Origin of the sequence: Neisseria shayeganii 871 (genome assembly GCF_000226875.1) — a bacterium.
Taxonomy (GTDB): domain Bacteria; phylum Pseudomonadota; class Gammaproteobacteria; order Burkholderiales; family Neisseriaceae; genus Eikenella; species Eikenella shayeganii.
In genome coordinates, this window is the sequence record NZ_JH164926.1 from 2,026,780 (window position 1) to 2,082,575 (window position 55,796).

51 protein-coding genes and 4 pseudogenes (1 of these 55 running past the window's edge) are annotated in these 55,796 nt (G+C 58.9%); 20 read left to right on the top strand and 35 right to left on the bottom strand.

From position 1 onward, the window contains the following. The first annotated feature begins 256 nt into the window (after window positions 1–256). Entirely contained in the window at window positions 257–1,258 is a 1,002-nt protein-coding gene (hemB, locus tag HMPREF9371_RS09390; protein WP_009119849.1) for a porphobilinogen synthase, read from the top strand. Window positions 1,259–1,325: 67 nt separating this feature from the next. On the opposite strand, the gene ccoP is transcribed toward hemB, so the two are convergent. From ccoP to ccoN, 4 genes are read right to left on the bottom strand one after another with little or no spacing between them, the layout of a single operon-like run. Then, window positions 1,326–2,705, bottom strand: a complete 1,380-nt coding sequence (ccoP, locus tag HMPREF9371_RS09395; protein ID WP_009119850.1) for a cytochrome-c oxidase, cbb3-type subunit III — start codon at window positions 2,703–2,705, stop codon at window positions 1,326–1,328. Beyond that, window positions 2,705–2,917, bottom strand: a complete 213-nt coding sequence (locus HMPREF9371_RS09400) for a hypothetical protein (RefSeq protein WP_009119851.1) — start codon at window positions 2,915–2,917, stop codon at window positions 2,705–2,707. The genes ccoP and HMPREF9371_RS09400 overlap by 1 nt, the downstream gene beginning before the upstream one ends. Before the next feature lie 8 nt (window positions 2,918–2,925). Continuing rightward, complete coding sequence (gene ccoO, locus HMPREF9371_RS09405; protein ID WP_009119852.1) at window positions 2,926–3,543, bottom strand: cytochrome-c oxidase, cbb3-type subunit II; 618 nt, start codon at window positions 3,541–3,543, stop codon at window positions 2,926–2,928. Between the two features lie 31 nt (window positions 3,544–3,574). Further along, window positions 3,575–5,014: a cytochrome-c oxidase, cbb3-type subunit I gene (gene ccoN, locus HMPREF9371_RS09410; RefSeq protein ID WP_009119853.1), complete on the bottom strand. Its 1,440-nt coding sequence runs from the start codon at window positions 5,012–5,014 to the stop codon at window positions 3,575–3,577. A 340-nt stretch (window positions 5,015–5,354) separates the two neighbouring features. Between ccoN and HMPREF9371_RS09415 the strand changes: the two genes are divergently transcribed. The 3 genes and pseudogenes from HMPREF9371_RS09415 (at window position 5,355) to HMPREF9371_RS14050 (ending at window position 8,401) form a co-directional block, all read left to right on the top strand. Further along, the gene (locus tag HMPREF9371_RS09415) at window positions 5,355–7,124 is read left to right on the top strand and encodes a M61 family metallopeptidase (protein WP_009119855.1); all 1,770 of its coding nucleotides are present in this window, start codon (window positions 5,355–5,357) and stop codon (window positions 7,122–7,124) included. A gap of 9 nt (window positions 7,125–7,133) precedes the next feature. Next, on the top strand, window positions 7,134–8,030 hold the full coding sequence (locus tag HMPREF9371_RS09420) for a DMT family transporter (protein ID WP_009119856.1): 897 nt from the start codon (window positions 7,134–7,136) through the stop codon (window positions 8,028–8,030). Between the two features lie 145 nt (window positions 8,031–8,175). Further along, window positions 8,176–8,401: pseudogene (locus tag HMPREF9371_RS14050) on the top strand (hypothetical protein). 30 nt (window positions 8,402–8,431) lie between these two features. Here HMPREF9371_RS14050 and ileS read toward each other — a convergent pair. From ileS to HMPREF9371_RS09440, 4 genes are all read right to left on the bottom strand, one after another. Continuing rightward, window positions 8,432–11,215, bottom strand: a complete 2,784-nt coding sequence (gene ileS / locus HMPREF9371_RS09425; RefSeq protein ID WP_040660460.1) for an isoleucine--tRNA ligase — start codon at window positions 11,213–11,215, stop codon at window positions 8,432–8,434. A gap of 177 nt (window positions 11,216–11,392) precedes the next feature. Then, on the bottom strand, window positions 11,393–11,725 hold the full coding sequence (locus tag HMPREF9371_RS09430) for a hypothetical protein (RefSeq protein ID WP_009119858.1): 333 nt from the start codon (window positions 11,723–11,725) through the stop codon (window positions 11,393–11,395). 1 nt (window position 11,726) lies between these two features. Continuing rightward, complete coding sequence (gene pgaC, locus HMPREF9371_RS09435) at window positions 11,727–12,962, bottom strand: poly-beta-1,6-N-acetyl-D-glucosamine synthase (RefSeq protein WP_009119859.1); 1,236 nt, start codon at window positions 12,960–12,962, stop codon at window positions 11,727–11,729. Window positions 12,963–13,287: 325 nt separating this feature from the next. Next, the gene (locus HMPREF9371_RS09440; protein ID WP_040661080.1) at window positions 13,288–14,034 is read right to left on the bottom strand and encodes a pseudouridine synthase; all 747 of its coding nucleotides are present in this window, start codon (window positions 14,032–14,034) and stop codon (window positions 13,288–13,290) included. Window positions 14,035–14,091: 57 nt separating this feature from the next. Between HMPREF9371_RS09440 and HMPREF9371_RS13630 the strand changes: the two are divergent. From HMPREF9371_RS13630 to HMPREF9371_RS09450, 3 genes and pseudogenes are all read left to right on the top strand, one after another. Further along, a pseudogene (locus HMPREF9371_RS13630) lies at window positions 14,092–14,303 on the top strand (ATP-dependent exonuclease). Window positions 14,304–14,333: 30 nt separating this feature from the next. Then, complete coding sequence (locus tag HMPREF9371_RS09445; RefSeq protein ID WP_009119862.1) at window positions 14,334–15,593, top strand: M48 family metallopeptidase; 1,260 nt, start codon at window positions 14,334–14,336, stop codon at window positions 15,591–15,593. Between the two features lie 85 nt (window positions 15,594–15,678). Continuing rightward, on the top strand, window positions 15,679–16,491 hold the full coding sequence (locus HMPREF9371_RS09450) for a phosphatidylserine decarboxylase (RefSeq protein ID WP_009119863.1): 813 nt from the start codon (window positions 15,679–15,681) through the stop codon (window positions 16,489–16,491). 729 nt (window positions 16,492–17,220) lie between these two features. Here the strand turns inward: HMPREF9371_RS09450 and HMPREF9371_RS09455 are convergent. Then, window positions 17,221–18,114 (bottom strand): serine hydrolase, encoded by an 894-nt coding sequence (locus HMPREF9371_RS09455; RefSeq protein ID WP_232203098.1) that lies wholly within the window; start codon window positions 18,112–18,114, stop codon window positions 17,221–17,223. A gap of 314 nt (window positions 18,115–18,428) precedes the next feature. Here HMPREF9371_RS09455 and clpX point away from each other — a divergent pair, with 314 nt between their 5' ends. Both clpX and HMPREF9371_RS09465 read left to right on the top strand, forming a co-directional pair. Further along, a complete protein-coding gene (clpX, locus tag HMPREF9371_RS09460) occupies window positions 18,429–19,673 on the top strand; it encodes an ATP-dependent Clp protease ATP-binding subunit ClpX (RefSeq protein ID WP_040660462.1) in 1,245 nt (414 codons plus the stop codon). Between the two features lie 58 nt (window positions 19,674–19,731). Beyond that, the gene (locus HMPREF9371_RS09465) at window positions 19,732–19,935 is read left to right on the top strand and encodes a hypothetical protein (protein WP_009119866.1); all 204 of its coding nucleotides are present in this window, start codon (window positions 19,732–19,734) and stop codon (window positions 19,933–19,935) included. 152 nt (window positions 19,936–20,087) lie between these two features. Here HMPREF9371_RS09465 and purM read toward each other — a convergent pair whose 3' ends face one another. Further along, complete coding sequence (gene purM, locus HMPREF9371_RS09470) at window positions 20,088–21,122, bottom strand: phosphoribosylformylglycinamidine cyclo-ligase (RefSeq protein WP_009119867.1); 1,035 nt, start codon at window positions 21,120–21,122, stop codon at window positions 20,088–20,090. A gap of 95 nt (window positions 21,123–21,217) precedes the next feature. Between purM and HMPREF9371_RS13635 the strand changes: the two genes are divergently transcribed. Then, window positions 21,218–21,373: a lipoprotein signal peptidase gene (locus HMPREF9371_RS13635; RefSeq protein ID WP_083814005.1), complete on the top strand. Its 156-nt coding sequence runs from the start codon at window positions 21,218–21,220 to the stop codon at window positions 21,371–21,373. On the opposite strand, the gene HMPREF9371_RS09475 is transcribed toward HMPREF9371_RS13635, so the two are convergent. Together HMPREF9371_RS09475 and HMPREF9371_RS09480 are read right to left on the bottom strand one after the other, a co-directional pair. Further along, window positions 21,366–22,337, bottom strand: a complete 972-nt coding sequence (locus HMPREF9371_RS09475; protein WP_009119869.1) for an alpha/beta hydrolase — start codon at window positions 22,335–22,337, stop codon at window positions 21,366–21,368. The two genes, HMPREF9371_RS13635 and HMPREF9371_RS09475, sit on opposite strands and share 8 nt — an antisense overlap. Window positions 22,338–22,343: 6 nt before the next feature. Continuing rightward, entirely contained in the window at window positions 22,344–24,581 is a 2,238-nt protein-coding gene (locus tag HMPREF9371_RS09480; protein WP_009119870.1) for a TonB-dependent siderophore receptor, read from the bottom strand. Window positions 24,582–24,752: 171 nt separating this feature from the next. Between HMPREF9371_RS09480 and HMPREF9371_RS13640 the strand changes: the two are divergent. Next, window positions 24,753–24,925 (top strand): annotated as a pseudogene (locus tag HMPREF9371_RS13640) (ATP-dependent exonuclease). 56 nt (window positions 24,926–24,981) lie between these two features. On the opposite strand, the gene HMPREF9371_RS09485 reads toward HMPREF9371_RS13640, so the two are convergent. Further along, window positions 24,982–26,673, bottom strand: coding sequence for a vWA domain-containing protein (locus tag HMPREF9371_RS09485; protein ID WP_009119872.1), 1,692 nt, complete (start codon window positions 26,671–26,673; stop codon window positions 24,982–24,984). Window positions 26,674–26,857: 184 nt separating this feature from the next. Between HMPREF9371_RS09485 and HMPREF9371_RS09490 the strand changes: the two genes are divergently transcribed. Further along, window positions 26,858–28,675 carry a bifunctional chorismate-binding protein/class IV aminotransferase gene (locus tag HMPREF9371_RS09490; protein ID WP_009119873.1) on the top strand — a complete coding sequence of 606 codons (1,818 nt, stop codon included), beginning with the start codon at window positions 26,858–26,860 and terminating at the stop codon, window positions 28,673–28,675. A gap of 122 nt (window positions 28,676–28,797) precedes the next feature. On the opposite strand, the gene HMPREF9371_RS09495 is transcribed toward HMPREF9371_RS09490, so the two are convergent. From HMPREF9371_RS09495 to HMPREF9371_RS09505, 3 genes are read right to left on the bottom strand one after another with little or no spacing between them, the layout of a single operon-like run. Further along, window positions 28,798–29,265, bottom strand: a complete 468-nt coding sequence (locus HMPREF9371_RS09495) for a copper resistance protein NlpE (RefSeq protein ID WP_009119874.1) — start codon at window positions 29,263–29,265, stop codon at window positions 28,798–28,800. Between the two features lie 4 nt (window positions 29,266–29,269). Next, window positions 29,270–30,406 carry a GTPase ObgE gene (gene obgE / locus HMPREF9371_RS09500; RefSeq protein WP_009119875.1) on the bottom strand — a complete coding sequence of 379 codons (1,137 nt, stop codon included), beginning with the start codon at window positions 30,404–30,406 and terminating at the stop codon, window positions 29,270–29,272. Between the two features lie 53 nt (window positions 30,407–30,459). After that, window positions 30,460–30,846, bottom strand: coding sequence for an MAPEG family protein (locus HMPREF9371_RS09505; protein ID WP_040660465.1), 387 nt, complete (start codon window positions 30,844–30,846; stop codon window positions 30,460–30,462). Window positions 30,847–30,981: 135 nt separating this feature from the next. Here HMPREF9371_RS09505 and proB point away from each other — a divergent pair, with 135 nt between their 5' ends. Further along, a complete protein-coding gene (gene proB / locus HMPREF9371_RS09510; protein ID WP_009119877.1) occupies window positions 30,982–32,109 on the top strand; it encodes a glutamate 5-kinase in 1,128 nt (375 codons plus the stop codon). 69 nt (window positions 32,110–32,178) lie between these two features. Here the strand turns inward: proB and HMPREF9371_RS09515 are convergent, their stop codons facing one another. Together HMPREF9371_RS09515 and hemC are read right to left on the bottom strand one after the other, a co-directional pair. Continuing rightward, complete coding sequence (locus HMPREF9371_RS09515) at window positions 32,179–33,609, bottom strand: hypothetical protein (protein ID WP_156787024.1); 1,431 nt, start codon at window positions 33,607–33,609, stop codon at window positions 32,179–32,181. After that, the gene (gene hemC, locus HMPREF9371_RS09520; protein ID WP_009119879.1) at window positions 33,578–34,516 is read right to left on the bottom strand and encodes a hydroxymethylbilane synthase; all 939 of its coding nucleotides are present in this window, start codon (window positions 34,514–34,516) and stop codon (window positions 33,578–33,580) included. Before hemC ends, HMPREF9371_RS09515 begins: the two co-directional genes overlap by 32 nt. A gap of 146 nt (window positions 34,517–34,662) precedes the next feature. Here hemC and HMPREF9371_RS09525 point away from each other — a divergent pair, with 146 nt between their 5' ends. Together HMPREF9371_RS09525 and HMPREF9371_RS09530 are read left to right on the top strand one after the other, a co-directional pair. Further along, window positions 34,663–35,034, top strand: a complete 372-nt coding sequence (locus tag HMPREF9371_RS09525) for a hemerythrin domain-containing protein (protein WP_009119880.1) — start codon at window positions 34,663–34,665, stop codon at window positions 35,032–35,034. 101 nt (window positions 35,035–35,135) lie between these two features. Next, window positions 35,136–36,302, top strand: coding sequence for an NnrS family protein (locus tag HMPREF9371_RS09530; RefSeq protein ID WP_009119881.1), 1,167 nt, complete (start codon window positions 35,136–35,138; stop codon window positions 36,300–36,302). 64 nt (window positions 36,303–36,366) lie between these two features. Here the strand turns inward: HMPREF9371_RS09530 and HMPREF9371_RS13645 are convergent. The 3 genes and pseudogenes from HMPREF9371_RS13645 to ffh form a co-directional block, all read right to left on the bottom strand. Then, a pseudogene (locus tag HMPREF9371_RS13645) lies at window positions 36,367–36,548 on the bottom strand (hypothetical protein); the annotation flags it as partial. A gap of 15 nt (window positions 36,549–36,563) precedes the next feature. Then, window positions 36,564–36,905 carry a hypothetical protein gene (locus tag HMPREF9371_RS09535; RefSeq protein WP_009119882.1) on the bottom strand — a complete coding sequence of 114 codons (342 nt, stop codon included), beginning with the start codon at window positions 36,903–36,905 and terminating at the stop codon, window positions 36,564–36,566. 223 nt (window positions 36,906–37,128) lie between these two features. Continuing rightward, window positions 37,129–38,490 carry a signal recognition particle protein gene (gene ffh / locus HMPREF9371_RS09540; protein ID WP_009119884.1) on the bottom strand — a complete coding sequence of 454 codons (1,362 nt, stop codon included), beginning with the start codon at window positions 38,488–38,490 and terminating at the stop codon, window positions 37,129–37,131. A gap of 371 nt (window positions 38,491–38,861) precedes the next feature. Between ffh and HMPREF9371_RS09545 the strand changes: the two genes are divergently transcribed. Next, window positions 38,862–39,671, top strand: a complete 810-nt coding sequence (locus HMPREF9371_RS09545; protein WP_009119885.1) for a cytochrome C assembly family protein — start codon at window positions 38,862–38,864, stop codon at window positions 39,669–39,671. Window positions 39,672–39,804: 133 nt separating this feature from the next. Here HMPREF9371_RS09545 and HMPREF9371_RS09550 read toward each other — a convergent pair whose 3' ends face one another. The 9 genes from HMPREF9371_RS09550 to HMPREF9371_RS09590 all read right to left on the bottom strand — a co-directional run bounded on the left by HMPREF9371_RS09550 (window position 39,805) and on the right by HMPREF9371_RS09590 (window position 46,639). Then, the gene (locus HMPREF9371_RS09550) at window positions 39,805–41,556 is read right to left on the bottom strand and encodes a PglL family O-oligosaccharyltransferase (protein ID WP_009119886.1); all 1,752 of its coding nucleotides are present in this window, start codon (window positions 41,554–41,556) and stop codon (window positions 39,805–39,807) included. Between the two features lie 9 nt (window positions 41,557–41,565). Further along, window positions 41,566–42,060 (bottom strand): pilin, encoded by a 495-nt coding sequence (locus tag HMPREF9371_RS13805; protein ID WP_009119887.1) that lies wholly within the window; start codon window positions 42,058–42,060, stop codon window positions 41,566–41,568. 65 nt (window positions 42,061–42,125) lie between these two features. Then, window positions 42,126–42,557, bottom strand: a complete 432-nt coding sequence (locus HMPREF9371_RS09560) for a pilin (RefSeq protein WP_009119888.1) — start codon at window positions 42,555–42,557, stop codon at window positions 42,126–42,128. Window positions 42,558–42,960: 403 nt separating this feature from the next. Then, entirely contained in the window at window positions 42,961–43,248 is a 288-nt protein-coding gene (locus tag HMPREF9371_RS09565) for a type II toxin-antitoxin system RelE family toxin (RefSeq protein ID WP_009119889.1), read from the bottom strand. Beyond that, window positions 43,238–43,480 (bottom strand): type II toxin-antitoxin system Phd/YefM family antitoxin, encoded by a 243-nt coding sequence (locus tag HMPREF9371_RS09570; RefSeq protein WP_009119890.1) that lies wholly within the window; start codon window positions 43,478–43,480, stop codon window positions 43,238–43,240. Before HMPREF9371_RS09570 ends, HMPREF9371_RS09565 begins: the two co-directional genes overlap by 11 nt. 149 nt (window positions 43,481–43,629) lie before the next feature. Beyond that, window positions 43,630–45,381, bottom strand: coding sequence for a phosphoenolpyruvate--protein phosphotransferase (ptsP, locus tag HMPREF9371_RS09575; RefSeq protein ID WP_009119892.1), 1,752 nt, complete (start codon window positions 45,379–45,381; stop codon window positions 43,630–43,632). A 2-nt stretch (window positions 45,382–45,383) separates the two neighbouring features. Next, complete coding sequence (locus tag HMPREF9371_RS09580) at window positions 45,384–45,653, bottom strand: HPr family phosphocarrier protein (RefSeq protein ID WP_009119893.1); 270 nt, start codon at window positions 45,651–45,653, stop codon at window positions 45,384–45,386. Then, entirely contained in the window at window positions 45,647–46,060 is a 414-nt protein-coding gene (locus tag HMPREF9371_RS09585) for a PTS sugar transporter subunit IIA (protein ID WP_009119894.1), read from the bottom strand. The genes HMPREF9371_RS09580 and HMPREF9371_RS09585 overlap by 7 nt, the downstream gene beginning before the upstream one ends. An 87-nt stretch (window positions 46,061–46,147) precedes the next feature. Then, window positions 46,148–46,639, bottom strand: a complete 492-nt coding sequence (locus tag HMPREF9371_RS09590; RefSeq protein WP_009119895.1) for a DUF456 domain-containing protein — start codon at window positions 46,637–46,639, stop codon at window positions 46,148–46,150. Between the two features lie 307 nt (window positions 46,640–46,946). Between HMPREF9371_RS09590 and HMPREF9371_RS09595 the strand changes: the two genes are divergently transcribed. Then, on the top strand, window positions 46,947–47,759 hold the full coding sequence (locus HMPREF9371_RS09595; protein ID WP_009119898.1) for an inositol monophosphatase family protein: 813 nt from the start codon (window positions 46,947–46,949) through the stop codon (window positions 47,757–47,759). A gap of 102 nt (window positions 47,760–47,861) precedes the next feature. Here HMPREF9371_RS09595 and HMPREF9371_RS09600 read toward each other — a convergent pair whose 3' ends face one another. The 3 genes from HMPREF9371_RS09600 to HMPREF9371_RS09610 form a co-directional block, all read right to left on the bottom strand. Continuing rightward, window positions 47,862–48,779, bottom strand: coding sequence for a metal ABC transporter solute-binding protein, Zn/Mn family (locus HMPREF9371_RS09600; protein ID WP_040661091.1), 918 nt, complete (start codon window positions 48,777–48,779; stop codon window positions 47,862–47,864). A gap of 32 nt (window positions 48,780–48,811) precedes the next feature. Beyond that, complete coding sequence (locus HMPREF9371_RS09605; protein ID WP_009119900.1) at window positions 48,812–49,684, bottom strand: metal ABC transporter permease; 873 nt, start codon at window positions 49,682–49,684, stop codon at window positions 48,812–48,814. Between the two features lie 174 nt (window positions 49,685–49,858). Beyond that, window positions 49,859–50,587, bottom strand: coding sequence for a metal ABC transporter ATP-binding protein (locus HMPREF9371_RS09610; RefSeq protein WP_009119901.1), 729 nt, complete (start codon window positions 50,585–50,587; stop codon window positions 49,859–49,861). Window positions 50,588–51,099: 512 nt separating this feature from the next. Here HMPREF9371_RS09610 and acs point away from each other — a divergent pair. Then, window positions 51,100–53,064 carry an acetate--CoA ligase gene (gene acs, locus HMPREF9371_RS09615; protein WP_009119903.1) on the top strand — a complete coding sequence of 655 codons (1,965 nt, stop codon included), beginning with the start codon at window positions 51,100–51,102 and terminating at the stop codon, window positions 53,062–53,064. 107 nt (window positions 53,065–53,171) lie between these two features. On the opposite strand, the gene HMPREF9371_RS09620 is transcribed toward acs, so the two are convergent. Continuing rightward, window positions 53,172–54,452, bottom strand: a complete 1,281-nt coding sequence (locus tag HMPREF9371_RS09620) for an N-acetylmuramoyl-L-alanine amidase (protein ID WP_009119904.1) — start codon at window positions 54,450–54,452, stop codon at window positions 53,172–53,174. Then, window positions 54,449–54,913 (bottom strand): tRNA (adenosine(37)-N6)-threonylcarbamoyltransferase complex ATPase subunit type 1 TsaE, encoded by a 465-nt coding sequence (gene tsaE / locus HMPREF9371_RS09625; protein WP_009119905.1) that lies wholly within the window; start codon window positions 54,911–54,913, stop codon window positions 54,449–54,451. The genes HMPREF9371_RS09620 and tsaE overlap by 4 nt, the downstream gene beginning before the upstream one ends. Before the next feature lie 165 nt (window positions 54,914–55,078). On the opposite strand from tsaE, the gene recR reads away from it, so the two are divergent. Both recR and HMPREF9371_RS09635 read left to right on the top strand, forming a co-directional pair. After that, window positions 55,079–55,693, top strand: coding sequence for a recombination mediator RecR (recR, locus tag HMPREF9371_RS09630; RefSeq protein ID WP_009119907.1), 615 nt, complete (start codon window positions 55,079–55,081; stop codon window positions 55,691–55,693). A 22-nt stretch (window positions 55,694–55,715) separates the two neighbouring features. Then, window positions 55,716–55,796: the start of a protein disulfide oxidoreductase gene (locus HMPREF9371_RS09635; RefSeq protein WP_009119908.1), read on the top strand. Its footprint extends 432 nt past the window's final position; 81 of the gene's 513 nt are visible here — the first part of the coding sequence; its start codon is at window positions 55,716–55,718; its stop codon lies off the right edge, out of view.

Here is a 55,796-nt window from a genome sequence, read left to right on the forward strand (position 1 = left end):
AATCCGGTCAACCGCAAATGACAAAAAAATCCAACTCAACCCAACACCACCATGAATCTCAAGGAAATTTTGTCAGACAAAATAACCAGCCCGTACCCAATCCCAAAAACAATCTCACAATTAAGCTCAAAACAGGCTGCCTGAAAAGTTTCAGGTAGCCTGAGCCACGTTAGCTTATCTCATCTGAGCAATCTATACTTATCCGGCCCGCATTGTTATATTGACGACATAGATTCAATTTAGTGTGGAACTTGCCATGAATACACCTTTCCGAACCGTGCCCACCACCCGCTTGCGCCGTATGCGCAAAGACGAATTTTCCCGTCGCTTGATGCGTGAGCACTTATTGAGCACCAATGATTTGATTTATCCGGTTTTTGTCTTGGAACAAGGTACGCATAATGAAGCCGTGCCTTCTATGCCCGGTATCGAACGGCAAACTTTGAATAATTTACTGCGCCAGGCTGAAGAAGCCTGCAAATTGGAAATTCCGATGTTGGCACTTTTTCCAGCATCGGTTGGCCGCAAGGATTTACAAGCCAGCGAGGCTTTTAATCCCGAAGGCATCATTCCGCGCACGGTACGCGCTTTGCGCGAGCGCTTTCCTGAACTGGGTGTGATGACCGATATTGCTTTGGATCCTTATACCAGCCACGGACAAGACGGCTTGATTGACGAACAGGGCTATGTTTTAAACGATGAAACCATCGAAGTCTTGATCAAACAGGCGCTTTGTCATGCAGAAGCCGGCGCCCAGGTGGTGGCACCTTCGGATATGATGGACGGCCGCATCGGTGCCATCCGCGATGCACTGGAGGAGGCCGGACATCGCCACACCCGTATCATGGCCTATTCCGCCAAATACGCTTCCGCTTTCTACGGGCCTTTCCGTGATGCGGTCGGCAGTTCGGGCAATTTGGGCAAGGCCGATAAGCAGACCTACCAGATGGATCCGGCCAACAGCAACGAAGCCTTGCATGAAATCGCTTTGGATTTGCAGGAAGGAGCCGATATGGTGATGATCAAGCCAGGGATGCCCTACCTCGATATCATCCGCCGCGTGAAAGATGAATTCGGCGTGCCGACTTATGCCTACCAAGTATCCGGCGAATATGCCATGTTGCAGGCCGCCATTCAGAACGGCTGGCTGGACGGCAATAAGGTTATTTTAGAAAGTTTGCTTGCCTTCAAGCGGGCGGGCGCAGACGGCATCCTGACCTATTTCGCTTTGGAAGCGGCGCGGCAACTGAAACGCTGAGCAGAATGTAACGGAAAAGGCTACCTGAAAAGCTTTTCAGGTAGCCTTTATTTCGGCTGGAAAGAATTTATCCTTCGATGCTCACCTCAACACGACGGCCTTCGGCATTGTTACCTTGGGCGGCTGTGGTGTCTTCGGGTTTACGCAGCTCAATGTTTTTGGGATCCACGCCTTGCGCCTCTAAAAATGCCTTCACAACTTGGGCGCGCTGCTTGGACAACTCTGCATTCAAGGCTGCATTGCCGGTGCTGTCGGTATAGCCGCTGATGACCAGTTTTTTACCGGCCTTACCGGCTTCCACCAATTCGGCGGCAACTTGAGCAGCATTGGCGGCAACTTCGCTTTTACCGGTGGCGAAGTAGAAAACAGCCATGCCTTTGTCAAACGACACTTGGGCTTCATCCGCAGCCGGTTGCGCTTGTGAGGCTGCGGCAGGAGCAGCTTGAGAAGCAGCGGCTTCGGAAGCGGCAGGAGCGGAAGACGGTTTGGCATCTGCCGCAGCGGCAGCTTGGCCGTTATTGGATTTGCCCCACACGTAAGCCGTCAGGATGTGCACTTTGTCGTCATTCAAGAAGCCTTCCCATGCCGGCATTTGGTTATGACGGCCGTTGGTGATGGTTTCCATGATGGCTTTTTCGCTGTTACCCCACAACCAAACATCGTCGCTCAGGTTGGGGCCGGCACCCAGCACGCCTTGGCCTTTGTCGCCGTGGCAGACAAAACAGTTGGCGGGCGGACCGTGGAAGACGGCTTCACCACGTTTCACGCGGCCAGGATCCAAGTTGGGATTACCGGGATTGGACAAAGACAACACGTAGTGAGCGGCATTTTTCACGCCCTCTTCGCCCAATTGCGGACCCCAAGCAGCCATGATGCCGACACGGCCTTTGGCAATACTCTCTTTGATTTGATCGGGAGAGCCGCCCCACAGCCAATCGTGGTCGGTCAAATCGGGGAAGCCGCGCTGGCCTTTGGCATCGGAACCGTGACATTGGATACAGTAGGTATCAAAGAGGTGTTTGCCGATACGTTGGGCATCTGCGTCTTTGGCCACTTCTTCCACCGGCATATTGGCAAATTTGGCATAAACCGGAGCGAATTTTTCGTTGGCCGCTTTGACTTCTGATTCGTATTGGCTTTGGCTGGTCCAAGCCTGGCCGCCGAAGCCCACGCCTTTGAAGTCGCCCATACCGGGATACACAATCAGATAGCCGATACTGAACAAAACGGTAAGAATGAAGAGAAAGAACCACCAACGCGGCAGCGGGTTATTGTACTCTTCAATGCCGTCCCATTCATGGCCCATGGTTTTGACATCCTCGCCCTTCGGCGGCGCTTTCACTTTGTTTTGTGAAAACAGCAGCCAAAACAGACCGATGAAGCTGAGGATGACAATGGCACAAATATAGTAGTGCCAGAAACTGCTGGTAAATTGAGATGTTTCCATTATTCTGCTCCGTGCCGGTTGCGGCTACCTGAAAGGCCGGAATCATCGCCAGGCGTATCTTCATCGTCAATGATGCGCTGGCCTTCGTTTTCATAATGCGGCTTGGCTTTACGGTTGAGAGTAATCCACAACACCAAAGCAAACATCAACGCAATAATCAAAGTGACCACGATGTAGATGATCTGATTCACAGCCAAAGTCAGGATAGCCATAACCCGCCTTATTTCACTTCGTTGTTTTTCAGTGCCAAGCCCAAGCCTTGCAGGTAGGCGATGACGGCATCCAGCTCAGACTTGCCTTCCACTTCGCCGGCGGCGGCGGCAATCTGCTCGTCTGTGTAGGGCACGCCCACGGTGCGCAGGGTGCGCATGTGTTGGGCCACGGTTTCACCGTCTACGCGATTGCGCGCCAGCCACGGGAAGGCAGGCATATTGGACTCCGGCACCACGTCACGCGGATTCAGCAGGTGCAAACGGTGCCATTCGTCGGAATAGCGGCCGCCCACACGGGCCAAATCCGGACCGGTACGCTTGGAGCCCCATTGGAAGGGATGGTCGTAAACCGACTCACCGCCTACTGAATAGTGGCCGTAACGCTCGGTTTCCGCACGGAACGGACGGATCATTTGCGAATGGCAGTTGTAGCAGCCTTCGCGGATGTACACATCGCGGCCGGCCACTTGCAGGGCGGTGTAAGGCTTCACGCCCGGAGCAGGTTCGGTTACCGATTTGGTGTAAAACAGGGGAACCACTTCAACAAGCAGACCCACGCTGATTACCAAGAAGGTAAACACGATCAGGTAACCGACTTTTTCTTCAACAAGTTGTTGTAATTTCATTTTGGTAGCCTGTGCTTTCTATCTGTTGGTATTAGTGATGCTGGTTTTGGGTCAAAACCGGGATTTCGGCATTAACAGGCTTGCCGGCGGTAATCGTGCGGTACACGTTGTAGGCCATCAGCACCATGCCGGACAGATACAGCGCACCACCGACAAAGCGGATCAGGTAGAACTTCATGCTTTCCTTCACAGACTCAACGAAAGAATAAGTCAGCGTGCCATCCAAGTTCAGGTTGCCCCACATCAGGCCCTGCATCACACCGGCAATCCACATCGAAGCGATGTAGAGCACGATGCCGATGGTGCCGATCCAGAAATGCACTTCAATCAGCTTGGTGCTGTACATTTCTTTGCGGCCGAACAGGCGGGGAACCAGATAGTAGATAGAACCGATGGTGACGAAGCCCACCCAGCCCAAAGCGCCGGAGTGCACGTGGCCGACCGTCCAGTCGGTGTAGTGGCTCAAAGCGTTCACCGTTTTGATCGACATCATCGGGCCTTCGAAAGTAGACATACCGTAGAAGGACAGGGACACCACCAAGAACTTCAGAATCGGATCGGTGCGCAGTTTGTGCCACGCGCCGGACAGCGTCATGATGCCGTTGATCATGCCGCCCCAAGAGGGCGCAAACAGAATCAGCGACAACACCATGCCCAGAGACTGGGTCCAGTCAGGCAGGGCGGTGTAGTGCAAATGGTGCGGGCCGGCCCACATATAGGTGAAAATCAAAGCCCAGAAGTGCACAACGGACAAACGGTAGGAATAAACCGGGCGGCCCGCTTGTTTGGGCACGAAGTAATACATCATGCCCAAGAAAGCAGCGGTCAGGAAGAAGCCCACCGCATTGTGGCCGTACCACCACTGCACCATGGCGTCGATGGCGCCGGAATACACCGGGTAAGAAGTCATGCTGAACAGGCCGGTCGGCACAGCCAAGCTGTTGACCACGTGCAGCAAGGCCACAGCCAAAATGAAGGCACCGTAGAACCAGTTGGCCACATAGATATGTTTCACTTTGCGCTTGGCGATGGTGCCGAAGAACACAACCGCATAAGCCACCCACACCAAGGTAATCAGAATATCGATGGGCCAAGCCAATTCGGCATATTCCTTACCTTGGGTGTAGCCCAGCGGCAGGGTAATGGCGGCCAGCACAATCACTGCCTGCCAGCCCCAGAATGTAAACGCCGCCAGCTTGTCGCTGAACAGGCGCACATTACAAGTACGCTGCACCACATAATAAGAAGTGGCGAACAGGCCGCAACCGCCGAATGCGAAGATCACCGCATTGGTATGCAGAGGACGCAGGCGGCCGAAGTGGAACCACGGACCTACATCGGTCAAGTTGAGTTGCGGCCAATAAAGCTGCGCGGCGATAATCACGCCGACCAGCATGCCCACAATCCCCCAAACCACAGTCATGATGGCGAACTGGCGCACCACTTTGTAGTTATAAGTTTGCGTTTCCATGAGAAATCTCCATTAAAAATGGCTTTATATAACATCAATATCGGTTTGCATCGGCCAAATTTCCGCACCCATGCGTCCGATTTATCTTAAAAATTGAAACACCGCAGCCGCCGTTAAACATAGTCTTAACACAAACTGCGGGTGTTTTAACCGTGCCATTTTAAAGCAAAATACGGGCCTTAACCACAAAAACGCAGTTTACGCCCTGTTTTTTACTTTGTGCCGCGCCCGGCAGGCCGGCGAACCCGGCAAGAATATCCTTTTCCCCTCCCCGCCGCCTTGACAAACATCAAGCCGCCCCAAAATTGTAAACAACTCTTTACACGAGGCTACCTGAAACATGCCGCACTACCGTATTTCCGCCCTGCCCCTGCGCCACCTTTTCCGCGTCGAGCTCACCTTCTCCCACCAAGGCAATCAAGCACCGAAGCTCAGCCTGCCCAATTGGGTGCCCGGCAGCTATATGATCCGCGAATTCGCCCGCCATCTCACCGATCTCTCTGCCAGTTGCAACGGGCAAACCGTTCCCCTGCAACAGCTCGACAAACACACTTGGCAGGCCGCCGCCAATTGCCACGGCGAATGGCAACTGGTTTACCACATCTACGCCTTCGACCTTTCCGTGCGCGGCTGCTATCTCGACAGCGAACGCGGCTTCTTCGACGGCGCCGCCCTGTTTCTGCGCCTGCACGGCAGCGAGCAACAAACCCATCGGGTAAGATTAGACTTCCCCGCCGAATGGCAAACCGCCACTTCCCTGCCCCGCCTGGACGACGGCAGCTACCACGCGCCTAACTACCGCCAACTCATCGACCACCCAGTAGAAGCCGGCTGTTTGGAAATACTCGAATTCACCGCCCGCGGCCTGCCACACCGCATCGTGCTCAGCGGCCGTTATGCCGACTTCGACCGCGACCGCCTGCTCCGTGACACCCTCGCCATTTGCGAAACCCAGCTCGACTTTTTCCCTGCTCCCGCCCCGTTTGCCGACTACACCTTTTTACTGCACGTGGGCGACAAGCTATACGGCGGCCTCGAACACGGCAGCGCCACCGCCCTCTTGGCCGACCGCCGCTGCTTGCCTGCACACGGCCTTGGCGAACCCGACGACGGTTACACCCAATTGCTCGGCCTGATTTCGCACGAATACTTCCACGCCTGGAACGTCAAATCCATCCAGCCGGCCGCCTTTGCCGAATCCGAACTCGACCGCGAAGCCTATACCGAACAGCTGTGGGCGTTTGAAGGCATCACCTCTTATTACGACGATTTATTCCTCGTACGCAGCAGCGTGCTCAGCCCGGCAGGCTACCTGAAACTGCTGGCGCAAAACCTCACCCGCGTACAACAAGGCCACGGCCGCCGCCTGCAAAGCCTGGCCCAATCCAGTTTCACCGCTTGGGACAAATACTACAAACCCAACGAAAACAGCCCCAACGCCATCGTCAGCTACTACCAGAAAGGTGCCCTCGCCGCCCTCTGCCTCGACCTCACCGTGCGGCAGCGCAGCCAAGGCCGACACAGCCTCGACAGCATCATGCAGGCGCTCTACCAAGACTGGCTCGACCACCGCACCCCCTTGCCCGAAGGCCGCTGGGAAAGCTTCGCCCAAAGCCTCACCGGCTTAGACCTGCAAGACTTTTTCGACCACGCCGTCCGCAGCACCGCCGAGCTGCCTCTGGCCGACAGCCTGGCATACGGCGGCATCCGTCTGAACTGGCTGCCTCTGCCCCGCAGCCACGGCGGCGGCACGGGCAGCACCCCGCCGCCGGCCGCAGCCGTTCCCGACTTCGGCGCCCGCTTCAAACAAAACGCCGCCGACATCACGCTCAGCCATGTTTTCAGCCACGGCAGCGCCGAACAGGCCGGCCTGGCCGCCGGCGACCGACTGATCGCTCTCAACGGCTATGCTGCCGCCGACTTTGCCGCACTGTGGGCACAACAACCGGTGGGCAGCCGCATCAGCGCACACTACTTCCGCCACGGCGTGCTGCGGCAAACCGAGATTGACGTGCAGGCCGCCCAAGCCGACACCGCCTGGCTGTCGGTATCCGATGCCGACGCGCTGGCCCGCTGGCTGCAGATGCCCGATTCTGTTCAGGCAGCCTGATCCGCCGCCATGAACAAACTGCTCGCCCAGCTACCCGTTTTCATCACCCCGCCCCTGCTGTGGGCGGGCAATATGATTGTCGCCCGCGCCATCCGCGACGACATTCCGCCGCTCACGCTGGCCTTCGGCCGCTGGGTGATTTCCCTCTTGATCCTGCTGCCGTTTGCCTGGGCGCTGATGCGGCGCGACCGCCTGCGCTACCGGCAGCATTACCGCCTGATCATCGGCACCGCGCTCGCGGGCATCGCCGCCTTCAACACCTTTGTTTACATCGGCCTGCACACCACCACCAGCACCAACGCCCTACTGCTCAATTCCTGCATTCCCGTGCTCATCATGCTGCTGGGCGCCGTGTTTTACCGCCAAGGCCTCAACCGCTGGCAAAGCCTTGGCCTGGTGTTGTCATTGGCGGGCGTGGCCGTCATCATCCTGCGCGGCAGCTGGCACAACCTGCTCGCCCTGCGCTTTGCCGTCGGCGACGTGTGGGTGTTTGCCGCCACCGTGTGCTGGGCGGTGTACACCCTATGGATGAAACGCTTGCCGGCCGACATCCACCGAACCGGCCTCACCGCGGTGCAAATCCTCATCGGCCTCTTCGCCCTGCTGCCTTTCTTCCTGTGGGAAACCGTCTCCGGCGCAACGGTCAACTGGCAGCCCGCCGCCCTGCTCGGCTTGGCCTATGTGGGCATTTTCCCTTCCGTGGTCGCCTATCTGTGCTACACCGCCGCCATTGCCCGTTTCGGCGCGGTGCGTGCCGGGCTGAGCATCCACCTGATGCCGGTTTTCGGCACCCTCTTGGCCTTTCTGCTGCTCGACGAGCAGCTGCACGCCTACCACTGGTTTGGCATGGCCGCCATTTTCGGCGGCATTCTGCTCAGCAGCCGCAACGCCGAAGGCAAACCTTGAAATGCCTTGCAGTCAATCTACTTTCAGGTAGCCTGCGGAGGGCAGCGGCAGGCTAGGATGCCCGCCCTACAGTTCAGTTGCCCACCGCCGCGCACAACTCGCAACAGCCGAATGCGCCTATCCGACAATATGCGGCCAGAGACCTTTGCAAAACCCCCATCTGCGGCGCATTTCTGCGTTGTGCGTTTATGCCCTATGGGTACTGCTCGCTCACTTGCCTATCGTGTGATATGTCTGCGTTCGCTGCGCTGCTACGCCTTGAACTGCATCCACATCTGGAGGTTTTGCAAAGGTCTCGACCAGTACTTTGTCAGACCCCAAAATCCGGCCAAACGCCCATAAAAACAGGCTACCTGAAACCTTTCAGGTAGCCTGTTGGCCGCAGTGGAAACGGCAAGGGATTACACATAATCCCGCTGTTCGCCCTGCCCCTCGATGTTGTCGGCGCAGCGGCCGCAGATGGTGGGGTGGTCGGCACGGACGCCGACTGCTTCGGTGTAGTGCCAGCAGCGTTCGCACTTGGGCGCTTGGCTGGGCTGCACCGCCGCCGCCCATTCTTCACCTTCTTGCAGGCCGACTTTCGACACCAGCAGGGCGAAGCGCAATTCGTCGCCCAAGGCTTTCAGGTAGCCGTAGGCTTCGGCCGGAGCGGTCAGCGCCACTTCGGCCTGCAGGGACGAACCCACCGATTTGTCGGCGCGCAAAGGCTCGATGGCGGCGGTCACGGCGGCGCGCGCCTGGCGCACGGCACTCCATTTTTTCAGCAGTTCGGCTTCGCTGGCCGCCGGCATGGTGGGGAAGTTGTGCCAAGTGTGGAACAGCACGCTGTCTTCCTCGCCGCCGCCGATAATGTCCCACGCTTCTTCGGCGGTGAAACACAAAATCGGCGACATCAACAACACCAGGCTGCGTGTAATGTGGTAGAGCGCGGTTTGGGCGCTGCGGCGGGCGTGACCGTCGGTTTGGGTGGTGTAGAGGCGGTCTTTCAGAATGTCCAGATAGAACGCGCCGAGGTCTTCGGAACAGAAATTGACGATTTCTTGCACTGCGAAGTGGAAGGCGTAACGCGGATAATATTCGCCGGCCACTTTCTCCTGCAGCTGGCGCGCCAGCACCAGGGCGTAGCGGTCGATTTCCACCATATCGGCCTGCGGCACCGCGTCGTCGATCGGGCTGAAATCTTTCAGGTTGGCAAACAGGAAGCTGAGCGTGTTGCGGATGCGGCGGTAGCTTTCGGTGACACGCTTGAGGATTTCTTTGGAAATGGCCAGCTCGCCGCTGTAATCGGTGGCGGCGGTCCACAGGCGTAGGATGTCGGCGCCGAATTCGTTATACACCTCTTGCGGGGCCACCACATTGCCCAGCGATTTGGACATTTTGCGGCCGTTTTGGTCCACCACGAAGCCGTGGGTCAGCAGCTGTTTATACGGGGCGCGGCCCAAAGTGGCGCAGCCGGTGAGCATGGAGGATTGGAACCAGCCGCGGTGCTGGTCGCTGCCTTCCAAGTAAAGGTCGGCCGGCCAGGCCAGTTCTTGGCGCTGTTTCAACACGGAAAAATGGGTGCTGCCGGAATCGAACCACACGTCCATGGTGTCGCTCAGTTTGTCGTACTGTTCGCAGTCTTCCGGGCTGAGCAGCTCGGCTTTATCCAATTCAAACCAAGCGTTAATGCCTTTTTGCTCGATGCGTTGCGCCACTTTTTCCAGCAGCTCGGCCGAATCGGGGTGCAGCTCGCCGGTTTCTTTGTGAGCGAAGAAGGTCATCGGCGTGCCCCAATAGCGCTGGCGGCTCACCACCCAGTCGGGGCGGCCTTCGATCATGGCCTGGAGACGGGCGCGGCCCCAGGCGGGGAAGAATTCGGTGTCGTCCACCGCTTTGAGGGCGGTGTTGCGCAGGGTGGCGCCGTTGTGGCCGGCTTTGTCCATGCCGACAAACCATTGGCCGGTGGCGCGGTAGATCAGCGGGGTTTTGTGCCGCCAGCAGTGGGCGTAGCTGTGCTCGATTTTGTCTTCGGCCAACAGGCGGTTTGCTTCTTTCAGCCAGTCGATGATCACCGGATTGGCGGCCCACACGGTCAGGCCGGCCACGCGCGGCACTTCGCCGATGTAGCGGCCTTCGCCGTTTACCGGGTTGTAGAGCTCGATGCCGTATTGCTGGCAGACGAAATAGTCTTCCAAACCGTGCGCGGGCGCGCTGTGCACGAGGCCGGTACCGGCGTCGGTGGTGACATGGTCGCCGTTGAGCATCAGGATGTCGCGCTCGAGAAAGGGGTGGGCCAGATGCAGGTTTTCCAGTTTGCTGCCGGTGGTTTCGGCCAACACAGGGCTACCTGAACAGCCGTAGCGGGCCAGCGCGGCTTCGGCCAGGTCTTTGGCCAGCACCAGTTTGCCTTTGGGCGTGTCGATGAGCTGGTAGACGATGTCGGCACCGGCGGCAATCGCCTGGCTGGCGGGCAGCGTCCACGGCGTGGTGGTCCAGATCACGGCGTAGGCTTCGCCGTCGAAGGCATTCAAGCCGAAAGCCGCCGCCAATGCGGCCGGGTCGCGGAAGGGATAGGCCACGTCGATGGCATGGGAAATTTTGTCCTTATACTCCACTTCGGCTTCGGCCAACGAAGAGCCGCAATCCAAACAGAATTGGACGGGCTTGGCGCCGCGGTAAAGGTAGCCGGCTTGGTAGATTTCGCCGAGGGTGCGCACGGTGTCGGCCTCGGTTTGGTAGTTCATGGTGAGATAGGGCTTGTCCCAATCGCCCAGCACGCCCAGGCGGATGAAGTCTTTTTTCTGGCGGGCAATCTGCTCGGCGGCGTATTCGCGGCACAGCTCGCGGAATTTGCCGTCGGGCATGTCTTTGCCGTACAGCTTTTCCACCATCACTTCAATCGGCAGGCCGTGGCAGTCCCAACCGGGCACATAAGGGGCGTCGAAGCCGGCCAGTGTTTTGCTGCGCACGATGATGTCTTTGAGGATTTTGTTGACGGCATGACCGATGTGGATGTCGCCGTTGGCATAGGGCGGGCCGTCGTGCAGGATGAATTTCGGGCGGCCTTGGGCTTTTTGGCGCAGTTTCTGATAGCGTTTTTGATCCTGCCAGTCTTTCACCCACGCCGGCTCGCGCTTGGCGAGGTTGCCGCGCATGGGAAAGGGCGATTCGTAAAGATTGACGGTTTTGCTGTAGTCGGTCATATCGGGTTCTCTTGTTTGGGCAGCGGCTGTCATTGAGCCGCTGAAATTCTCAGGCTACCTGAAACCCGGTTTCAGGTAGCCTCGGGGCAACGCACACTCGCGTTACCATTTGTTAAAGGATGTTTATTTTATAAGGCTTAGGCCAAAAAGGCTACCTGAAAGGGGGCCTGGCGTGCCTCATTCGGGCAACTCGGGCGGCGGCGGCGGCATGGCGGCGTTTTCACGCTCGGGATCGGGTTTTTTCCAGCCCAGCAGCAGCCACATGCCGAGCAGGCAGATTTGGCCGAGCAGCACATAGGCGGAAATCATCAGAAAATCTTCCCAAAACCAGAAGTCGAAGCGGTAGTTTTCCATCAGCGGATTGCTCTCGCCGAGAAACACCCAGGCGGCATGCAGCCACATGCCCCAAGTGAGCAGGGTAAACAGCAGGTATTTCACCCGCCGGCGGCGCGGCAGGTGGTCGATTTTCTGCTGGATGATCATCGGGTTGATTTTGCTACGGCGGAACATCTCACACCCCCCTGTCCGGGCTGACCCAAGTGGCCTGCCGTTTGCGGTCGCGCAGCAGGGCTTTGGGAATGCCCATCACCAAAGTGGCCACGCTCATGGCCCAAAACACATAGGGATACCACACGCTGTTGACAAAATAGCGGCCCACGCCTTTTTCGTAGCGGCTGTCTATCCACACGCTCAACATGAATTGCACCAGGAAAAACAAAAACAACAGCGCACTTTGTGCGGGCAGAAAATCATCGGCATTGTTCCAGGTAATCATCGGCGTGTCGTAGAACACGATTTTGGCCACCAAAATGGCAATCAGCGAGTAGGCCCAAAAAGCCGTGACCATGTATTCCGCATACAGCGGCCACAGGCGGCGGTAGTCCCAGCGCCACACATAACGCGCGTATTTCATGATTACTTCCGCCCCGCCCTGCGCCCAGCGCAGGCGCTGTTTGAACAGGCCGCGGAAAGATTCGGGCATCAGCACCCAGCACAAGGCGCGCGGCTCGTAAGCGATGTTGTAGCCCGCCAGCTGCACCTTCCAGCTGATGTCGATGTCTTCGGTGATCATATTGGTGCTCCAACCGCCCACCTGCAGCAACACCGAGCGGCGGAAACCGCAAATCACGCCGGAAACGGTAAACACCGTGCCCAGAATACATTGCGCACGCTTGATCAGGCCGATGATGGAGCTGAATTCGGCCACCTGCATTTGGCCGAGAATGGTGCTGCGGTTGCGCACACGGGGGTTGCCGGTGACGCCGCCGATCATCGGGTCGGACAGCAGAGTCTGCATCATGTAGTCCACCGCTTTGCGGTCGAGCACGGCGTCGCCGTCGATACAGACCACATATTCGCTGTCGATTTTCTGCAGGGCATTGTTGAGCGCACTGGCCTTGCCGCCGTTGGGCTGGTGGATGGCGCGGATTTTGTGGGGATGCTGCGCCGCCAGCTCGTTGATCACACGGCGCGTGTTGTCGCGGCTGCCGTCGTTAATCAACACCAGCTCGTAATTGGGGTAGTTCAGCGTGACCAAAAACGGGACGGATTTGCGCAGATTGGCCGCTTCGTTGTAGCAGGGCACCAAGACGCTGACTTTGGGCGCGTCTTTGGCGCGGAATTTCGGCTCGGGCCTGCCGCGCTCCCAGAAGAAATAGTAGAAGGTGCCGAACACCGTCCAATAAACGGCCATCGCACCGGGATAGAGGAAAACAAACAGCGCCAGCCAGCTAATCCATTCAGGCATGGCCGCCTCCCTGCGGGAGTGCAAACAGGTAAGCAGTGTGTGTGGTCATAAAGCACCATTGTGTCCGGCAAAGCTTGAAGCGGCTGTTAGGGTTTCAGGCCGCCGGTATTGTTTTTATTTTATGGGATGAAAAAGCAGCATCCTGTTTTCCGCCGGTATCATGCTGACGGAGCGGAAAAAAGGGGGAGCGGATTTTAACACAGCCGCCCGCCGCAGATGAAGGCGGCTGCCCTGCGGCCGCCGGGTTTTACCGTGACAGATGGCAAAAGCGCCACACAGATACCCTTGGCCCCGCCCACAGGCTACCTGAAAGCGCCACCGTGTTTCAGGTAGCCTGTTCGGCATGCAGCACTTCCGGCCAGCCGAATGCCCGCATCACCTGCCGCCAAGCCGTATCCGGCTCCGCCTGTGCCGTGATGCGGCAACCTGGCTTCTGCGGGCTGCAAAAACTGAGCGCACGCGCGTGCAGCAGCAGGCGGCGGTTGCCGCAAAAAGCGGCGACGGCGTGGTTTTGGCGCAAATCGCCGTGGGTGGTGTCGCCCACAATCGGGTGGAAGATGTGCTTGAGATGGCGGCGGATCTGATGCTGGCGGCCGGTGAGCGGTGACACCGCCAGCCAGGCATAGCGCGAGGTGGGATGACGCGGATGGCTGGCAAACGGCAGTTCGGCGCGCGCCAGCGTGCGATAGTCGCTTATCGCCTGCTGCGCGGCTTTATCGGGATCGGCCAAGGGGTCGGCCAGCGGATCCGCCAGAGTTTTCAGGGGGTGGTCGATGCGGCCGCACTCCGGCGGCCAGCCGCGCACCACCGCCCAATATTCCTTATCCACTTCACGGTTTTCAAATTGCCGTGTCAGCAAGCGGGCGGCTTCGGGATCACGGGCAAACAGCACCACGCCGGAAGTGGGCCGGTCGAGACGGTGGACGGGGTAAACATGGCCGCCGATTTGGTCGCGCAGGGTCTGCATCAGAAACACGGTTTCGCGGCGGTCGATCGCACTGCGGTGAATCAGCATGCCGGCCGGCTTGCACACGGCCAAACAGGCCTCGTCTTGGTACAAAATCGGAATCATACACATACGGGCTACCTGAAAACCAAACAGCCCCTCCAAACAAACAGGCTGAGACCTTTGCAAAACCCTCATCTGCGGCGCATTTCTGCGTTGTGCGTTTATGCCCTATGGGTACTGCTCGTTCGCTTGCCTATCTATATGATATGTCTGTCCCACAGGGATTCCTGACGTTCACACTCGCTGCGCTGCTACGCCTTGAACTGCATCCACATCTGGGGGTTTTGCAAAGGTCTCAGGCTTGGTATTTTAGCCCACCCTCCTTACAATAGGCTCCGTTTTTCTCCTTCCTGTTCCGCCCAATGAGCAGCCAAGCCGTTTATTTCACTTTTCTTCTGTTTGTGGCCGCCACCACCCTGCTGCAGCTCTATCTCTCGCTGCGCCAGAGCCGTGCGGTGCTGCGCCACCGCCACCGCGTGCCGGCCGACTTCGCCACCGCCGTCACACTGGAAGAACACCAAACCGCCGCCGATTACGCACTGGCCAAACAGCGGCTGGCGCGCTGGCAGATTGTATACGACACCCTGCTGCTCCTGCTGTTCACCCTCGGCGGCGGCCTCAACCTGCTGGCCCGCTGGACGGCCGGCTGGAGCGAGCACCCGCTCACCCAAGGCGTATATCTGGTGGCCGCCTTCGTTTTACTCAACGCCCTGCTCTCGCTGCCCTTCTCACTCTACCGCACCTTCCGCCTCGAAGCCGCCTTCGGCTTCAACCGCGCCACGCCCGCCACCTTTGCCGCCGACCAACTCAAAGGCCTGCTGCTCGGCGGCCTGATCGGTATTCCCCTGCTGTATGCCATGATTTATCTGATGGGCGCCATGGGCAAGGGCTGGTGGCTGTGGGTGTGGCTGCTGTGGCTGGGCTTTTCGCTGCTGATGCTGTGGGCATTTCCCAAATGGATCGCCCCGCTGTTCAACCGCTTCGAGCCGCTGCCCGACGCCGCCCTGCGCCAACGCATCGAAGACCTGCTCTCGCGCACCGGCTTCTGCAGCGACGGCGTATTCGTGATGGACGGCAGCAAGCGCAGCGGCCATGCCAACGCCTATTTCACCGGCCTGGGCCGCCACAAACGCATCGTCTTTTTCGACACCCTGTTGGGCAATCTACTGCCGCAAGAAGTGGAAGCGGTGCTGGCGCACGAGCTCGGCCACTTCAAACACCGCCACATCGCCAAGCAAATGGCCATCACCTTCCTGCTGGCCTTGGCCGTGCTGTTTGTACTCGGCCAAGTCATCCACCACAGCGCGTTTTACCAAGGCTTGGGCGTGGCCCACCCCAGCCACGCCATGGCCCTGCTGCTGATGCTGCTGGTTTTGCCCGTGTTTACCTTCCCGTTTGCCCCGCTGGCCGGCTTGGCCTCGCGCAAAAACGAATTCGAGGCCGACCGCTTCGCCGCTGAACACGCTTCGGCCGCCGATTTGGCTGCCGCTCTGGTCAAACTCTACCGCAGCAATGCCGCCAGCCTGGTGAGCGACCCCTGGTATTCGCGCTTCTACGACAGCCACCCCGGCGCCCGCGAACGCCTCGCCGCGCTCAAACAGCTGCCCGAACAGGCTACCTGAAACCCACAAGCAAGCGCCGGGGCAACACCGGCGCAGTAGCCTGTGTATAATCCCTTCATTTCCGCATAGCGCCGAGGAGCGAGCCGTGAACCGTTTTTACCCCCACCCCGTGATTGCCTTGGAAGGCTGGCCGTTTATCATAGCCGGCCTGATTGTCAGCCTCCTGCTCAGCTTCTGCTGCGGCTGGTGGTCGCTGCCCTTCTGGCTGTTCACCCTATTTGCCGTGCAGTTTTTCCGCGACCCCGCCCGCGATATTCCGCAAGACCCCGATGCCGTGCTCTGTCCGGCCGACGGCCGCATCGTGGTGGTCGAACGCGCCACCGACCCCTTCCGCCAAACCGAAGCCCTCAAAATCAGCGTGTTCATGAACGTGTTCAACGTGCATTCCCAACGCGCACCGGTGGACGGCACCGTCACCCGCGTCGAATACTTCCGCGGCAAATTCCTCAACGCCGCGCTGGATAAAGCCAGCACCGAAAACGAACGCAACGCCGTGCTGGCCACCACCCGCAGCGGCCGCGACATCACCTTTGTTCAGGTAGCCGGCCTGGTGGCGCGCCGCGTGCTGTGCTATGTGCAAGCCGGCGAACCGATTGTGCGCGGCGAACGCTACGGCTTCATCCGCTTCGGCTCGCGGGTAGATGTGTATCTGCCCTTGGATGCCCAAGCCACCGTGAGCATCGGCGACAAAGTCAAGGCCAGCGAAACCATCCTCGCCCGCCTGCCCTTAACCGCCCCTGCGGCTGAAACACCCGCTGCACCCGCCTCCGCCCCGGCTGCCACCACCGCAGCCATGCCTGCTGAAGCCACAGCGGCGCAAACAGACGAACAGCAAATCGTTTTGGCCGCCGCCGAACGCGCCCAAGCCGCTGCCGAAACCGTGATGAAGCAGGAATAAACGGCTGAGCCTTTGCAAAACATCCCCATACCCCCTAAATTGCCGCCCGGCCATTTAGGGGCGTTCCAATGGGCAACTTTTCTAGCAAACCACACCGAGTCAAGACGGCGATGCCCGTTGGGTGGAGCAAGACAGCCGCCTCCACCCGGGCTAAGGACACTACTCCTTCTACTGATGCCGCAGGCTATCGAGAATTGCACACCTCCCCGGCAATGCTCTCTACAGCAGGCATCTGACGCCTTGCCGGCAGAACTGGTGAAGGTAGCACCGTCTATGCAGACAAAGGCGGTGACAGCCAAGCAAACCGGCCATATTTGGCAAGACAGGGGCTGGAAGCGGCCATGCAAAATGCATACCGCGGAGCCGGCCGTTAAACCGAGAACAGAACCGCCGCAACCGCCGTCCGGCGAAAGTGCGCCAGTTGGCGGAACAAAGCTTCGGTATCCTGCAGCGTACCTTCCCTTACGCCCGGTCGGCCTATTGGGGTCTGAATTAAGGTAAGCACACAAGGCCATTTGAAGGCGATGTGGGTGAACCTGCTGAAAGCGGACAACAAACCCTAATGTGCCTGTTGCTGCCTAAAAGGTGGCGGATTGCCTGAAAAACAGGGAAATTTAGCCAAAACCAAGGAAAACATCCGAAACCGCAGGCTGCGGTTTCGGATGTGAGGTGAGGATGGGCGGCGCAAAGGTTACAAGCCTTTTTCCGTCCCGGCTGCTGCCGGATCGCTTAAATGGCTCGGCCGCTCACCCAGTTGCGGATGGCACGCGCATCGTTCACACGGGTGGTGGTGGAGGGCGAATTGAGCAGCACAATTACCAAAGGCTGCTGCTGCACATTGGCATACAGCACCATCGAGCGGCCGCTTTCGCGGATGTAGCCGGTTTTCTGTAGGGAAATATTCCACGCGCCTTCACGGATCAGCGCATTGCTGTTGCGGTATTGCTGCACGCGGCCATTGCTGGTATAGGCCGAGCCGGAATTGGCCGTGCTGAACTGGCGGATCACCGGATACTCGTTGGCCGCCCGCACCATCAGGCTCAAATCGCGGGCGGTGGAAACATTGCGGAAATCCAAACCGGTAGGCTCGTAAAAACGGGTTTGGTGCATGCCCAAACTTTGCGCTTTTTGGTTCATCGCCGCCACAAAAGCCGGCATCCCACCCGGATAATTGCGGCCCAAGGCATGGATGGCGCGGTTTTCGCTGCTCATCAAACCCAAATGCAGCATATCGCGACGGCTCATGACCGTGCCGATGCTCAGGCGGCTGGACGTGCCTTTCAAACGGTCGATTTCAGCCGTAGTAATCTCCAGCTGCTCACCCATGTTTTGACGCGCATCCAGCACCACCATGGCCGCCATCAGCTTGGAAATAGAGGCAATCGGGCGCACTTGGTCGATGCCCTTCTGATAGAGAATCTCGCCGCTGCGGCCGTTCATGATCAAAGCCGACTGTGAAGACAACAGCGGGCCGGCCAATGCGGCCTGCGCTTCCACCACATCGGCCGGGCGGCTGCTGATGAAGTTGCCCAGCGGATCTTCTTGTACCGGCAGCTTTTGCTCCAAAAAGTCGCCCAATACATCGATGTCGTCTTGCGCCGATGCCGGTAAGCTGAATGCCATCAGGCTGAACCCGGCGGCCAGGGCTACGCCCCATTTCTTAAACTGAAACCACTGCATTTTTGTTTTACCTCAACTACTTAAATCAAACAAAGCGGCTGCAGATTCTGCCGCATCACACGTTTACGCAAACGTTCAATTTATGATTGAAAACATAACCTTATTCATTTTGGTTAAAAAACACGGCCTTGTAAAGCCTTTTTACCCAATCCGCCCGTGCTGCGTATCGCCGGCACAACCGGGCGCCGTTTGATATGGCGGGCGTAACTCTATATACTGGCGCGTCTTTTGCAGCCATTTTTTCCAGTACAAACATCATGAGTAAAGACCTCCGCCATTGTTCTTTCTGCGGCAAATCCGAAAACGAAGTCAAAAATCTGATTGAGGGAGACGATGCCTTAATCTGCAACGAGTGCATCGACACCTGCAGCCATATGATCCATAACGCGGAAGCCGATGCCGGCGCTGACGCGGAAAACGACCGTCTGCCCACGCCTGCGGAAATCGTGGCCAACCTCGACCAACATGTGATCGGCCAAGAGCAGGCCAAAAAAGCCTTGGCCGTTGCGGTTTACAACCATTACAAACGCCTGCGCCACCCCAAAGAAGGCGACAACGTCGAGCTGTCCAAATCCAATATCCTGCTCATCGGTCCCACCGGCTCGGGCAAAACCCTGCTGGCGCAAAGCCTGGCACGCAAGCTGAACGTGCCTTTCGTGATGGCCGACGCCACCACACTCACCGAAGCCGGTTATGTGGGCGAAGATGTGGAGCAAATCATCACAAAACTGCTGGGCAAATGCGATTTCGACGTAGAGAAAGCGCAAAAAGGCATTGTCTATATTGACGAAATCGACAAAATCTCCCGCAAGAGCGACAACCCCTCGATTACGCGCGACGTCTCCGGGGAGGGCGTACAGCAAGCGCTGTTGAAACTGATTGAAGGCACCGTGGCCTCCGTGCCGCCGCAAGGCGGGCGCAAGCACCCGAACCAAGAGTTCATCAACGTGGACACCACCAACATTCTGTTTATCTGCGGCGGTGCTTTTGCCGGCTTGGAGAAAGTGATCCGTCAGCGCACCGAAAAAGGCGGCATCGGCTTCGGCGCGGCGGTGCACAGCAAAGACGAAGACGCCGATATCACCGAGCTGTTTGAAGTGGTGGAGCCGGAAGACCTGATCAAATTCGGCCTGATTCCCGAATTAATCGGCCGTCTGCCGGTGATCGCTACCCTGGCCGAACTGGATGAAGACGCGCTGATCAATATTCTCACCGAGCCGAAAAACGCTTTGGTAAAACAATACCAAGCCCTGTTTGCCATGGAGGGCGTGGAATTGAAGGTGCAGCCCTCTGCCCTGCGCAGCATCGCCAAGTTGGCGATGAGCCGCAAAACGGGCGCCCGCGGCCTGCGCTCGATTGTCGAGCGCGCCCTGCTGGAAACCATGTACCGCCTGCCCGATGTCAAAGATGAGATCACAACCGTGGTCATTGACGAAGCCGTCATCGACCGGCAACAGCAGCCCAAACTGCTGCGTGAAGACGGCAACGAATACGCCGCTTAAATAAACAGGCTCCCTGAAAAGGCAAAGTGTTTTTTCAGGTAGCCTGAGGAGCAAAACCATGTGGCACATCGTCGCCATCGGCTATATTTTCGTCACCCTAATGTTCTCCATCGCCCAGCCTTCCTTGGCGCGGGCCTTGATTTATCTGGTGTTCTGGACCATTCTGCCCACCCTGTTTATGTTTTGGGTGGCGATGGTCAGACGGCGCAACCGGCTGATGAAGCGACAGGAGCAAAACCCGCCGTCTGCCAAAGAACCTTAAGTGCCCAGACACAAGCGGCCAGTATTGCCCACCCCAATCAAAGCGCGCATCAAGAAACCGAGGCCGTTTCTGTCCAAACAGAAACGGCCTCGGTTTTTTCTTCTCAGGCTACCTGAAAGCTGTTACAGAAGCTGAGCAGAGCAGTTTGCTGCTTATGCCACTTGGGTTTGGTGTTCGTCGCCGTTGCGTGCGCGGATTTCGCCCAAACGGTAAACGGTTTCGCCTTGTTCGGCCAAGAATTTTTGCACTGCTTCGGCATCTTCTTTGGCGATGATTACGACCATGCCGATGCCGCAGTTGAAGGTGCGGTACATTTCTTGTTGCGCCACATTGCCGGCTTGTTGCAGCCATTGGAACAGCTTGGGTATTTGCCATGCGTTGGCATCGATTTGGGCAACGGTATTTTCGGGCAGCACGCGCGGTACGTTTTCGGTGATGCCGCCGCCGGTGATGTGCGCCATGCCTTTGATGGTGAACTGTTTCAGCGCGGCGAGAATCGGTTTCACATACAGGCGGGTGGGCGCGATGATGGCTTGGCGCAGGGTTTTGCTGCCGTCAAACGGTGCGTCCAAATCGGGCTGGTCGCGCTCGATGATTTTGCGTACCAACGAATAGCCGTTGGAATGTGCGCCGTTGGAAGCTAAGCCCAGTACCACGTCGCCAGGCACGATGCTGCGGCCGTTGATGACTTGGTCTTTTTCCACCACGCCCACGGCGAAGCCGGCTAAATCGTATTCGCCTTCGGGATACATGCCGGGCATTTCGGCGGTTTCGCCGCCGATGAGGGCGCAGCCGGATGCTTCGCAGCCTTGGGCGATGCCTTTAATCACGTCGGTAGCACGGGCAACATCGAGTTTGCCGCAGGCGAAGTAGTCGAGGAAAAACAGCGGCTCCGCGCCTTGCACCAGAATGTCGTTCACGCTCATGGCCACCAGGTCGATGCCGACGGTGTCGTGTTGGTCCCAATCGAAAGCCAGTTTCAGTTTGGTGCCCACGCCGTCGGTGCCGGAAACGAGCACGGGGTTTTGGTATTTCTTGCTGATTTCCACCAGTGCGCCGAAGCCGCCCAAATCGCCCAATACTTCGGGGCGCATGGTGCGTTTGGCAAAAGGTTTGATGTTTTCAACGAGTTGGTCGCCTGCGTCGATGTCCACGCCTGCGTCGCGGTAGCTTAAAGATTGGCTCATGATGCGCTTTCTGAGTCGGAAAAGAAAAACGGGCTTATTTTAACCGATTTTAACCGCCTCATTCAGGCTTTCCGCTTCGATATGCCACAGACAGGCTGAGACCTTTGCAAAACCCCCATCTGCGGCGCATTTCTGCGTTGTGCGCTGCTCGCTCGCTTGCCTATCTGTCTGATATGTCTGCACTCGCTGCGCTGCTACGCCTTGAACTGCATCCACATCTGGGGGTTTTGCAAAGGTCTCAGGCTACCTGAAAAGCGGCGGGCGGCAGCCGGCATCTTCTCGGCAACGCGCATACAGCCATCGGATGCCGTCGCCAATGGCCAGCAGCGCCACGCTGGCGTGGGTTTCTTCGGGATAGGTGACGGTTTCCACCGATAACTGCCGATACTGCGGCTTCAGCAGTTGTGCGCCGAAATGCTGCACTTCGCTGACCATGGCCCGCTCGGACAATACGGCTTGGCGCTGCGATGAGCGCGGCAGATGGGGAGCCAATGTTTCTTCGTATTGGCCGGCGCTGAGCCGCAATCCGAACCGGCCCTCTCCCGCCGCAGCCAGGCGGCCCGAGAAAGCCGGCCATTCCTGCAGAATGCGGCGTTGGTTCCACCAGATAGACGGGCTGGCTGCCAAGCGGTTGCGGAAGCTGGCCGGGTATTTCATCAGGCTGTACAAAGCGAACAAACCGCCGTAAGAATGGCCGAATAAGTTTTGCTGCTGCGGATTCAACGGAAAACGGTGCGCCAAATCGGGCCGTAATTCTTCAGTGAGAAAACGGTGGAACGCGTCTGCCCCGCCAAAGCGACGGCTCAAACGGTCGCCGGTTTGGCTGTAATCTTCAGATGGAGGCGTGTAGTCTTCCGCACGGGCGGCCAAATCCAGAAAATGCTGGTCGGAGTAGCCCACGCCCACCAATAGCATGGGCACCGCACCGTTTTCCTCCGCCCGCATCCACATGCCTTGAGCGGCCATGGCCGCTACCGGGAAAAATGCGTCGCCGTCCAACACATACAGCACCGGATAACCCTGTGTCGGCGCCGGGCCGACTGCGGCTACCTGAATGCGGTAGGTTTTGCCGGTATGGCGGCTGGGTAAACGGTATTCATACGCCCCCGGCACCACCGCCGGCGACAATTGCGCCGCAGGCACCGCCGGCTCACTGCGGGCGGCCGGGGCGGCCAAACATATACTGAGCACACTCAAGAAAATCGTCCAACGCATGATGTTTTACCAATGGTAATTGAGGCCGAACACAATGCTGCGGCGGCTGCCGGGGAAGCATTGGGTGGTGCGCGCACTGCCGGTGGTGCCGCGTGCAAAGCAGCCGCCGTAATGGATTTTATCGGCCGCATTATGGATATTCAGCGAGGCCGTCGCGCCTTGCAGCGTTTGGCTGAGGTGGCCCAAATCGTAACGGGCGCCCAAATCAACCAAGGTGGCGGCAGGCGTTTTTACCGTGTTGGCCACATCCGCATAGCTGGCAGACACATGGCGTATGCCGGCAGACAATTTCAATCTCTCGTTCAGCAAGGCATATTGCAGCCATAGCGAGGCCATGGTGGCGGGCAGCCCCACCGGGCGGCTGCCCAACTCCTCTTTGATGTTGGAACGGGTCACTTCGGGCTTCAGCCAAGTCAGCGCCGCAATGGTGCTCCAGCGCTCGTTCCATTCCGCCCGGGCTTCCAACTCCATGCCCCTCACGCGCACCTGGCCGGTTTGAATCTGCGCACTCGGATGCGCCCCTGTGTGGGTGTCTTTGGTCAGCACATGATTCCGGGTCAGCTGGAAAGCGGACAGGCCGAACAAAGCGCGAAACTGCTCGGGCTGATATTTGAGGCCGATTTCCCACTGCTCGGCCGTGGTGGCGTGGAACGGTTTTTTGTCGCCATAAAGATTCAGGGTTGATACCGGCTCAAATGAAGTGGCATAGCTGGCGTAAGGCGATAAACCGTTGTCCGCCCGATACATCAGCGCCGCCTGATACGTGGTTTTGTGGTCCCGCCGGTCATGCTGCTGCCGTCGGTAGGCCGGCAACAGCTGGTCCACCGTTTCCCGGGTATGTACGCGGTCATGGCGTACCCCCAGCTGCGCCAGCCAAGCGCCGGCTTCCATTTGGTTCTGAACATACAGGCCAAGCTGTTGCTGCCGCCTGCGGCCGTCGCTCTGCCAAGGCGGCGTGAGGATGACGCTGCTCTGCGGATTGGCCGCATCCACCGGCGGCACCCCGGCTCCGCCGCGCAAATTGCCCAATAGGCGCTCGGCCCGGTTGTTTTGGTAATCGGCACCGATATTGAGCGTATGTTTGACGGCACCGGTGTGAAAGCGCAGGCGCAATTGGGCATCGGTGTGGATGCCGCGCATTTTTTCATCGGAGGCAGTGGCCGTTCTGGCCCAAGTGCTGCCGCCCAGATGCCCCATCAATGAAGTGTTGCGGAACTCAGAACGCCCATGCGCATAGAGCAGATTATGCTGTAAGGAAATGTTTTCGTTCCATGTGTGCGATAGGCGGTAACCCAACAGCGCCGTATCGCGCTTAAAGCGCTCAAAACTGCGCTCGCCCAAAAAAGCATGTTCCGGCACATTACCTGCCGGATTGTTTTCCAACGTGCCATAAGCCGGCACCGCATTGTAGTCGCCCCCGGCAGGATCGTGCTGCCACTGCGCATGTGCCGTCAGCTCGGTTTGCGGGCCGATGCGCCAGGTCAGCGAAGGAGCCAGGGCATAACGCTCGGCGGCTAAGCCGGTTTTCGATTCGCTGTACCGGTGCAGACCGGTGAGCCGCAAGGCCACGCTTTCTCCCTGCCCCAAAGGCTGGTTGATGTCGAAACCGACAAAGCGGTTGCTGTCATGGCCGGCCTCAACCGCCACTTCCCTGCTCGGCTCAAAATAGGCGCGTTTGCTGATTTGATTGACCAAACCGCCGGGATTGATTTGGCCGTATTGCACAGAGTTGGCGCCACGCACCACATCAATCCGCTCCAACAAATACGGATCAATGGCACTTTTCAGGTAGCCTTGTCCGGCCGGCAAACGCTGTCCGTCAAGATATTGGACAAAGTTGGCATTGCCGCCGAAACCGCCGAAGCCGCGCAAAAAAATACTGTCGTAGCGGCGGCTGGTACGCGATTCGGAAAACGTACCCGGCGTATAACGCAATGTCTGCGCCACATTCTGCGCCCCCATTTGCCGCATCTGATCCTGCGTGATCACCGAAACCGATGCCGGCGTATGCAGCAACCGGGTATCGGTTTTGGTGGCCGTGGCGCTGCGGGTGGCCACCACACCGCTTGGCGACTGCCAAGCAGATGGCCGTTTACCGGTAACCGTGATGCTTTCCAGCTCGATGCTTTCTTCCTGCTCCGCTCCGTCTGTGCCTTGCGCAAAAGCAGAGAATGCGCCGAGCAATAGCAAATAAAGCAGAGTGAAGCGGGGCGCGGAAAAACGGAATGTCTGTGCAGAATTCATATGCTAAGAAAAGTGGAGAGTTGTTAAGATGAGCAAATATTCTGCATTAATTAAAAATAATTATCAATTATTTTGATAAAGGTTAGTCGTTTTAGGGCCTGTTAGTAGCACCTTGGTGTAGTTTACAGAGCGGTTTTTCAAGATAAAAACTGAGATCTTTGCAACCCCCATCTGCGGCGCATTTCTGCGTTATGCGTTTATGCCCTATGGGTACTGCTCGTTCACTTGCCTATCTAGATGATAGGTCTGTCCCACAGGGATTCCTGACGTTCACGCTCGCTGCGCTGCTACGCCTTGAACTGCATCCACATCTGGCGGTTTTGCAAAGGTCTCAGGCTACCTGAAACCATGCACGCCTGGCGGCCATCGGTTTCAGGTAGCCTGTTTCCAAGCCGTCAGCCTATTCTTGCGGCCGGCGGCTGCTGAGCGACTGTGCTTTTTCGATCAGGCCCACGAATTGGCGGCGCAGGCCGTAGCGGTCGGGCGATTGGGCGGACTTGGCCAAAGACAGGGTTTGCGGCCAGCCGGTTGCGCCGCTGTATTTGCCGCCGCGCAGCAGTTCGCCGTAAGCGGCTGCGGCCGCGGCTTGGCGGGTGGCGTTGCTGCTCCGGGCCAACGGCACGCTGCCCACCGCCACCGGCTGGTGGATCAGCAGACTGTTGCTTTGGCCGGGCAGTTTGTAGCGCAGGCGGATGAAGGCGTATTCGCTGGGGTTGCCCTCGGCGGCCGGGGCGTTTTGATAGCGGCTGGCCGGCAACCAGCCCTCGGCCCCGACGGGAATGATTTCATATAGCGCGGTCACATTGTGGCCGGCACCGATGTCGCCGGCATCCACTTGGTCGTTGTTGAAATCTTCGCGCGCCAGCATGCGGTTTTCATAGCCGATTAGGCGGTATTCTTTCACCGTTGCGGGGTTGAATTCCACCTGCACTTTGACGTCTTGCGCCACGGTGGCGAGGGTGGAGGAAAGCTGGCGCTGCAATACTTTGCGCGCTTCTTCGGGGCCGTCGATGTAGCTGTAGTTGCCGTCGCCGGCGTCCGCCAGCTGCTCCATCAGGTGCTCGTTGTAGTTGCCGGTGCCGAAGCCCAAGGTGGTGAGCGATACGCCGCTGCGCCGTTTTTCGGCCACCATGCTTTTGAGGGTTTCGAAGTTGGTGATGCCCACGTTAAAGTCGCCGTCGGTGGCCAGCAGAATGCGGTTGATGCCGTGGCGCACATGGCCGCGCTGCGCTTCGCGGTAGGCCTGCTGCATGGCGTTTTCGCCGGCGGTCGCACCGCCCGCTTTCAAGCCGTCCAGCGCATTGAGGATTTTCTGCCGCTGGTTGCCGGGCGTGGCGGGCAGCACCACGCGGTTGCCGTCGGCATAGGTAATCAGGGTGACGCGGTCTTGTGCGCGGGTTTGGTGCGCCAGCGTGCACAGGGTGTATTTCACCAGCGGCAGCTTGTCGCGGCTCATCATGGAGCCGGACACATCCACCAGAAACACCAAATTGGCCGGCGGCAGGGCGGCGGTGCTCATTTCTTTGGCCTGGATGCCGATGCGCAACAGCTTGGCTTGCTCGCGGAAGGGCGAGTCGGCCACTTCGGTGTGCACGGCAAACGGCTTGCCGTCGCGCGGCGGGGCGTAGCCGTAGTCGAAATAATTGATCAGCTCCTCAATACGCACCGCATCGGCCGGCGGCAGGCGGTTTTCGCGGCTGAGGAAGCGGCGCACATTGGCATAGCTGCCGGTGTCCACGTCAATGCTGAAGGTGGACACCGCCTGTTCGGCCGTGCTGTGCACCGGATTGGCTGCTTGATGGCCGTAGCGTTCGGTGTTTTGCCGCGGCATAGGCGCCGCTTCAGGGGCAATCGCAGCAGGCGATGCGGCCGGCATCATTTTTTCGGCCGTCCTCAGGGCAGAGCGCACCTGCGCCACTTCAATGTGACGGATGGCGGCCGCCGAAGGGGGCGCAGACACCAGCCGCTCCTCCGGCTCGCTCTGCAAATAGCGCTGGCAAACCTGATGCACCGAATCCGCCCACGCCGCCTGGGTACACATGGCCAGCGCGGCCGCCACGGCCGCCCGGCTGACTGAATGCTGCCACAACATGATGTTTCTCCTGAGTTGCACTGTTGAAAATCCGCGCCATCATAGCCCGAGCCCCGCGTTTCAGGCTACCTGAAAACCACGGCCCGGCAGAGATTTAACCTAATCTAACTGTGCACCCGCCGCACAAACAGCCCCGATGCCCGCCGTGCTACAATCCGCGCCGTTCCGACTCCCACCGCCCGCCATGCCCTATTTCGCCCTGTTTGACGACGCCCACAGCGGGCAGGCCCGCCTGCTGACCCAGCACCGCCGCAGCCTGCGCCTGAGCCCCGACCAACTCGACCGCCTCGATGCCGAACTGCAAGCGGGCTGGGCACAAGGCTGGCACGTCTGCCTCTGCCTGCCCTACGAATTCGGCCACGCCCTGCATTACCCCGAACCGGGCCACGGCCGCAACAGCGCCGGCATCCACTGGTTTGCCGAAGAAACCCTGCTCGACCCCGAGGCGCTCAACCATTGGCTGTCCGCCTACCGCACCGACGACAGCGCCGGCCTCTGCGCCCTCGCCGCCGACACCGACGAAACCGGCTACCTGAAACACATTGCCGACATCCAAGCCGCCATTGCCCGCGGCGAGGTGTATCAAATCAATTACACCACCCGCCTGCACAGCGAAAGCTACGGCAGCCCCGCCGCCCTCTACCGCCGTCTGCGCCAACGCCAGCCCGTGCCCTACGGCTTCCTCGCCAAACTGCCTGAAGAAGCCCACCAATGGACGCTCTGTCTCTCCCCCGAGCTGTTTCTGCGCATCGGCGAAGACGGCAGCGTGGAAACCGAGCCGATGAAAGGCACCGCCCCGCTTTTGGGCGACGAAGGCGACGCCGAACGCGCCGAAGCCCTGCGCCTCGACCCGAAAAACCGCGCCGAAAACGTGATGATTGTCGATTTGCTGCGCAACGACCTCGGCCGCATCGCCGTCACCGGCGGCGTGAGCGTGCCCGAAGTCTTCACCGTGCGCCCCTTCGGCCAAGTGTGGCAGATGACCAGCCGCATCCGCGCCCTGCCCCGCCCCGGCACCACCGCCGCCCAACTCCTGCGCGCCACCTTCCCCTGCGGCTCCATCACCGGCGCACCCAAACACATGAGCCTGGAAAAAATCCGCCAACTCGAAAGCAGCCCGCGCCACCTCTACACCGGCAGCATAGGCTACCTGAAACCCTGCCCCAGCGGCCTCGGCTTTCACGGCACCCTCAACGTGGCCATCCGCACCCTGCTGCTCAACCCGCTGCCCGACAGCAACCGCTACCGCGGCGTTTTCGGCGTTGGCAGCGGCATCGTAACCGACAGCCAAGCCGAAGACGAATACCGAGAATGCGGCTGGAAAGCCCGTTTTCTCAGTAGCCTGCCGCCCGATTTTTCCCTCATCGAAAGCATGCGTCTCGAACACGGCGCCTGCCCGCTGCTGCCCCTGCACCGCCGCCGCCTGCAGCACAGCGCCGACATCCTGCGCTTCCCGCCGCCCAATGAAGCGCTTTGGCAGCACATCGCCGAACAGGCCTCGGCCGACCAACGCCCCGCTCTGCTGCGCCTCGAGTATTTCCCCGACGGCCGCGCCGAATTCAGCCTCCGGCCGCTGCACGAACTGCCCGCCGTCTCCCCTTACCTCATCCTCAGCCCCCTCAGCCTGCCGCGGCACGACTTTTTGCGCCGTTTCAAAACCAGCCGCCGCCGCCTGTTCGACCAAGCCTGGCAGCAGGCCGAAGCCCAAGGTGCCTTCGACAGCCTGCTGTTCAACGAAGACGGCCACCTCCTCGAAGGCGGCCGCAGCAGCATCTTCGTGCGCTTCGGCAGCATTTGGTACACCCCGCCGCTGTCGCTCGACATCCTCGACAGCGTGATGCGGCAGCGGATACTGGCCGACCCCGAAACCCATCTGGGCGCCGACACCGACAGCGTGCAGGAAGGCTTGATGACCCGCCGCACGCTGCTGCAGGCCGACGAAATCGTGGCCGCCAACGCCGTACGCGGCGTGATGCGGATGCATTTGCAGACAAGCGCTTAAACCAAGCCCAATCCATGATGGGGTTTTCAGGTAGCCTGAGGCCTTTGCAACAGCCAAACCAAAGGCTACCTGAAAACGCTTTCAGGTAGCCTAGAATGTATGCGGCTCTCCCGCCCGCAGCCTTACGGCGCTTCCGCTTTCTGCAAGCTATACAAATCCGCCATCTCGCCTTCCAAACGGTTGCCTTCGGCATCCATTCCCCAGATGCGGTTTTCGCCCACCAGGTAATAGCGCTGGTCGCCCGCTTCGTCCAAACGGATGCGGCTGCCGTCGTCCAGCCATTCAAAGCGGCCGGATACCTCGGTGCGCACCGGCTCGCGCTCCAGATAGGTTTCCACCAAGCGGTAGCCGCCGTCCTGCTGCAACACCAGCTCGGTTTCGATGGCTTCGCAGGAGCCGCACGGCAGTTTGCCGCGGTAGGTGCCGGCCCAATCCAGCACGTCGCGGCTGGGGTGGGCGCCGTCAGCAAGCGGCTGCGATACGGCGGCAGCCGGGGCGGAAGCCGCAGAAGCGGCCTGCGGGGCGGCGCCATCTTGCGGCGAACAGGCGGCCAGCAAAACCGCTGCCGCAATCCAAACATAATGTTTCATGTCATCACTCCGGTTTCAACACATCGGTATCGGTGGCCGACGCCGAAGCGGCTGGCGGTTCGGCAGCCGCCTCCTCGGCCAAACGGGCTTTTTCCGCCTCCAGATAACGCTGGATGGTCTGTACCAATTCCTGCGTGCCCTGATGGGTGAGCGCGCTGATGCGGAACACGCGCGGGGTATCGCGGTCGAAGCCGAAGCGGTCGTCCGGCTCGGGATAATCCCAGCCGATGGCGCTTAAAAATTCGGCCACCCGGCTTGCCTGCTCGTCTTCGGGCAGCATGTCGAACTTGTTCAACACCAGCCAGCGCGGCTTCTGATACAGCGCTTCGTCGTAACGGCGCAGCTCGTCCACAATCGCCAGGGCTTCGGCGGCGGGGTTGGCGGCCTCATCAAAAGGCGCCAAATCCACCACGTGCAGCAAGAGGCCGGTGCGCGCCAAATGCTTCAGAAAGCGGTGGCCCAGCCCCGCGCCCTCGGCCGCGCCTTCAATCAGGCCGGGAATGTCGGCCATCACAAAGCTGTGATTTTCGTCCAAACGCACCACGCCCAAATTCGGATGCAGGGTGGTAAACGGATAATCGGCCACTTTCGGGCGGGCGGCGGATACGGCGCGGATCAGGGTGGATTTGCCGGCATTGGGCATGCCGAGCAGGCCCACGTCGGCCAGCACTTTCAATTCCAGCTGCAGGCTGCGCGCCTCGCCTTCCTCGCCGGGCGTGGACTGCTTGGGCGCGCGGTTGACCGAGGATTTGAAATGGATGTTGCCCAAGCCGCCTTTGCCGCCGCGCGCCAGGCAAACGCGCTGGCCGTGGTGGGTGAGGTCGGCCACGATTTCGTCGGTGTCGGTGTCGCGGATCACGGTACCGACCGGCATTTTGAGTTCGATGTCGTCCGCGCCCGCGCCGTAGCGGTCGGAGCCATGTCCCTTCTCACCGTTTTTGGCCTGATAGCGTTTGACAAAGCGGTATTCCACTAAGGTGTTCACGTTTTCGTCGGCCACGGCAAACACGCTGCCGCCGCGGCCGCCGTCACCGCCGTCAGGACCGCCGCGCGGCACGAATTTCTCGCGCCGGAAGCTCACCGCGCCGTTGCCGCCGCGGCCGGCAACCACTTCGATTTTGGCTTCGTCAATAAATTTCATGGATGGGTTTCCGATTGGTTTTTGAATTCTTGATATGACAGGCTACCTGAACACTAAAACGCCGCCACAAACAGGGCCACGATGCAGACCAAGCCGACGGTAAACGAGAGCGAGCGCAGGGTGTGTTTGTCGCAGATATAGCAATAGATATACAGCAGGCGGCTGGCCACAAACAGCAGCGCCCAAAAATTGATCACGCCTTGGACAGCCCCGCCGGTGGCGTGCGCCACCAGCACGGCGGCGGCAAAGGGGGCGAACACTTCGTAGCTGTTTTGCTGGGCGGCGTTGGCACGGGCGGCGCGGCCTTCGGTTTTGGCCAGAAAATCGCGCGGATTGCGGTTGTCGGCGGCAAAGTTGAAACCGGCCGCCTTTTTGGCGTAGGCGGCGCAAAACAGGGGCAGAAACACGGCTATCAAAATGCAGAAATAGGCTAAAGTCACGACGCACCTCCTTCGGGCGGCAAACACAAAACGCAAAGCGCTCCGCATTATAAAGGATAATCCGCCCCTTCCCTTATCTTTCTGCCGGCTCTGTGGCACAATCCGCGCTTCGTTTTTCTTTTCAGGTAGCCCGTGATGAATCCTCTGCGTAATCTGATGCACGCCAAACTGCTGGTGGTGAAAGTCGGCTCCAGCCTGGTCACCGCCGGCGGCGACGGCATCGACCAGCAGGCGCTGGCGCGTTGGGCGGCGCAGATTGCGGCGCTCAAAACACGCGGCGTGCAAGTGGTGTGGGTGTCGAGCGGGGCGATTGCCGAGGGCATCAAGCGTTTGGGCTGGCCCGGCCGACCCAAGGCTTTGAACGAATTGCAGGCCGCCGCCGCCGTGGGGCAGATGGGGCTGGCGCAGGCTTATGAAAACGTGTTCGCCCCACTGGGCATGCACACCGCGCAAATCCTGCTCACCCACGAAGACCTCAGCAACCGCACACGCTACCTGAACGCCCGCAGCACCCTGCGCACCTTGCTGGCCAAAGGCATTGTGCCGGTGATCAACGAAAACGACACCGTCACCACCGAAGAAATCAAACTCGGCGACAACGACACCCTCGGCGCTTTGGTGACCAACCTCATCGAAGCCGACGCGCTGGTGATCCTCACCGACCAGCACGGCCTTTACGACAGCGATCCGCGCCGCAACCCCTCCGCCCGCCTGATTCCCCACATCGCCGCCGACCACCCCGATTTGGAACGCATGGCCGGCGGCGCGGGCAGCAGCGTGGGCACCGGCGGCATGTACACCAAGGTGCTGGCCGCCCGCCGCGCCGCACTCAGCGGCGCTTCCACCGTGGTGGCCTCCGGCCGGGAAACCGACATTCTGCTGCGGCTGGCCGAAGGCGAGAGCATCGGCACCCTGTTTACCCCGGCATATAGCCGCCTCAACGCACGCAAACAATGGCTGCTCGGCCATGTGCAGCTGTGCGGCAGCGTGGTGGTGGACGACGGCGCCGCCCGCGCGCTGACCGAGAAAAACGGCAGCCTGCTGCCGGTGGGCTGCGTGTCGGTGCAGGGGCAGTTTCACCGCGGCGAACTGGTGGCGGTGCTCGACGGCCAAGGCCGCGAAATCGCCCGCGGCCTGGCCAATTACGCCAGCGGCGAAACCGCCAAAATCCTGCGCACGCCGTCGGAGCAGATCGCCGCCCGGCTGGGCTATGTGTCGGAAGACGAGCTGATCCACCGCGACAATATGGCATTGGTGCGCTGACTGCATCATCAATCATCAAGGCTACCTGAAACCCTTTCAGGTAGCCTTTTTACCTTATCGGCCGCCAAGCTAACGCTCATCCACCACCACAAAACCTGCCACCACCGGCAAAGCCGGCGGATAGCGTTTTTGGTCTTTCGGAGGGGCATACAGCGGAAAATGCAGCTGGCCGCCGTGCAGCGACAGCTGCCGCTGCGGCGTGCTGTACACGGTCAGAATCCGCTCCACCGCAGCCGAACGGCGCGCGTCGGGCGGCAAACGGTACAGCGCAATCAGGGCGCGCATCGCATTCAGGCGCATCTGGCTATCCTGCATACGGCGAACATAACCCGCAAAATCCACCCGCATATCGTCCGCAGTCAGGCCGCAGCCCGCCGCATTGCCGATGCAGGCCCAGCGTTGCGCCCAGCCTTGGCGCGGCGGCGGCATATCCGGCCACGCTTGGTCGCGCCCCAGAATATCGGCCGCCGAGCCGCGGCAGGCCGGCGCATAATGGGGCGCCAAACGTGCTTCGCTGTGCGCTTCGTCCATCTGCAGTGCCGTCAGCCAACCCCAGGGCCGCTCGGCGGCAACGGAGACGGCAAAGTCGTGTACGGTTTGGCGGTAGAGGCGGAATTCGTCGCGCATGGCGCGGCAGAGGCTGAGTTCGGCCAGCGGCAACGGGTCGAACGCTTCCAAACAATCGTCAGGCAACTCGCCGGCCAATTGCGGCTGCTCGGCCAGAATGTGGGCGGCCACGTCGATATTGCGGCGCAATACGGCACTGCCGACCATCGGATAAATCAAGCCCGGACGGCCCTGCAGCAGCAGGCGGCCGGTTTTCATCTGCCGGCAGGCTTGGCGCAGGCCGGCTGCCGCGCCCTGCTGCTGCCACAGCAACAGCGGATACAGTGTACCCTCTTGCGTGAGCGGGCGCAGATTGGGCATTCTCAGGCTCTCCACTCCGCTGTGCCCGTCGGGCCAATAGGAGTGGTGGAACACATCGTAATCGGCCAAGGCGTCGATATTGGCCAACAGCCGCTCGCGGCCGGCCAAAGCGTTTGGGATGGCGGCGGGGTCGCTACGCATCTGGCTGATGCACGCGGCCACGGTGTCCTCCAAACAGGCCGGGGACTCCATTTCCATTTCATGCAGGCGGCGGGGTGCCAAATCGGTCATCATCTGCGGCGAATGGTTCATGGCCGCGCCGTAACGGCGCACCAATTCTTCCTGCTCGGCAGGAGGAATATCGTGGTTGAACAACCACAAAGCGGCAAAAACGTTGCGCTGCCCGGCGGCGGGCGGCGGCTCTTCCGCATTCAGCAGGCGCACATCGGCGGCCGCGGCTTCAATCTGCCGCGCCTGAAGCCATTGCGGCAGCCCGTAAAACAAGGCCACAGAAAGGGCCGCACACGCGGCGGCCAAACTGAAAAACAAGCGCATGGCGCTTTCTCCCCAATCAAATCCGATGGTGTTGGCACACGCCGTTTCAGGTAGCCTGTTCGGCCAACACCGCTTCAATTACTTCCTGCGCGCCGTCGTCGGCCAGCTTTTTGGCCACGGCACGGCCGAGGGCATCCGCATAAGCCAGCGGCGCCTGCGCCGATGCCTGCAAAATCACCGAGCCGTCGGGATGGCCGACCAAACCGTGCAGGGTGAGCAGCCCTTCGCCTTCGGTGCAGTAGGCGGCCAAGGGCACTTGGCAGCTGCCGCCCAAGGCTCGTGCCAGAGCGCGTTCGGCGGTAACGCAGGCATTGCTCAGCGGGTGGTTGAGCGGGTTGAGGATTTCCAGCAAATCGTAACGGCCCGCGGCAATCTCTATGCCCAAAGCGCCTTGGCCGGCGGCGGGCAGGCTGTCGGCGGGCGAGAGGATTTGGCGGATGCGGCCGTCCAAACCCAAACGCTGCAGGCCGGCCGCCGCCAGAATCACGGCTTGGTATTCGCCGGCGTCGAGCTTGGCCAAACGGGTTTGCACATTGCCGCGCAAGGGCCGCACCTGCAGATGCGGATAACGCGCGCGCAACTGGGCTTCGCGGCGCAGGCTGGACGTGCCCACCACCGCGCCGGCCGGCAGGTCTTCCAAACGCTCGAAATCATTGGCCACAAAAGCATCGAAAGGATTGGCCCGCTCGCTGACGGCGGCCAGCGTGAAACCTTCGGGCAGCGCCATCGGCACGTCTTTCATCGAATGCACGGCCAAATCTGCGCGGCCGTCTTGCAGCGCCTGTTCCAGCTCTTTGATAAACAGCCCTTTGCCGCCGATTTTCGACAAAGTGCGGTCGAGAATCTGGTCGCCGCGCGTGGTCATGCCCAAAATGCTGACTTCGCAATCGGGATACAGCGTCTGCAGGCGGCTGCGGATGTGTTCGGCCTGCCACATGGCCAACGCGCTCTCGCGGCTGGCAATGACCAATTTTTTCGGATGCATACTGAAGTTTCCGGCTCAGAAAAAAGGCGGCTAGTCTACCACGAAACCCGCCAAGCGGCGTATTGACGCCCGTGCCCCCGGCTTCCATAATCGGCAGGCCGGCTGCTGCAGGCTACCTGAAACGACGGCCAACCGGAGATTTGCCCATGAAACGCCACCCGCTGTTGATTCCCCTGTCGCAAGACCACCACCATTCGCTGGCTTTGTGCCTGCGGATACTGCGCGACCCCGCGGCCGACCACCGTGCCGACATCGCCGCCCACCAAAACGATTTGCTGGCCCACTTCGCCGCCGAAGAAGCGCAGTTCGCCCCCTTGTGGGCCGCGCTCGGGCAGCCCGAGCTGCAAGCGCGTTTTAACGAAGACCACGCCCGCCTGCGCGCCATGCTGGCCGCCCCGGCTTGGGACGATGCCGAATGGAAACGCCAGTTTGCCGAAACCCTGCGCGAACACGCCCGTTTTGAAGAACGGGTGCTGTTTCCCGCCCTCACGCCCCTGCTGCCTGAGCGCCTGCTCTAAGCTTTCTTGTGAAACGGTTTTGAGTGGCAAAAACCACGCATACCAAGAGAAAGGCGCAGTCGGCGTATTCCCTTCCCCCGATTATTGACCTCACACCCACCATGAACATCCTCTCTCCCCGCCACCCCCTGTGGGGCATGGCCTTCCGCCCTTTCTATCTCTTGGCCGCCTGCTACGGTGCGCTGTCCGTTTTGCTGTGGGGCTTCGGCCACACCGGCACCGCCGCCCTGCCCGGCTTTTACTGGCACGCCCACGAAATGATTTGGGGCTACACCGGCGCGGTGGTGGTGGGTTTTCTGCTCACCGCCGTGGCCACTTGGACCGGCCAGCCGCGCACACAAGGCAAAGCGCTGATGCTGCTGGCCGCCCTGTGGCTGCTGGCGCGGCTGGGCGCGTTTGTCGGCGTGTTGGCAATACCGGGGGCGGCGGCCGGCGTGGCGTTTTATTGGCTGGCGGCGGGGTATATGGGCGCGGCGGTGTGGCGCAGCCGCAACCGGCGCAATTATCTGGCGGTGGCGGCCTTGGCGGTGTTCGGCCTGCTGTTGGCGGTGTTTCAGTTTCAGGTAGCCCGCGGCCGCTTTGACGGCCTGCAAAACGGCTTGTTGGCCGGCTTAAGCGTAGTGGCCGGCTTTATCGGCCTCATCGGCATGCGCGTGGTGCCGTTTTTCACCGCCAAACGGCTGGGCGGCGAACAAGTGGCGTCCCATCCCCATATCATGACCGCGTCGCTGGCCGCGCCGCTGCTGATGGCACTGCTGTACGGCTTTCAGGTAGCCTTGCCCGCGGCGGCGGCCGTTGCCGTGGCCACCGGCGGCCTGCTGCTGGTGCAAACACGGCGCTGGTGGCGGCCGGAAGTGGCGAAAGAGCCGATGCTGTGGGTGCTGTTTCTCGGCTTTGCCTTTACCGGCGCGGGCTTAATCGTGATGGGCATCGGCCATTGGCTGCCGAAGTGGAACAGCTTGGGCGTGCATCTGTTTGCCGTGGGCGGCATCGGCGTGATGACTGTGGGCATGATGGTGCGCACCGCGCTGGGGCACACCGGCCGGCCGCTTTATCCCGCGCCCAAGCTGATGACGACCGCTTTTTGGCTGATGACCGCGGCCGCTTTGGTGCGCGCGCTGGCGGCGGTGATGCTGTATGTACAGCCGACTGCCTACCAGCACAGCCTCTATCTTTCCGCCGCCCTGTTTGCCGCCGCGCTTTTACTGTATCTTTGGCGTTACCTGCCGTGGCTGATTGCGCCGCGCACGGACGGCAAAGCGGGATAAAGCTTTCCCGATCAAACAAAAAAGCACTTCGCTTGGAAGTGCTTTTTCTATGGGGCGCGCAGGCGGCCCGAGACCTTTGCAAAACCTCCAGATGTGGATGCAGTTCAAGGCGTAGCAGCGCAGCGAGTGTGAACACCAGGAATCCCTGTGGGACAGACATATCATGAAGATAGGCAAGCGAGCGAGCAGTACCCATAGGGCATAAACGCACAACGCGGAAATGCGCCACAGATGGGGGTTTTGCAAAGGTCTCGGCCCATCTCATTTAACGATGTAGGTAACACCGGTGGCGGTTTCCTTGAACGTAACGTCCACCAGATAGTTTTGATTGCCGCATTGCACCACCCAGATTTCCTGCCATTGGCGCTGGCCGACGGCGCCGCTGGGCTCGGCTTTTAAAAACGGCGCAACACCCTGCGGCGATTGGCAGCCCTGGGTGTGGGCACTGATCATCACAGGCGTCATGGTGTCGCGCACCAGAATTTCATTGGCCATCGAGCCCGCACGAATGGCGCCGGCCGGTGCCTCCAACGAGGGTTGCGCCACGGCACAAGCAGCCGCCGATAGAACAGCAAAGGCAAATAAGGTGCGTGCAGAAATCATGTTTTTTCCTTTTACAACTTACAACAAAAACAGGGGCGGCGGCCAAACAGGCTGTCCGCAGCAGGATGGCGATTATAACCGTGCAGGCAACGCAGCCCGCTGGTCTTTACTTACTGAAACACAGATTTGACCAAAGTGACCAAGCGGGTGTTTTGCCAAACGTGCTGAGGCTACCTGGAAACCCTAACCGGCCTTTCAGGTAGCCTGAGACCTTCGCTTTCTATCAACGGCCGGGAAACAAGCCTTTCATGCCCTGCGCCATGCGCATCAGCTTGCCCATGCCCTTGCCGCTGAACATCTTCATCATTTTTTGCGACTGCTCGAACTGCTTGAGCATTTTGTTCACTTCCTGCACGCTCACGCCCGCGCCGGCGGCGATGCGGCGTTTGCGGCTGGCCTTGATCAGCGCGGGGTTGCTGCGCTCTTTCGGCGTCATCGAATTGATGATGGCCTCCACGCGGCCCATGGCTTTTTCCGCCGTGCCTTCGGGAATCTGCGCCGAGAGCTGGCCGAATTCGCCCGGCAGCTTGGACATCAGCGATTCCAAACCGCCCATGTTTTTCATCTGCTGAATCTGCGCTTTGAAATCGTTGAGGTCGAAGCCCTTGCCTTTGTGCAGCTTTTTCGCCATTTCGGCGGCCACTTCCTCGTCGATGCCCTTTTGCACGTCTTCAATCAGGGTGAGCACGTCGCCCATGCCCAAAATGCGGCTGGCAATGCGGTCGGGGTGGAAAGGCTCCAAGCCGCTGATTTTCTCGCCGGTACCGATAAACTTAATCGGCTTGCCGGTTACTTGGCGCACCGACAAAGCCGCGCCGCCGCGCGAATCGCCGTCCATCTTGGTGAGCACCACGCCGGTGAGCGGCAGCGCCTCGTTAAACGCCTGCGCGGTGTTCACCGCGTCTTGGCCGAGCATGGCATCCACCACAAACAGGGTTTCCACCGGCTTCACCGCCGCATGTAGCGCCTTGATTTCGTCCATCATCTCCTGATCGATGGCCAGGCGGCCGGCGGTATCCACCATCAGCACGTCGTAAAAATGCTTTTTGGCATAATCCAGCGCCGCCGCGGCAATCGCCACCGGCTGCTGCGAGGTATCGGAAGGGAAGAAGTTCACGCCCACCTGCTCGGCCAGCAGGCGCAGCTGCTCGATGGCCGCGGGGCGGTATACGTCGGCCGACACCAGCAGGATTTTCTTTTTGCCTTCGCTTTTCAGCAGGCGCGCCAGCTTGCCCGCAGTGGTGGTTTTACCCGCGCCCTGCAAACCGGCCATCAGCACCACCGCCGGCGGCACGGCGGCCAGATTGAGGCTGCTGTTCTGCGTGCCCATCAATTCGGCCAGCTCTTGGTTCACGATGCCGATAAAAGCCTGGCCGGGCGTGAGGCTGTCGGCAATTTCGCGGCCGATGGCGCGCTCTTTTACCTTGGCTACAAAATCCTTCACCACCGGCAGGGCCACATCGGCCTCCAACAGCGCCATGCGCACTTCGCGCAGCGCGTCTTTGATATTGTCTTCGCTCAAACGTGCCTGACCGCGCAGGTTTTTGCTCATCTGGCTCAGGCGGCTGGATAAGTTTTCTAACATGGTTGTCCTTATGTTTCGGCAAACCGGCGCCGGCAAACGCCCGCGCCGTAGGGCGTGTCTTCATCATGCTTGCGAAGCGGTTTTTTGAGGCAAAATCTGCAGCTTCAAGGCTCACTCGAAGAGGGCGGTTTGACACGCTTCGCTAGTCAAGCCAGCCAGCGCAGCAAGATTGGACATCTTGCGAGCATTTTTAACGCCGCAGATGCGGGTTTTGACCAAAAATACCGCCGCAACGCTTTATGACGGCACGCCCTAGGGGTTTTGTTATAAAATCGCCGCATTTTACACCACGCGCGCGGCACAGTCGCCGAAATTGTCCCGAAACCGACATCGGGCTACCTGAACGCCCGCCGCCAGCTTAAAGCCCCACCATGACCCTGCTTTCCCTTTTACTGGCCGCTTTTTATGCCGCCATGAGCGCCTTTGTTTGGCGCTTCGGCCGCCCCAACGCCCCGCAGCACTATCCGCTCAAGGGCGAAATGGCGGTGCTGATCCCCGCCCTCTTGGCGCACGCCGCCGCCGTTTGGCTGCCCGTGGTGCAGCAGCAGGCCTTTCTTTCCGGCTTCGGCTACGCCTTAAGCATGGTTACCTGGCTGATGCTGATGCTGTATTGGGGCGGCAGTTTTTTCTATCCGCTCAAAGGGCTGCAACTGCTGCTCTACCCGCTGGCCGCCTTGGGCATGCTGGCCGCCGCCCTGCTGCCGCAGCACACCGGCGGCACCGCCGTGGCCCACCTGCCCTTTGTGCTGCACATCACCGCCTCCCTGCTTTCCTACAGCCTGTTCGGCATCGCCGCCCTGTTTGCCTGGCTGATTCTGCTGCTCGACCGCGATCTGCGCCGCCACCGCTTTTCCCCCTTGGTTTCTTTCCTGCCGCCGCTGCTCAGCCTGGAAAAACTGATGTTCCAAAGCATGCTGCTCGGCTTTGTCCTGCTCACTGTTTCCGCCCTCAGCGGCACCGTATTCGCCCCCGCCGTGTTCGGCCACCCGATGGCGTGGACGCACAAAACCGTTTTCGGCCTCGCCGCCTGGCTGATTTACGCCATGATTCTGCTGCTGCACCGCACCCGCCGCTGGCGCGGCCGCAAAGCCGCCTGCTGGTGCCTCGCCGGCTTCGCCAGCCTGATGCTGGCCTATATCGGCAGTAAATTTGTGCTGCAGGTGTTGTTGCAGCGGGGGTAGTCAAAGATGGCGGATAGGGAACAGGCTACCTGAAAGGGTTTCAGGTAGCCTTTAGTTTTCTTAACAGGTATGTTTTATCTATCTAAGCGCTCCATGGTGCATAGAAAGCCATCACCCATTACTTAAAGAAAAATCAATCTTGCAAAGAAATGTCATACCAAAGCTTAAATCGCTCAAAATACGGGGTAAATATATCCGGATGATCATGCGCTGCCTGCTGTAACATGGCAAAAATTTCCACACACTTTCTCTTCTGTAAATTATCAGAAAGGCAAACAGCCCGGTACAGCCTATCAGCCTCTTCGGATTTTCCCGCCAAGACCAATAGATTTGCCTGTTTTATCAACAAATCAGGGCTTGAATTCATGTGCAAAACCCGCTTGCCAAGCTGTATGTGATGCTCTAAATTTTCATCACTAACCGGCAAAATAGTATAAATCATTAAATCATCATATTCACCATAGCCAAAAACTTTTCCCAACTTCTTGTATGAGTCCAAATTTTCTTCAACTGCATCATGCGCCATTTCTATTTGATAGGCAACACTGATATAGTTTTGATAATGGCGAATATAAAAAATACTTCCCAAAAATACCAGCGCTGAGATGCTTATCCCCAGCCAGCGGTAGTGCTTACTTAAAGGGGTAAGCGGCTTCTCTATAACTGCAATAAAAAAAGCAGCCAACATGAGAAAGCGCAAATACCACAAAGGAAATTCACTAAGAGAATATAAAAATATAATGGATAAGACGGAATAAGAAAATGCACAATATAAAGGCAATTTACATTTAAAATTACGGATCAATACCCAGAAAAATCCCAAAATAATTAATAACCCAAACACACCTAACTCAGCCGCAAGCTGTGCAATAAAATTGTGAGCATGATGCGAGGAAGTAAACCAGCTTACCTCCTCAAAGTTTTGGGCATTAACGCCATTGAAATTTCCCCAGCCGATTCCGAGAAGCCAGTTATCTTGAAAAGCAAGCCAAGCATTTTCCAGCAGCGCCTTCCTTAAAACAAAAAAACCTTCCCCCGAACCAAATCTCCCAACAGCAGTCACCCCGCCAGGCAGATAGCGATTTAAGATGAACTCGCCTAATACATACCCCAAAGAAGCAAGCAAAATAAACAGCACAGCCAAACTCAAGCGGCGGCGCAATGGAACAGCATAAAAAATTGCGCAGCTGACTGCCGCCGCCCCTGCTAGAATCATCCCTCCCCGGCTGGCTGATAATGCAACGCCCATTGCCAAGAAAAAAACAGATATTGCACAAAAGAAATGTATGATTTTCTTTTCTTTAGCATTGAAAAATAAATATACCGCTGCACAAATTCCCATGGCCTCAACAAATGCAGCCTGATTCACTTGAGCAATATTTCCGGTTAAGCGATTTCCCGAAATAGGGAAAAACAAGATGCCGGTCAATGGATTTTGCGGCATCAACTGGGCAACTTGACTCAAAGCTGTCAATAGCCCAACCGTTACCAATAATATGGCCACCCAATAAACAAGCGTCTGCTTGGTGGTTTCATTTAAATTAAGTACACCCCAGGCTAAAAACAGGCATAAAAAAACCGACGCAATGGGAAAAACCAAGCCGTCAGGATACATAATCTGATTCAACAGCGGCTGCAGAAGCAAACAGAACAGCAAAGCAAACCACAACAGCACTCCAGCGGAGATGGATCGGCATGTATCGTTTTTTTCACCGAGAAAGAATATACAGAGGCCCAAGCTTAACAAAGCCGCCACATACTGGTTGATATACATATCCAAGCCCAGTGATGGCAAATAATGTTGTATGCTCAACACGCCCCAAAAATAAGCGGCCGCAAAACAAAACAGAAAACTTCGAAGCGGCCAAGACAAATGCTGCATCATCAATCCAATCTAGGGGCGGCAAACGGAAGGTAAATAGAGGCTGTTTAAGTCATTCGAACGGCATGTCCACACATCACTGCCGCTGCTTACCCTTAAGCTCAGAATCAAAGTTTTGCCTTTCAAAGCATCCGCTACATTGCTGTTTCTAAATGTGGCAACCATTTCGCAAGTTTCCCCGGCTTGGCTGCTGGTCTGAGTACGGATGCGTTGCACATGATTGCCCAAAATATGGTTTTGATGCGCCACACCGAAATGATCGCTGTTTTGGTTGTCTGCACACGTTGCTGAACTATGATAGTTTTCCGCTACCGCACTTTTCATCCCGTTCATCAAATTCAATGCCTCGGAAACCTGCGCGCGCGCCACATAAACTTGGTACGCAGGTAATGCCATGGCGGCCAATACACCAATAATGGCAATCACAATCATCAGCTCAATCAAAGTAAAGCCTTTTAAGCCATGTGTTTTGAAACCATTTAATGGCGAAGAAACAAACCGATCCATATCCACCTCTTCTGAAAAGAAAGGCCGCAATAGCGCGGCCTTTTTTAAATTACATCACAGCTTTATTAGCGGCAAGCAGCAGGTAAATATTTGCTATTTGCAGAAGATGTGCACGCCCAAGTGTAAGAGCCACTTTGCTTGGTCGGTGTCAAAGTCAAAGTTTTACCTTGGATGCCGGCAGAAGTACCACTATTTCTCATGGTAGCAACAATTTTACCGTCAGTAGTGATTTCTACTTTCTCAACATATTTACCGTTAATATCTGCTGCTGCTGCAACACCTGCAGAAGCATTACTTGTCGGGAATACACCTTTATCTGCCTCATACTCGGTAACCGCACCTTTTTGGCCGCCAGCCAAGTTAAACGCTTCAGTCATTTGTGAGCGGGCGATGTAGTCTTGGTAAGCGGGCAGGGCGATGGCGGCCAGAATACCGATAATGGCGATCACAATCATCAGCTCGATCAAGGTAAAACCTTTTTGTACTTGTTTCAACATAATGAAATTCCTTTAAAAAATAAACAACGAAGTAAGTAGACAATCAACCTAAAAAAGAAAGGGTACTGCTTCGGAGGGTACGACAATGAAAACATACCTAACAAGCTTTGGAGCATCCTATTCTCCGCCGCCATGAGAAGGGTTCAGCAACGGGGATGCCAAAACAGCAGCCCAATATCCGAATTTATTTTTAATTATTTGAAATAATTTTGTTTTTATTTAATTTAGCTTAAATTTTAGGCTGGATTTTTACTTTATCTACCGCCTTTTGCCGCCTGAATCAACGCTCCAAACTGACATTTTTTGTCAGTTTTCTACCTCCGCTTCCGCAAAATCTGACTTTTTGCGGGGCAAAAGCAAGCACACTATGCCAAAAAACAAAGCAGGCTACCTGAACAGCGTTTCAGGTAGCCCTTTTGGCTGCCGCGCGATATATCGCCAGCCGTTCGCGTTTGCCTATGGCCAGCACGGTTACGGTAATCCGCTCTCCATCTACCCGATAAACCAAACGGTAGCCTGCGCCGCGCAGTTTGATTTTGTAGCAGTGCGGCATATTGTGCAGGGCAGCAGAGGGGATACGGGGTTCTTTTAGGCGTTCGACCAGTTTGGATTTGAATTGCCGCTTGATGCTGCCGTCCAGTTTGTCCCACTCCCGCTTGGCCGACGGCAGGAAATAGAGTTTATAAATCATCCAGCGCCACCTCTACGCCTGTTTCATTCGAGCGGCGGCGCACGGTTTCGGCATCTTCCAAATCTTCCAAATAATCCATGAGGGCTTCATAGCGGGCGGCGGGGATTAAGTAGGATTCCGGTTTGTTGTGGTTCAACACGGCCACTGCGCCGTCGGCCTCGGCTACGATGGCGGCGTAATTGCGCTTCAATTCGGTCACGCTGACGGTGTAGTCGGCTAAGATGGTGTGCATACGTTACTCCTCTCAAAAGATGCTTTATTTTATGCTTTATTCAGCATCTTTTTCAATATCGAGTTGATTGCGCTAAAAAACGCTTTTGCTTTAAACGGTTCCACATGCAACTGTGGTATGTGGTAGGTAGGAGCAGAAAATTCTTCTCCCTATTCCGCAGCAGCCTTTTCTTCTTCGCTTTTGTTCAACTTTTTCAAAAACTGCCGCACTTTCTCCAAATCTTCCAAGCGCAGCAGTTTGCCGGTTTGTTCGGCCAGGGCTTGGCTGTCGCTTTGGATGACCACGTTTTTCACGGCCAGCAGGTTGCTGGTGTTCATGGAGAAGCGGCGCAGGCCGAGGCCGAGCAGCAGGCGAGTGTAGTGCAGATCGCCGGCCATTTCGCCGCATACGGAAACGGGTTTGCCTAGGCGGTCGGCGGTGCGGATGATGTTTTGCAAGAGCTTGAGCACGGCGGGGTGGGCGGGCTGGTAGAGGTGGCTGACGCTGTCGTCGCCGCGGTCTACGGAGAGGGTGTATTGGATGAGGTCGTTGGTGCCGACGGAGATGAAATCCAGCGATTTGAGCAGGGTGGCTACGGTAATAGCGGCGGAGGGAATTTCGATCATGGCGCCCACTTCGATGCTGCCGTAGGTTTCGCCGCGTTCGTCGAGCTGTTTGCGCGCGGTGGCCAGGTGGGTGAGGCATTGGCGGATTTCGTCTATCGAGCCGATCATGGGCCACATCATTTTCACCGGGCCGTGCGCGGCGGCGCGCAGGATGGCGCGCATTTGGGTGCGGAACATCACCGGCTCGGCCAGGCACAAACGGATGCCGGTGAGGCCGAGGGCGGGATTGAGGGCGTGGTTTTGGCCGAACCAGCGCGGGTTTTTGTCTACGCCCAAATCGACGGTGCGGACGGTGAGCGGCTTGCCTTTGAGTTTTTTCACCAGGCTGCTGTACACGCGGTATTGCTCTTCTTCGTCGGGCTGGGTGTCGCGGTTGAGATAGAGGAATTCGCTGCGGAACAGGCCCACGCCGTCGGCGGAGAGTTTGTGCAGCAGGCGGATGTCCTGCACGGATTCGATGTTGGCCAGCAGCTCGATGTTCACGCCGTCGCGGGTGGTGGCTTCGCTGTCTTTCAGTTTGTTGAGCAGACGTTTCTGGCTGCGGTAGAGGCGGTCGCGCTTGCGGTATTCGGCCAGAATCAGCTCGTCGGGATTGATGATGAGCACGCCGCTGATGCCGTCCACAATCACCCATTCGTCTTCGGCAATCAGTTCGCGCGCATTGTGCAGGCCGACCACGGAAGGAATATCGAGACTGCGGCCAAGGATGGCGGTGTGGCTGGTGGGGCCGCCGGCGTCGGTGGCGAAGCCGGCGATGCGCTGTTCTTTAAAAAATACGGTGTCGGCGGGGGCGAGGTCGTGCGCCACCAAGATGATGTCGTCGGTTTCGTTTTCGGGGCGCAGCAATTCGGTATCGAGACCGGCCAGGTTTTTATAAATCCGTTCGGCTACCTGAAGCATGTCTTGCTTGCGCTCGCGCAGATAGGCGTCGTCGATGGCATCGAACTGTTCGGAGAGTTTGTCGGTTTGCAGCTTGAGCGCCCATTCGGCGTTGATGCTTTGGGCGCGGATGATGTCGATGGGTTCGCGCGAGAGGGTGACGTCGGTGAGCAGCATCAGGTGCAAGGAAATAAACGCCCCCAGCTCGGTGGGCGCGTTTTCGGGAATCGCGCTGCGCAACTGCTCGAGCTGGCGGCGGGTCACTTTGATGGCGGTTTCGAAACGGGCGGCTTCGCCTTCGATTTCGTCGGGCTCCAAATCGACATGCGGCACTTCTTCCATGCCGCGCGCGGGCAGGTGCGCCCGCCCGATGGCGATGCCGCCCCCCACCGCCACGCCGTGCAAGACTACGCTCATGTTTACTCGCCTTCGTCGAAATAGTTGTTGATCAAGGCCAGCAGGGCATTCATGGCGGCGGCTTCGTCGGCGCCGTCGGTTTCGATTTCAATCACCGCGCCTTTGGCGGCAGCCAACATCATCAAGCCCATGATGCTTTTGCCGTTTACCCGTTTGCCGTCGCGGCTCACCCATACGTCCGACTGGAAGCCGCCGGCGGTTTGGGTGAATTTGCACGAGGCCCGCGCATGCAGGCCGAGCTTGTTGATGATTTCCGCTTCCTGTTTCAGCATGATGCGTCTCCCTCTTGCGAATGTAAACAAACAATACCGTCCAAACCGGTTTGCCGCACTTTTTGGGCGAATACCACCAAATCCTGCGCTTGCGGCGCGTATTGCAGGGCTTTGATCACCATCGGCGCATTCATGCCGGCCAACACCACGCGCCCGCCGTCCGCCAACAGGCGGCTGCCCACATTGCAGGGGGTAGCGCCGTAAATATCGGCCAACACCAGCACGCCGCTGCCGGCATCCACCCTCGCCGCTTCGGCGCGCGCCCGCTGCCACACCGCTTCCGGGTCTTCCTGCGGATGTACGCCGACAATGCCCAGATACTCGGGCACCCCGCCGAAGAAGTGCTCGGCCAGTTCGGTATAGGATTTGCCCAAGGTTTCATGGGTCATCAGGATTAAGCCGATCATGCGTGGTCCTCAAACAAACATACGGTATGGGCTTTCAGGTAACCTGCAATGGCTTGGGCAGGCTACCTGAAAGCCCGTTCGGTGAATTTAACTCAACCAATAATAAATATACAGCCCGGCAATGCTGAACAACACTACTAAGGCGCAACCCAGCTTGGCCACCACGCCGACGATAAAGCCGATAAAGGTGCCGACGCCCACTTTGCCCGCACGCAGCAGATTGCGCCGCGCCCAAAATTCGCCGGCCGCCGCGCCCACCAAGGGGCCGAACACCATGCCGGGCAGCGCAAAAAACAGCCCCACCAAGCCGCCGATGACCGAACCCCAAAGCGCCTCTTTGCTGGCACCGGTAAACTTCGCGCCCAGCAAGCCGGACACATAATCCAACGCCATCGCCACCGCCAGCAGCACGCCCATCACAATCAGCGCGGTCGAGCCGATGACTTGGTAATCCTGGCTGTAGGCCAGCAGCCAGGCGCCCATAAACATCAGCGGCATGCCCGGCAGCGCCGGATGCACCGCGCCCAACAAACCCACCAGCAGCAGAATCAGCGCCAGCGTAATCAAAATGGCTGTCATATTTGGATATCCTTTAGTCAACAGGTTTTCAGGTAGCCTGGGGCGTGTCGTCAAAAAACATGGCGGCAGTCTTTACTCACAACCACTGCCCAAGCTTTCCGGCAACACGCCCTAAATCAGGGCGGCCGCCCGATTTTAAAGCCTTGCCGCGCGGGCAGCCATATATTAGAACGCCGCCGGCCAAAGGTAAACCGCGGCCATACCACCGCCCCTTTTTCCCGCGTATAATAGCGGCCTTCGCTCTTTAACAAATCCCTGCATCAACCCCTTGCCGCCCCTGCCGGCGGTTTCATCACAGGAAAACCCCATGAATCCCGTTCTCAACACCGCCTTCAAGGCCGCCCGCCGCGCCGGCGACATGATGGTGCGCGCTGCCAACAATCTGTCTGCCGTGAAAGTGGACAGCAAAGCCTTCAACGACTTCGTTTCCGAAATCGACCGCAACGCCGAAGCCATCATCAGCGACATCCTGCTCGAGGCCTATCCCCAGCACAGAATCACCGCCGAAGAAGGCGGCAGCCGCGGCAACCCGCGCGCCGAATACGAATGGATCATCGACCCCTTGGACGGCACCACCAACTACCTGCACGGCCATCCGCAATACGCCATTTCCATGGCCCTGCTGCACAAAGGCGTGTTGCAGGAAGCCTTGGTTTACGCCCCCGAGCGCAACGATTTATACATGGCCTCGCGCGGCAAAGGCGCCCTGCTCAACGACCGCCGCATCCGCGTTTCCAACCGCATCGAAATGAACCGCAGCCTGATCGGCACCGGCTTTCCGGTGGTGGATCAAAGCATGATGGACCGCTATTTGGCCATTCTGCGAGATTTCTTGGCCAAAACCGCCGGCGCCCGCCGCGAAGGCGCCGCCTCTTTGGATTTGTGCGCCGTGGCCTGCGGCCGTTTCGACGGCTTTTTCGAATTCAACCTCAAGCCGTGGGACATCGCGGCCGGCGCGCTGATTGTGCAGGAAGCCGGCGGCATCGTCACCGATTTGCGCGGCAACGAGGGCTGGCTGGAAAGCGGCGACATTGTGGCGGCCAATCCGAAAGTGCTGGCCCAAATGCTGAAAATCATCGCCCCGCATCTGCCCGCCGACAGTGCCACTGCAGACAATTGACGGCCTGATTCGTCCACATCATAAAAGGCTACCTGAAAACGAGCTATGCAGAACTTGCGCAGCTCGTTTTCAGGTAGCCTTTTTTCTATTTGCTACAAATGCTTATTGTTTCATGGCATTGACCATGGCGTTCACATTGTAGTGGAACATCTGCTCGTAAGTGGCGGCCGGCGCACCGCGGCTGAGGGCGTCGGTGTAGAGTTTGCCGTTGATGCGGATGCCGGTTTCCTGAGCGATGCGCTGCACCATGCGCGCATCTTTGATGTTTTCGCTAAACGCCGCGCGAATGTTTTGGCTGCGGATTTGGCGGATCAAAGCCGCCACCTGTTGCGCGGAAGGCTGGGCATCGGTACTGACGCCTTGCGGGGCAACGAATTCCACTTTGTAGCGCTGGCCCAGATAGCCGAACGAATGGTGGCCGATCAACACTTTGCGCCGCGCCTGCGGCACGCTGTTGAACTGACTGTTTGCCCACTGGTGCAGGGCATTGAGCCGGCCCTGATAGTCGGTGAGGCGCTGTTGGTAATAGGCGCGGCCTTCGGGGTCCACGCGGATCAGGGCGTTGGCCACATTCTGCGCGTAAGTGCGCATCAGTACGGGATCGCTCCACACATGGGGGTCGAATTCGCCGTGGTCGTGATGATGATGGTCATGGCCGTGGTCATGATCGTGATGATGGTGGTCGTGCGCTTCGGCTTTTAGCGGGCGGATGCCTTGGGTGGCTTCGGCAAAGGGTACGCCGCTTTGGCGGATGCCGCGCATCACCGCCGCCTGCTCGAAGCCCAAGCCGTTCACCAGCACCAGCTTGGCATTGCGCACGGTGCGCAAATCCCGGCTGGTGAGGTTGTAGGCATGCGCGTCTTGGTCGGGGCCGACCAGATTGGTTACGTTGACGCGCTCGCCGCCCACCTGCTTGGCCACATCGCCCAAAATGCTGAAACTGGCCACCACTTCCATCGGCGCGGCATACAGGCTACCTGAAAACAGGGCGGCCACCAGGCCGAGCTTCCATCGTTTCATGTTCATCTTCCAACTCCTTTTCGTTGATCCAATCAAACCGTTTTGTGCCGGCCGCGCCACCACTTCGGCAGCATGCCGCCCTCGCGGCCGGCAAACAGCGACACCGCATACAACCCGCCCAGCCACAAAATAATCGCCGGGCCCGACGGAATGTCCACATAATAAGAAAACAACAGCCCGCAGAAACTGCACAACAGCGCAAACAGCACCGCCAGGCCGATCAACCCGCCCATGCTGCGCGCCCACAAACGGGCGGTAATCGCCGGCAGCATCATCAGCCCCACCGACATCAGCGTGCCCATGGCCTGAAAGCCGGCCACCAGATTCAGCACCACCAGCATCAGAAACAGCACGTGCCACAAACCGCCCTTGCCGTTGACCGCACGCAGAAACAGCGGGTCCACGCTCTCCAACATCAGCGGGCGGTAAATCACCGCCAAGGTGAGCACCGACACCGCACTCACGCACCACACCAGCAGCAGCGAAGCGTCATCCACCGCCAGCACCGAGCCGAACAGCAGATGCAGCAAATCCACATTGCTGCCGTGACTGCTCACCAGCACCACCCCCAAGGCCAGGCTGGCCAGATAAAAGGCGGCAAAATTGGCGTCTTCTTTCAAATTGGTCAACCGGCTCACCAGCCCGGCCAGCAGCGCCATGGCGATGCCGGCGGCAAAGCCGCCGATGCTCATTGCCGGCAGGCTGAGCGTGCCAGTGAGCATATAGCCTGCCGCCGCACCGGGCAGCACCGCATGGCCGAGCGCATCGCCAATCAGGCTCATGCGCCGCATCACCAGAAACACGCCCACCGGCGCGGCACCGACGGCCAAAAACAACACCGAAGCCAAGGCATAGCGCATAAAGCTATCGGCGAAGGGGTCGGTGATCAATTCGATTAAATTCATCAGCACACTTCGGTAAACACGGGAAAACAGACAGAGACCTTGGTCAAGCCTCCAATATGGACACTGTTCAAGACGCAACAGCGCACAACACAGAAATGCGGCACAGATGCAGGTTTTGCCAAGATCTCAGGCTACCTGAAAACAGAACGGGATTGGGTCATCAAAGGCGTATCGTCAGCGCTCGCACCACTCCCGGCTTTCCATCTGCCGCATCGCATCGTTGGCGGCTTTCAGGTAGCCTGCCGTCAGCACCTCGCCGCTGGCGCCGGCGGCAATTTTTTCGCGGGCAATCAACAGGGTGTGCGGAAAATGGGCCCGCACCTGCTCGTAATCGTGCAGCACGGCCACCACCGCCCGTCCTTCCTGACGGTGGCATTGGTCCAACAGGTCCAGCAGCGCCTCGGTGGTGCGGGCGTCCACCGCATTAAACGGTTCGTCCAGCAGCAGAAAGCGCGCATCCTGTACCAACATACGGGCAAACAACACGCGCTGGAATTGGCCGTTGGACAGCTGGCTGATCGGGCGGCGGGCGAAATCCGCCATCCCCACCCGCGCCAGCGCTTCCCACACCCGCTCTTTCTGCCGGCGGTTGATGCCGCCGAAAAAGCCGATTTCGTACCACAGGCCCAAAGCCGCCAATTCGTACACCGACATCGGCTGGCTGCGGTCGGTTTCCGCCTGCTGGGGCAGATAGGCAATATCGCGGCGCGACAATCCTTCCCACAACACCGCGCCGGTATCCGCCTGCAGCAGACCCATCACCGCCTTCAGCAGCGTGGACTTACCGGCACCGTTGGGCCCGCACAGCGCCCATTTGCCGCCCGCCTCAAAAGCGCAGCAAACATGATGCACCACCGGATGCCGGCGGTAGCTCACGGTAAGGTTGTCCACCAAAATGCTCATGCGGCCACCGCCCAAAAAAATAAGGCCGCCATCACGGCAATCAGCGCCGCGGCCAGCAACAGACGGCCGCCGAGGCCGCCGAGCAACCAAGAATACATACCCAAGGCAGTCTTTCGTTGATCCGGAAAAATGGGAAGCGGATGATACCTTATAACAACCATACTGACTAGGGCGGTCTGTTGTGCCCGCCGCTCCGCTGTTTGTGCAGTGCAGCACATCTTCTCGCACCCGAGCAAACGCTCTTCAATCAAAAGAAAAAAGGATAACTTTTATTTACTTATCCCAACATGATTGCACGGCCTGATGGCGGCTATCCAAAAAAAAGATTGGCCTCTCCGGCGCAATTCGGGTTCAATGCGCCCACGTTCTTCGGTAGCCCGCTACCAAGACCGAAACAAGTATATAAAGGAAAAGTAGAGAGCGCACATAAGGCTACCTAAAACCGGCTTCCGCCGCTTTCAGGTAGCCTTATATTCTTTCCCCCGACCGCCTATCCGCAAAGGAGTCACATTATGTCTGCGATTGAATCCGTCTTGAAAGAAAACCGGGTATTCGAACCCAGCGACCAAACCCGCACCCGCGCCAACGTCAGCGGTATGGAGGGCTACCATGCGCTGTGCGAGAAGGCCGACGAAGACTACGAAGGTTTCTGGGGTGCGCTGGCCCGCGAACACATTAGCTGGCACCAACCCTTTTCCCGCGTGCTCGACGAGCGCAATGCGCCGTTTTTCAAATGGTTTGACGACGGCATCCTCAACATTTCCTACAACTGCCTCGACCGCCACCTGGCCGACAAAGCCGACAAAACCGCCATCATTTACGAGAAAGACGACGGCAGCAGCGAAACCATCAGCTACCGCGAGTTGTACGAGCGCGTGTGCCGCTTTGCCAACGGCCTGAAATCCCTGGGCGTAGAAAAAGGCGACCGCGTGGTGATTTATATGCCGATGGTGCCCGATGCCGTGGTGGCGATGCAGGCCTGCGCCCGCATCGGCGCCATCCATTCCGTGGTGTTCGGCGGCTTCTCCTCCGGCGCGGTAAAAGACCGCGTGAAAGATGCGGCGGCAAAAGTCATCATCACCGCCAACGAAAGCGTGCGCGGCGGCAAGCGCGTGCCGCTGAAAGCCACGGTGGACGAAGCGCTGGCCGACGGCGACTGCCCGAGCGTGGAAAAAGTGGTGGTGTTCCGCCGCACCGATGCCGACGTGGCCATGGGCGGCAAAGACGTGTTTTGGGACGAACTGGTCGCCGGCCAAAGCGCGGAATGCGAACCGGAATGGATGAATGCCGAAGACCCGCTGTTCATTCTCTACACTTCCGGCTCCACCGGCAAACCCAAAGGCGTGCAGCACAGCACCGGCGGCTACCTGCTCGGCGCCATCATGAGTATGAAATGGGTGTTCGACTACAAAGACGACGACGTGTATTGGTGTACCGCCGACGTGGGCTGGATCACCGGCCACACCTACATCGCCTACGGCCCGCTGGCGGTGGGCGCCACCCAGATTGTGTTTGAAGGCGTGCCCACTTATCCCGACGCCTCGCGCTTCTGGAGCACCATCGAAAAACACAAAGTCACCACCTTCTACACCGCGCCCACCGCCATCCGCTCGCTGATCAAGCTGGGTGCCGACGCGCCTACCCAATTCGACCTCTCCAGCCTGCGCCTGCTCGGCACCGTGGGCGAGCCGATCAATCCCGAAGCGTGGATGTGGTATTACGAAGTGGTGGGCGGCGGCCGCTGCCCGATTGTGGACACTTGGTGGCAAACCGAAACCGGCTCCAATATGATCGCCCCCCTGCCCGGCGCCGTGGCCATCAAACCCGGCTCCTGCACCCTGCCGCTGCCCGGCATCATGGCCGATATTGTGGACGAATCCGGCGCGCCGGTGGAAAAAGGCAACGGCGGCTTCCTCGTCATCAAACGCCCCTTCCCCTCTCTGCTGCGCACCGTGTGGGGCGACGACGAACGCTTCAAATCCACCTACTTCCCCGAAGACTTCGGCGGCAAATACTATGTGGCCGGCGACTCGGCCCACCGCGACGAGAACGGCTACATCTGGATCATGGGCCGCGTAGATGATGTCTTGAACGTGTCCGGCCACCGCTTGGGCACCATGGAAATCGAATCGGCATTGGTAGCCAACCCGCTGGTGGCCGAAGCCGCCGTGGTGGGCAAACCGCATGACGTGAAAGGCGAAGCGGTGGTGGCCTTTGTGGTGCTCAAAGGCGAGTATCCGCAGAATGACGCCGACAAACAGAAGTTGGCTCAGGAGCTGAAAAACTGGGTGGCGCACGAAATCGGCAAAATCGCCCAGCCCGACGACATCCGCTTCGGCGAAAACCTGCCCAAAACCCGCTCCGGCAAAATCATGCGCCGCCTGCTGCGCTCGCTGGCCAAAGGCGAAGAAATCACATCCGATATTTCCACCCTGGAAAACCCGCAAGTGATGGAACAGCTGAAGCACAGCAATTGATGACACCGCTTCGCGGCAAGCAAACAGGCTACCTGAAACTTTCAGGTAGCCTGTTTTTATGTTGCCATGCGGTCAATCCGCCTCAGCAATGAAGGGTGTTGGCCGCCTCAACGCCGCGCCAACACCGCGTGGGCCAGATATTGCTTGGTGCCGGCGGCAATCGCGCGGGCGGCTTTTTTGCGGAATTCGCTGCTGGCCAGCAGCCGCTCCTCGGTGGGATTGGAGATAAACGCGGTTTCCACCAAAATCGACGGAATATCCGGCGCGCGCAACACGGCAAAACCGGCCTGATCCACATGGCCTTTGTGCAGGCGGTTGATTTTGCCCATTTCGTTGAGCACCGCTTTGCCGAGCTTCAAACTGTCGTTGATGGTGGCGGTCTGCACCAAATCGAGCAGGGTATTGTCCACCTGGCTGTTGCCGCTGCTGCGGATGCCACCGATCAAATCGGCCGCGTTTTGCGACTGCGCCAGCCGGCGGGCGGCCTCGCTGGTGGCGCGGCCGCGGCTGAGGGCGTACACGCCGGCGCCGCGCGGATTGGGCGTGGTAAAGGAATCGGCGTGAATGGAAATAAACACATCGGCCTTTTGGCTGCGCGCCTTGGCCACGCGCACGCGCAAGGGCAGGAACACGTCTTCGTTGCGCGTCATATACACCTGATAGCCCATGCGCTCCATTTCGCGACGGGTTTCGCGGGCGATCGACAGCACCACGTCTTTCTCGCGCACGCCGCTGGGGCCGATGGCGCCCGGGTCTTCGCCGCCGTGGCCGGGGTCGAGCATGATCACCGGCTTGCGGTTGCGGGCGGTTTGGGCGGGCGGCGGGGTGTGCTGTACCGGCGGCACATGCGCCTGCGCGCTGGCTTCGGCGGTGCCGTCGCTGCGGATTTTGCCGTTGCTGTAATCCTGCAAGAGCGCCATCAAGGGGTCGTTCTGCTCCTGCGCCAAAGCCACGGCCTGAGTGGGATACAGATCCACCACCAGCCGGTGCTGGAAATTGGCCACCGGTGGCAGCGCAAACACCTGCGGATTGACCGCGGTTTTCAAATCCATCACCACGCGGATGGTTTCGGGGTTGTACTGCCCCACGCGCACATTGTGGATATAGGGGTCGGTGCTCACCACTTTTTGCGACAGGCCCTGCAATACGCTGTTGAGGGTGGCGCCTTGAATATCCACCACCAAGCGGCGCGGGTTGTCGAGCGTGAAATGCTTGTAGCGCACGGGCTGGGTGGATTCGAGGGTGAGACGGGTGTAGGAATGGGCCGGCCAGATGCGCACGGCCACAAACTGCGGCGTGTTGCGCCCCCAGGCGGTGGCGGAGAAGCCGAGCAAGAGCAGGCCGGCGCTGCCGCCGAGAAACTGTCTGCGGGTAAAGGGAGAGTTCATATTGCCAAACTTTGTCTGCCGTTGTCGGTGAGGGCGGTGAGGGTGCACAGGCGGCCGCCGTCCTGCACGCTCAAGGCTACCTGAACATCGGGCGGCGGCGTGAATCCGCCGCCGTTTTGCGGCCACTCGATAAAGCGCAGGCCGGGTTGTTCGAACAAATCGTCCAAGCCCGCGTCTTCCCACTCCTCGGGCGACGTGAAACGGTAGAGATCGAAATGGTGGATGTCGGTGCCGCCCACGCGGTAGCTTTCCACCAGCGCATAAGTGGGGCTTTTCACCGCGCCCTGATGGCCGAGACGGCGCAAGAGTGCGCGCACCAGCGTGGTTTTGCCGGCGCCCAAATCGCCGCCCAGCCACACCGTGAGCGGCGCCTGCAAATGCGGCGCCCAGCGTTCGGCCAGCGCATCGGCGGCGGCTTCGTTTTCCAGAAAAATGCGAAGTGTATCGGCTTGTTTGTCCATAGGGGCGGATTATGCTTGCCACCGCGCCAAATGCCAAGCCGACCGCCCGCACCCGCCAGCGCTTTTGCGCGTTTTTAACATTCGCCACCGCCCGTTCAGGTAGCCTGCAGCGACCAAACAGGTATAGTAAAATGCCCGCTTTGCCCGCCAGCCGCTTTCCACGCCATGAGCCGTAAAAAACCCGACGCCTTCGGCCGCCTCACCGACGCCCTCAAAGTATTGCCCAATGTCGGCCCCAAATCCGCCCGCCGCATGGCTTACGAACTGTTGCGCCACAAGCGCGACGGCGCCGCCGAGCTGGCCGCCGCCCTGCAACACGCCCTCACCGCCGTGCAGCACTGCCGCCTGTGCAACACCTTTTGCGAAGGCGAATTGTGTGCCATTTGCGCCGACGAAAACCGCGATCCGCGCCGCCTGATGATTGTCCACCTACCCGCCGACGTGGCCGGCATGGAAGCCGCCAACTGCCACGACGGCCTCTATTTCGTGCTGATGGGGCAGATCAGCCCCGCGCAGGGCATGGACCTGCAACACATCGCGCTCGACAAACTGGTGGCGCGGCTGCAAAACAGCCCGGTGGAAGAAGTCATCATCGCCACCGCCTTCACCCCCGAAGGCAACGCCACCGCCTATGTGTTGGCCGAGCTGTTCAAAACCCTGCCCTACCGCGTCAGCCGGCTGGCCCACGGCATGCCCTTGGGCAGCGAACTGGAATACATCGACGCCGGCACGCTCGCCCAATCCGTGTACGAACGCAAACTGCTCAAAGAAGCCGAATAACAAACCGTTTTCAGGTAGCCCGATGAAGCCCGCCCGCCCAAAATCCCTGCGCTACTGGCTGCGCCAAGCCAGCCAAACCCTGCTGCTGATCTTTGCCGTGATG

Coding starts and splice junctions, on each gene's coding strand:
- HMPREF9371_RS09420 (WP_009119856.1), top strand. CDS start 7,134: ATGAACAAACTGCTCGCCCAGCTACCCGTTTTCATCACCCCGCCCCTG.
- HMPREF9371_RS09595 (WP_009119898.1), top strand. CDS start 46,947: ATGAATCCCGTTCTCAACACCGCCTTCAAGGCCGCCCGCCGCGCCGGC.
- acs (WP_009119903.1), top strand. CDS start 51,100: ATGTCTGCGATTGAATCCGTCTTGAAAGAAAACCGGGTATTCGAACCC.
- proB (WP_009119877.1), top strand. CDS start 30,982: ATGAATCCTCTGCGTAATCTGATGCACGCCAAACTGCTGGTGGTGAAA.
- HMPREF9371_RS09525 (WP_009119880.1), top strand. CDS start 34,663: ATGAAACGCCACCCGCTGTTGATTCCCCTGTCGCAAGACCACCACCAT.
- ffh (WP_009119884.1), bottom strand. CDS start 38,490: ATGTTAGAAAACTTATCCAGCCGCCTGAGCCAGATGAGCAAAAACCTG.
- purM (WP_009119867.1), bottom strand. CDS start 21,122: ATGAGCCAATCTTTAAGCTACCGCGACGCAGGCGTGGACATCGACGCA.
- HMPREF9371_RS09550 (WP_009119886.1), bottom strand. CDS start 41,556: ATGATGCAGCATTTGTCTTGGCCGCTTCGAAGTTTTCTGTTTTGTTTT.
- HMPREF9371_RS09610 (WP_009119901.1), bottom strand. CDS start 50,587: ATGAGCATTTTGGTGGACAACCTTACCGTGAGCTACCGCCGGCATCCG.
- HMPREF9371_RS09455 (WP_232203098.1), bottom strand. CDS start 18,114: ATGGCATTCAGCTTACCGGCATCGGCGCAAGACGACATCGATGTATTG.
- HMPREF9371_RS09570 (WP_009119890.1), bottom strand. CDS start 43,480: ATGCACACCATCTTAGCCGACTACACCGTCAGCGTGACCGAATTGAAG.
- HMPREF9371_RS09490 (WP_009119873.1), top strand. CDS start 26,858: ATGCCCTATTTCGCCCTGTTTGACGACGCCCACAGCGGGCAGGCCCGC.
- tsaE (WP_009119905.1), bottom strand. CDS start 54,913: ATGGACAAACAAGCCGATACACTTCGCATTTTTCTGGAAAACGAAGCC.
- HMPREF9371_RS09415 (WP_009119855.1), top strand. CDS start 5,355: ATGCCGCACTACCGTATTTCCGCCCTGCCCCTGCGCCACCTTTTCCGC.
- obgE (WP_009119875.1), bottom strand. CDS start 30,406: ATGAAATTTATTGACGAAGCCAAAATCGAAGTGGTTGCCGGCCGCGGC.
- HMPREF9371_RS09590 (WP_009119895.1), bottom strand. CDS start 46,639: ATGACAGCCATTTTGATTACGCTGGCGCTGATTCTGCTGCTGGTGGGT.
- HMPREF9371_RS09560 (WP_009119888.1), bottom strand. CDS start 42,557: ATGTTGAAACAAGTACAAAAAGGTTTTACCTTGATCGAGCTGATGATT.
- HMPREF9371_RS13805 (WP_009119887.1), bottom strand. CDS start 42,060: ATGGATCGGTTTGTTTCTTCGCCATTAAATGGTTTCAAAACACATGGC.
- HMPREF9371_RS09440 (WP_040661080.1), bottom strand. CDS start 14,034: ATGATTCCGATTTTGTACCAAGACGAGGCCTGTTTGGCCGTGTGCAAG.
- HMPREF9371_RS09535 (WP_009119882.1), bottom strand. CDS start 36,905: ATGATTTCTGCACGCACCTTATTTGCCTTTGCTGTTCTATCGGCGGCT.
- HMPREF9371_RS09400 (WP_009119851.1), bottom strand. CDS start 2,917: ATGGCTATCCTGACTTTGGCTGTGAATCAGATCATCTACATCGTGGTC.
- ccoO (WP_009119852.1), bottom strand. CDS start 3,543: ATGAAATTACAACAACTTGTTGAAGAAAAAGTCGGTTACCTGATCGTG.
- HMPREF9371_RS09545 (WP_009119885.1), top strand. CDS start 38,862: ATGACCCTGCTTTCCCTTTTACTGGCCGCTTTTTATGCCGCCATGAGC.
- HMPREF9371_RS09565 (WP_009119889.1), bottom strand. CDS start 43,248: ATGATTTATAAACTCTATTTCCTGCCGTCGGCCAAGCGGGAGTGGGAC.
- HMPREF9371_RS09480 (WP_009119870.1), bottom strand. CDS start 24,581: ATGAATTCTGCACAGACATTCCGTTTTTCCGCGCCCCGCTTCACTCTG.
- hemC (WP_009119879.1), bottom strand. CDS start 34,516: ATGCATCCGAAAAAATTGGTCATTGCCAGCCGCGAGAGCGCGTTGGCC.
- HMPREF9371_RS09600 (WP_040661091.1), bottom strand. CDS start 48,779: ATGAAACGATGGAAGCTCGGCCTGGTGGCCGCCCTGTTTTCAGGTAGC.
- recR (WP_009119907.1), top strand. CDS start 55,079: ATGAGCCGTAAAAAACCCGACGCCTTCGGCCGCCTCACCGACGCCCTC.
- HMPREF9371_RS09485 (WP_009119872.1), bottom strand. CDS start 26,673: ATGTTGTGGCAGCATTCAGTCAGCCGGGCGGCCGTGGCGGCCGCGCTG.
- HMPREF9371_RS09445 (WP_009119862.1), top strand. CDS start 14,334: ATGAGCAGCCAAGCCGTTTATTTCACTTTTCTTCTGTTTGTGGCCGCC.
- ccoP (WP_009119850.1), bottom strand. CDS start 2,705: ATGGAAACATCTCAATTTACCAGCAGTTTCTGGCACTACTATATTTGT.
- HMPREF9371_RS09495 (WP_009119874.1), bottom strand. CDS start 29,265: ATGAAACATTATGTTTGGATTGCGGCAGCGGTTTTGCTGGCCGCCTGT.
- ileS (WP_040660460.1), bottom strand. CDS start 11,215: ATGACCGACTACAGCAAAACCGTCAATCTTTACGAATCGCCCTTTCCC.
- hemB (WP_009119849.1), top strand. CDS start 257: ATGAATACACCTTTCCGAACCGTGCCCACCACCCGCTTGCGCCGTATG.
- HMPREF9371_RS09465 (WP_009119866.1), top strand. CDS start 19,732: ATGTGGCACATCGTCGCCATCGGCTATATTTTCGTCACCCTAATGTTC.
- ccoN (WP_009119853.1), bottom strand. CDS start 5,014: ATGGAAACGCAAACTTATAACTACAAAGTGGTGCGCCAGTTCGCCATC.
- HMPREF9371_RS09620 (WP_009119904.1), bottom strand. CDS start 54,452: ATGAACTCTCCCTTTACCCGCAGACAGTTTCTCGGCGGCAGCGCCGGC.
- HMPREF9371_RS09530 (WP_009119881.1), top strand. CDS start 35,136: ATGAACATCCTCTCTCCCCGCCACCCCCTGTGGGGCATGGCCTTCCGC.
- clpX (WP_040660462.1), top strand. CDS start 18,429: ATGAGTAAAGACCTCCGCCATTGTTCTTTCTGCGGCAAATCCGAAAAC.
- ptsP (WP_009119892.1), bottom strand. CDS start 45,381: ATGAGCGTAGTCTTGCACGGCGTGGCGGTGGGGGGCGGCATCGCCATC.
- HMPREF9371_RS09585 (WP_009119894.1), bottom strand. CDS start 46,060: ATGATCGGCTTAATCCTGATGACCCATGAAACCTTGGGCAAATCCTAT.
- HMPREF9371_RS09605 (WP_009119900.1), bottom strand. CDS start 49,684: ATGAATTTAATCGAATTGATCACCGACCCCTTCGCCGATAGCTTTATG.
- HMPREF9371_RS09430 (WP_009119858.1), bottom strand. CDS start 11,725: ATGTTCCGCCGTAGCAAAATCAACCCGATGATCATCCAGCAGAAAATC.
- pgaC (WP_009119859.1), bottom strand. CDS start 12,962: ATGCCTGAATGGATTAGCTGGCTGGCGCTGTTTGTTTTCCTCTATCCC.
- HMPREF9371_RS09580 (WP_009119893.1), bottom strand. CDS start 45,653: ATGCTGAAACAGGAAGCGGAAATCATCAACAAGCTCGGCCTGCATGCG.
- HMPREF9371_RS09475 (WP_009119869.1), bottom strand. CDS start 22,337: ATGCGTTGGACGATTTTCTTGAGTGTGCTCAGTATATGTTTGGCCGCC.